Origin of the sequence: [Clostridium] ultunense DSM 10521 (assembly GCF_000511955.1) — a bacterium.
Taxonomy (GTDB): domain Bacteria; phylum Bacillota; class Clostridia; order Tissierellales; family Tepidimicrobiaceae; genus Schnuerera; species Schnuerera ultunensis.
Genome location: NZ_AZSU01000003.1, coordinates 206,483 through 247,311 on the forward strand (window position 1 = coordinate 206,483; position 40,829 = coordinate 247,311).

The following is a 40,829-nucleotide window of genomic DNA, read 5'->3' on the forward strand; positions in this document are numbered from 1 at the left end:
AAGAAAAAAATCTAAGGATATTCAGAATGGAATGGTTAATTTGGAAAACAAATTAGGCAGAACTCCATCCAATGAAGAGTTGTCCAAATACTTGTGCATTTCTTTAGAAGAATTAGATTCTGCCCTTGCCGATATTTCAAATTTCAATGTTACATCCTTGGAGGATTTACTTATAAATAAAGGAGAATATTATATAAAGAATGATAATAATTTAGATACACCTGAAAACATTTATGAGAAAAAAGAAATCATAGAAATATTAGGAAATATAATTGATGAATTGCAGGAAAATGAAAAAACAGTAATATCCCTATATTATTATGAAGAACTAACCTATAAAGAAATTGGACATATTATGGAATTATCGGAATCTAGAATTTCTCAAATACATAGTAAAGCAATTTTAAATATTAAAAACAAATTGATTAAACTAGGTATTTATGAGAATTGAATAGGAGGCATAAATATGTTTAAAATCTCTCCAAACGTGATAATCGAAATTTCTAAAGATGGGTTAAAAGGTTATATCACATTATTTGATGATAAGGACTCACAAGATTTTGGATTAAATGAAAAACCAATAGAGGAGATTATTGAAGAAGTAAAGGACATATTAAAAGTTGGTTTAAACGAAGAGGAGTTACGACTAATATTATCGAACAGGTATTATAATAGTAAAGTATGTATTGCTGAAGGAATTTTACCTGTTAGCGGGAAGGACGGATATATAAAATATTATTTTGATTTAAATAAGAAACTAGTGCCCAAAGTATTAGACGACGGAACTGTAAACTATCGAGAATTGAATATTGTTAATAATGTGAGAAAAGGTGATATTCTAGCAGAGTTAGTACCGCCTAAGGAGGGAAAACCTGGATTTAAGGTAACTGGACAAACTATACCTTATAAGAAAGGGAAAACCCCTGTACTAAGATATGGGAAAAATGTCAGATTATTAGATAACGGAGTTACATTAGTTGCTGATAAGGATGGCCTTGTTGAGCTAAAGGACAGAAAGGTTATAGTTTTGGATGTGTTCCAAGTAGACAATGTTGATAACAAGGTAGGCAATATTTACTTTAATGGAACAGTTGTCGTTAATGGAAACGCTCTTAATGGATTCCAAATCAAAGCCGATGGAGATGTGAGGATTAAAGGTGTGGTGGAAGGAGCTTATATTGAAAATCACGGAGATGTAATCGTTAGGCAAGGTATACAAGGTTATAATAGGCTAACTATTAAAACTAAAGGTCATATAACTACTAGATTTATAGAAAATGCAATAATTAATTCGGAAAGAACTGTTACAGCAGAGGCTATTATGCACAGTCATGTTTATAGTAAAGACAATATAACACTTATCGGTAGGAGAGGTTTGATCGTAGGTGGAGTTTGTAGGGCAGGAAAGGAAATTCATGCTAAGACTATTGGATCTTCCATGGCTACAAAAACTATTTTAGAAGTTGGGGTAGATCCAGCCATAAAGGAGAAGAATGAGGAGTTAAAGGAACGTATAGACGAATTTGAGGAGAATTTGGATAAAGTGATTAAATCCTTGAACCTCTTAGATAAAATTAAGAAGGTTAATAGATTAGATGAAAAGAAGGCTGAAATGTATATAAAGTTGTTAAGGACAAAAAATAGTTTACTTGGAGAATTGTTGGAATTAAAAAAGGAATATCAGATATCAAAAGACAAAATCGACAACCTTTCAAAAGGGCGTATTAAAGTTTCAGATACCATATATCCAGGGGTAAGGATTGTAATTGGGAATAGTACTATGACTATAAGGGATGAAATGAAGAGGTGTTCCTTTTATAAGGATGAGGGAGAGATAAGAGTAGGTCCATATTAGGGGTGATTTATATGTCGATTAGGCCTGTTGATTATACAAATACAATTACTAAATCTCAGGAAATTGCTAAGATTAGGCAAGTAGAAAACGATAGAGTTAAAGTCCAAATGGAACAAGGCTTTGTGCAGCAAGAGAAGCAGATAGAGAAGAATATGAAAAGGGTTAGAGATGCAAATAAGAGTGAAAATCTAATTATAGATGCAGATAAGAAGAGACAGTTTGCTAATAGCAAAGATGAAAAAGAAAGTAGGAAGAAAAGAAAGAAAAAGAATAATAAAAATAAAAACAGGACTGAATTGGGTAGAAATATAGATATAAAAATTTAAGTAGGGATGTATATGCTAACGATTATATTAAATGTTATAGGTCTATTATGTATTATAATTTCTTTAGTTTGTATTAATAGGACTTTAAAAAGGGAAAAGGAACTTTATGAAGACATCGTATTAATCCATAAGGATATAAAATATTATTCTCAAACCGTAGAATATATAGTAAATAGTTTTGACGAATTAATAGAAAATAGTTTAAATAAAATGGATAGCTTACAAAGGCAAGGAACAAATTCTATGGATAGTGATGAGTCAAAAGGGGGAATCTATAGCATAAATAAGACTGGGGAAAAAGACAAAACAAGCCTGTTAGATGAGTCAGGGGAAGAAAATAATGACAATGAAGATATAAATATAAAAGTCCTTGAACTTAAAGAATTAGGTTTATCTAATGAAGAAATTGCAAAAAAATTAAATAAAGGTATTAGGGAAGTGGATATAATAATAAAAATGTGGTCAAATTTTTATAAAAAATATTAACTATAAAATATTGATTAAAAGCCTTGTATATGTTATACTACTAGAGTGATTACACACATCTTCTGATGTTTAAGGGTGTGCCTTTAAAGGTTCCTTAAATATGTGAAGAAGGTGGAGGAATAAAACATGGAGGTGAAGTAGATATGTCAGTTATTACTATGAAAAGTTTGTTGGAAGCAGGAGTCCATTTTGGACATCAAACAAGAAGATGGAACCCCAAAATGGCAGAATACATTTTTACTGAGAGAAATGGAATTTACATTATAGATCTTCAAAAAACGGTAAAAATGGTAGAAGATGCTTATAATTTTGTGAAGGAAATTTCTGCTGAAGGTGGAGAAATTCTTTTCGTTGGAACTAAGAAGCAAGCTCAAGAAGCAATCGAAACAGAAGCTAAAAGGTGTGGTATGCATTATGTGAACCAAAGATGGTTAGGTGGAATGTTAACCAATTATAAGACTATCAGGAAAAGAATCGATAGGCTTCATGAGTTAGGAAAAATGGAAGAAGAGGGAATATTCGACGTTTTACCTAAAAAAGAGGTAATACAACTTAATCATGAAAGAGAGAGACTTGAAAAATTCTTAGGTGGAATAAAGAATATGGATAAAACCCCTGATGCTTTATTTGTGGTAGATCCGAGAAAGGAAAGAATAGCTGTAAATGAAGCCAGGATTTTAGGAATTCCAGTTGTAGCTATTGTTGATACAAACTGTGATCCAGACGAAATAGATTATGTGATACCTGGAAATGACGATGCAATTAGAGCAGTAAAACTGTTAACAGAAACTATGGCAAATGCTGTTCTAGAAGGAAGACAAGGAGAACAGATAGTAGATGTAGAAGAATAGTAAAAGGGTAAGGGTTTAAAGGGATCAATTCCTTTACGCTCTTACCATTTTTAACAATAGAGGAGGGTTAGAATGGGTATAAGCGCTGCACAAATTAAAGAGTTAAGGGAAAGAACTGGGGCTGGTATGCTTGATTGTAAAAATGCATTAGTTGAAACTAATGGAGATTTAGAAAAGGCTATTGTTTTATTAAGGGAAAAAGGTTTATCACAAGCTGCAAAAAAATCTGGTAGAATTGCTGCAGAAGGATTAGTTGATGCATATATTCATGGCGGGAGAATAGGAGTTTTAATTGAAGTCAATTCAGAAACAGATTTTGTTGCAAAAACTGACGAATTTAAGGAATTTGTTAGGGACATGGCTATGCAAGTAGCAGCTTCAAACCCTAAATATGTAAGTATAGAAGATGTACCCGAAGAAGAAGTTGAAAAAGAAAGGGAAATACTTATACATCAAGTGGTAAATGAAGGTAAACCAGAGCATGTGGCATCCAAGATTGTTGAAGGTAGATTAGGAAAGTTTTATGAACAAGTATGTTTATTAGAACAGCCTTTTATAAGAGAACCAAGTATCAAGGTTAAAGATTTATTAAATGAAAAAATTGCTAAAATTGGTGAGAATATTAAAATTAGAAGATTTGTTAGATATGAAGTAGGAGAAGGCTTAGAGAAAAGAGAAGAGAATTTTGCCGAAGAAGTAGCAAAGCAAATGAATGTATAATTAAATGGAGAACACTGGTTGTTCTCCATTTAAATAGAAAACCAGTTATTTGACTTATTGAATAATGGGAGGATTTTTATGACGGAACCAATTTTTAAAAGAATAGTTTTAAAACTAAGTGGTGAAGCATTAGCGGGAGATAAGGGACATGGAATAGATATTGATACAGTTAATAGAATATCAGAAGAAATAAAGAGCCTACGGGATCTTGGGGTAGAAGTAGCCATTGTAGTAGGTGGTGGCAATTTTTGGAGAGGCAGATTGGCTATAGATATGGATAGGACAACTTCAGATTATATGGGAATGCTTGGTACAGTAATAAATGCCCTTGCCCTTCAGGATGCATTGGAGAATATTGGAGTAATAACAAGGGTACAAACTGCCATTGAAATGAGACAGATTGCAGAACCATATATACGAAGAAGGGCAATAAGGCATCTTGAAAAAGGAAGAGTTGTTATTTTTGCTGCTGGTTCCGGAAACCCATATTTTTCGACTGACACAACTGCAGCATTAAGGGCTGCTGAGATAGAAGCAGAGGTTATATTATTGGCTAAAAAAGGAGTGGATGGAGTTTATGACTCTGACCCATATATTAACACATCTGCTAAAAAATTTGACAAATTAAGATACATAGACATATTAAATATGGGATTAGGAATTATGGACTCTACAGCAACTTCTTTATGCATGGATAATAGTATACCCTTAATAGTATTTGGTATAGATAAACCAAATAATATTGTTGATGTGGTCTTGGGTAAAAAAATAGGTACTCATGTAAAGGAGGAGTAATTATGTATTTAGATGTTCATAAGGAATCGGAAGAAAAAATGAAAAAAACAGTGGAGGTTTACAAAGAGGAACTAAAAAGCATTAGGGCTGGTAGAGCAAATCCTGCATTATTGGATCAAATATCAATCGATTATTACGGTACAGATACACCTTTAAAACAATTAGCTAGTATTTCTGCACCAGAACCTAGGTTGTTGGTAATTCAGCCTTGGGACATTAATTTAATTTCTGTTATTGAGAAAGAAATATTGAAGTCAGATCTAGGATTAAATCCATCTAATGATGGCAAATTAATTAGATTGCCAATTCCATTACTTACTGAAGAAAGAAGAAAGGAATTAGTAAAAGTTGTGAGAAAAAGCGCTGAAAGTGCAAAGATTTCTATAAGAAATATTAGAAGAGAAGCAAACGACATAATAAAAAAGATGGAGAAAGATAAAACCTTGAGTGAAGACGATAGAAAAGCTGCGGAAAATGAGACTCAAAAAATTACAGATGAGTATATAGATGAAATTGATGATCTAACTAATAAAAAAGAGGAAGAATTATTGGAAATATAGACATTCCCCTTCTTATACAGAAGGGGTTTTTACGATGGGAGGAAATCTTATGGGCAAGAACGGACTATTAGAACTTAAAGAAAAAATAGATTTGGATCGAATTCCTAAACACATAGCCATTATAATGGATGGTAATGGAAGATGGGCAAAAAAAAGGTTTTTACCTAGGACTGCAGGACATCAAGAAGGTATGAAGCGGGTTATTGAGATAGTAGAAGTTGCTGAGAAACTAGATATAAAGTATCTATCTCTTTATGCATTTTCAACGGAAAACTGGAAAAGACCGAAGGAAGAAATTGAAAGCCTGATGAAATTATTAGTCCAATATATTAGGAATGAATTAGATAGAATCCATAAAAATAATGTAAGAATTCAAACAATGGGGGACTTGTCTAAATTGCCTAGATTAGCTAGGGAAGAAGTTGAAAGAGCAGTTGAAAAAACCAAAAATAATTCAAAGATGATATTAAATATTGGATTAAATTATGGAGGTAGAGATGAAATAATTCGTGGGATAAAAAATATTTTAGAAGATGTGAAAATGGGTAAACTAAAAGAAGACCATATTGATGAAAAGGTATTAAATAACTATTTGTACACATATAATATGCCAGACCCAGATCTGTTGATAAGACCTAGTGGTGAGCTTAGATTGAGTAATTTTATGTTATATCAAATAGCCTATACTGAATTTTGGTTTTCAGATATTTATTGGCCAGATTTTAAAGAGGAACATCTATATAAAGCTATTATAGATTATCAAAGTAGAAACAGAAGGTTTGGGGGAATTTAGGTGAAGAATTTAATAGTAAGGACAATAAGTGGCATAGGGTTAGTATTAATGACCATTTTGATTATTTCAAAGGGTGGAACTTTGATGTCTTATTCTGTGTTTTTTTCATCCCTTATAGGAATAAGAGAGTTTTATATTGCTTTAGAAAATAAAGAATTAAAACCTATTAAAGTAATTGGCTATATTAGCTGTTTTTTATTTCTTTTTTATTCACTAGATTATAAATGGGTATCTTTAATATATATATTTATATTTTTAACATTAGCTTTAGTTATTAGTTTTATCCTTAAAAAGGATATAAGTTTTATTGATATTATAGCAACTTTATTTGGCATTCTTTACATACCTTTTTTGATGCAACATATTATATATTTAGATGGAACTATATATATATGGTTGATTTTTATAATTGCATGGGGTACCGATACATTTGCATATTTATCAGGTACTTTATTTGGTAAAACTAAGCTATGCCCTAAATTAAGTCCTAAAAAGACTGTAGAAGGATCTTTAGGGGGAATATTGGGTGCTATTTTGTCAACTTTAATCTTTGTAAGATATATCGGAGTTTTCCCTATATGGAAATTCCTCTTACTTTCCTTATTAGGATCTATTGTTGCTCAATTAGGGGATTTGACTGCTTCTAAAATTAAGAGACTTACCGGAATAAAGGATTATGGATTTATTTTACCCGGTCATGGTGGGATATTAGATAGATTTGATAGTATACTATTTGTTGCTCCTCTTGTCTACTATTTTGTTAACTTTTTTTTATAATATGAAACAGGTGGTGATACAGTTGCTAACAGCAATAGCGGCAGTTTTCGTTTTTTTAATGGTAATACTATTCCATGAGTTTGGACATTTTATTATCGCAAAGGCAGTTGGTATAAAAGTAAATGAATTTTCCATCGGTATGGGGCCTAAGATATTTCAAAGGGAAAAAGGTGAGACTAAATACAGTGTTAGGGCATTACCAATTGGAGGATATGTAAGTATGGAGGGAGAAGATGAGAACTCTAATGACCCAAGAAGCTTCAATAAGGTACCTGCCATTTCAAGAATTGCAGTAGTTGTAGCTGGGGCAACTATGAATTTTATTTTGGCTATATTAGTTCTTTCCATAGTTTCTTTCAATATAGGCATGCCAACGACTACCGTTTTAGAAACTTTAGAAGGTTCCCCTGCTGAAAATGTAGGGATAAAAAATGGGGATGTAATATTAAACATTAATGATAAACATATAAGGAACTGGGATTCCATAGTTAATGAAATTAATAATTCCAATCCTGATGAGGATATGAAAGTAACCGTTTTACGTAATGGGGATACTAAAGATTTTATTTTAAGACCAGAAATAAGTAAGGATAACAGGGTTATTATAGGTATAGTCCCTACCTCACAAAAATCCTTTATTTCTTCAATTAAGGGCGGATTCCAAAAGACTGGTTCAATGCTTATGTTAATGTTTGATTTTATTAAGATGGTTTTCAGGGGAAAAGTTAGCACTAAGGATTTGTCAGGACCTGTAGGTGTAATATATACTATTGGTGAGGCTGCAAAATATGGATTTACTAATATACTCTATTTAATGGGATTTATTAGTATAAATTTAGGCTTCTTCAATTTATTACCTTTACCTGCTTTAGATGGTAGTAGAATTGTATTTTTATTCCTAGAAATTGTGCGAGGAAAAGCTATAGACCCTGAAAAAGAAGGTTTCATACATTTTGTTGGTTTTATTTTATTGATATTACTCATGTTAACCGTTACCTACTCGGATATTATTAGATTTAATATACTTAGAAGGTGATTTTAGTGGTAAGAAAAAAGACTAGAAAAATAATGGTTGGGAATGTGCCAGTTGGCGGAGATAGCCCAATAACAGTCCAGTCAATGACCAATACTATAACTAAGGATATTGATGCAACAATCAATCAGATTAAGGAATTAGAAATGGCTGGTTGTCATATAATTAGATGTGCTATTACAGACATAGAAGATGCGAAGGCTGTTAGGGAGATAAAAAAGAATATAAATATTCCCTTTATTGCAGATATCCAATATGATTATAAATTAGCAATTGCAGCGGTAGAGAATGGTGCAGATTGTTTAAGAATAAATCCTGGGAATATTGGTTCAGTTAAAAAAGTTAAAAAAATAATAAATATTTGTAAGGAAAGACAAATCCCTATAAGGATAGGGGTTAATTCCGGGTCCATTAAGAAAGAATATTTAGAAAAGTATAATGGTGTAAATGCAGATTCTATGGTAGAAAGTGCTCTTGAACATATAAGGCTGATGGAGGATATGGGCTATGAGGAACTAAAAATTTCGTTAAAGGCTAGTAGTGTACCCCTTACTATAGAAACTTATAAAAAAATATCTCAAATAGTAGACTATCCTCTTCACCTAGGGGTAACAGAAGCGGGGCCAGTGTGGAGGGGAACTGTGAAATCTGCCGTTGGAATGGGGACTCTTCTTTCTATGGGGATTGGAGATACAATTAGGGTCTCTTTAACTGGAAATCCTATAGAGGAAGTGAAGGTAGGTCGGGAGATTTTAAGGTCTCTAGGTTTGTTAGAAGAAGGTATAGAAATAATTTCCTGTCCAACTTGTGGAAGAACAAAGATTCAGCTAATTAAACTAGTAGAGGAAGCTGAGAGAAGGTTGAAACATATAAAAAAGCCTTTAAAAGTTGCAATTATGGGTTGTCCTGTTAATGGGCCAGGAGAAGCTAAAGAAGCTGATATTGGTATTGCAGGAGGACAAGGTGAAGGGTTAATATTTAAAAAAGGAGAAGTATATAAAAAAGTAGCAGAAGAATCTCTGTTAGACGAATTGATAAAGGAAATAGAAAGCCTTTGATTATTTTTTAGAAGGTGTTATTATGTTGGACAATAAACAGATTATAATAAGACTCCTTTTGTCTATATTATTATCTAGTTTTATTGGTATAGATAGGGAGAGCACCAAAAAACCAGCAGGTTTAAGGACCCATATTTTGGTTTCACTGGGTTCTACTTTAATAATGTTATTATCTATATATATTAACGGCAATTTCCAACAGGATTCTTTTTATTACTCTGATAGAATTGCTGCCCAAGTAATTAGCGGAATAGGATTCTTAGGGGCAGGCACTATATTGAGAAGGGATACAGGGGTAATAACAGGATTGACTACTGCAGCTAGTTTGTGGGTTGTTGCTGCTATTGGACTAACAATTGGCGCTGGATTTTATCTAGCCGCAATAATAACCACTGTATTGGTAATTATTACTCTTATGTCATTTCACAGAATCGGACGAAGGTTTAAGACAAAAGGATACCATTATATATCTATAAGTTTAGTGTCGGTAGATAAGCCAGGTCAAATTGGTCAAATTTTAGGTGATTTTGGAGCTAATATACTTAGTATAGATATAGATCATAAAGATGAGGGATTGATTAGGGTAAATTTGGACATAGCGTTGAAAAAATTTAGTAATAAGTATGATATACTAAACTCTCTCGCAAGTATAGATAGCATAATAGAAGTATCCCAAAGTGGTTAAAGGAGGTAATAGCAAAAGATGAATGAAGCTAGAATACAATTAATCCAATTACTCAAAAAAAACAACATTTCAGTTGATGAAAGTCTGAGGACAGTATTTGTTGAAAAAGTGAAATTGAATATCAAGGAGAATATTATTGAAATAATACTGACTTCCAAGGAGATAGTTGCTGAGGAGATACTGTATAGAATTACCAATATTTTTGAAAATAAATTTGATGGATTAAGTGTATTGGTTAACATTAAATATGATATTTTAGAAGATTTGGATAAAACAATTAGTAAGTTATGGAATAATATATTATATTGTATCGAAAAGGAAATACCTTCTAGTAGATCTTGGGTTCAATTGTTGGAATACGAGATAGAAAAAAAATCTATTATGATTTTTCCAACAAATGAAGTAATTAATTATGCCTTAATAAACAATGGGATTGCCGATAAAATCAAAAATAAAATAAAAAACGAGTTGGATATGGATATTGATGTAAAAATAGATGATTCTAGAATAGAAGATAATGGCTATGAAATCATTGAAAAAACTATAGACGAAGAAAAAAAAATATCTACTGAGATTTTAAATAATAATGGAAAGATTAGTAAAAATAGACCAAAGAATAGGAAGGCATCTTCCAATGCTAATTATATCTTCGGTAAAAAAATTGATGAAGAGCCTATGAAAATTAGAGATATTACCCTGAATACAGGTTCCGCTATAATAGCAGGCGAAGTATTCCAAGTGGAAATTAGAGAGATAAGAGGTAATAGAAAATTAGCCATTTTTAATATAACAGATTTGACTGATTCTATAACAGTAAAGGTATTTTTAAACGAGAAACAGTTTGAAGAGTTTGAAGCCAATATAGATAATGGTCTATATGTAAAGGTAGAAGGAGATATTATATTTGATAATTATTCAAAATATCTAGTATTGATGCTTAAATCTTTAAATGTTTTACAAAAACAGGAAAGAATGGATTTATCAGAAGAAAAACGGGTAGAACTCCATTTACATACCCAGATGAGTTCTATGGATGGATTAAGTAGTTTTAAGAAATTAGCCCAGAGAGCAAAAAAATGGGGACATACTGCCATAGCCATAACGGACCATGGGGTTGTCCAGGGTTTTCCGGAAGCTATGGAAGCAGGTAAGGAACTAGGAATTAAAATATTATATGGTGTGGAAGGATATCTAGTTAATGATAAAAAACTAATTATATCTAACTATGATAATGAAAAAGAATACGATACATTTGTTGTCTTTGATATAGAGACCACAGGACTTTCTCCCAAAAATGATATGATTACAGAAATAGGCGCAGTTAAGATTGAAAAGGGCATGATAGTTGATGAATTTAGTCAACTGATTAATCCAGAAAGGCCAATTCCAAATAGGATAGTAAATATTACGGGAATTACTGATGAGATGGTAAGGGATAAGCCTACTATTAAAGAAGTTTTACCACAATTTGAAAGATTTATAGACGGAGCTGTGTTAGTTGCTCATAATGCTTCTTTTGATGTATCTTTTATTAGGGAACAACTAGCAAAAGCCCGCAAAACTGTCAACAATCCAATTTTTGATACATTGGAATTATCGCGAGCTTTATTTCCAGAATTGAAAAGTCATAAGCTTAATTTAGTAGCTAAACATTTAAATGTAAATTTATTAAATCACCATAGAGCTGTAGATGATGCAAAGGCAACTTCAGAAATCTTCCTAAAATCTATGGAGTTATTAAATAAAAATGGGATCAATGGATTTGATAAAATTAACAAGCTCATTGAGGAAAAAGATATTTCAAAGGATGAGTCTTTTCACATTGTAATCTTAGCAAAAAACCTAATTGGATTAAAGAATTTATATAAGTTAATATCCCAATCCCATTTAAACTACTTTTATAGGAGGCCAAGAATTCCCAAAACCTTACTCAATGCCAATAGAGAAGGATTGATTATAGGAAGCGCTTGTGAAGCCGGTGAACTATATAAAGCCATTCTTAAGAGTAAAGGTTATAACGATTTAAAGGATATAGTTAGTTTCTATGACTATTTAGAGATACAGCCAATAGCTAATAATATGCATTTAGTTAGGAATGGTTTAGTAAAAGGAAAGGAGGAACTAAGAGATATTAATAAACGCATTGTTGAATTAGGTGAGAGGTTTAGTAAACCTGTAGTTGCAACTGGAGATGTACATTTTTTAGACCCAGAAGATGAAATTTATAGAAGGATTTTGATGTTTGGTCAAGGCTATTCTGATGCTGACCTACAACCACCCTTATATCTTAGGACTACGGAAGAAATGTTAAATGAGTTTGAGTATTTAGGTGAAAAAAAGGCTGAAGAAGTGGTTATTAAAAACCCTAATTTAATCGCAAATATGGTAGATGAAATAGACCCTATTCCCCAAGGGACTTATCCTCCAGTAATAGAAGGGGCTGAGAAAGAATTAAAGAAGATAACATATAACCGAGCTATTGAAATCTATGGAGACCCTTTACCTAAAATAGTGAAAGAAAGGTTAGACAGGGAATTAAATTCAATTATTAAGAATGGGTATGCAGTAATGTATATAATAGCTCAAAAGTTAGTTTGGAAATCCTTAGAGGATGGATATTTAGTAGGTTCCAGAGGCTCTGTTGGTTCTTCTTTCGTCGCAACCATGAGTGGAATTACAGAGGTTAACCCTTTAGTGCCCCATTATGTATGTCCACATTGTAAATATAGTGAATTTATTGAAGATGGGTCCATAGGTTCTGGGATAGATTTACCAGATAAAGATTGTCCAAAATGTAAATCAAAACTGGCAAAAGATGGCCATGATATTCCTTTTGAAGTATTTTTAGGGTTTGAAGGGGATAAAGAACCAGATATAGATTTAAACTTTGCTGGAGAGTATCAAGCCTGTGCCCATAAATATACAGAAGAGCTATTTGGAGAAGGTTATGTTTTTAGAGCTGGAACTATTGGTACTATTGCTGATAAAACTGCTTATGGTTTTGTTAAAAAGTACCACGAAGAGAAGGGGTTAAATGTGCATCCAGCTGAAATCAATAGACTTGTACAAGGTTGCACTGGGGTTAAGAGGACATCTGGCCAACATCCAGGGGGAGTAATGATAGTACCAAAAAATAAGGAAATATATGATTTTACACCTATACAATACCCTGCCGATGATAAAAAGTCAGGAGTTATAACTACCCATTTTGATTATCATTCTATTAGTGGTAGAATTCTGAAATTGGACATTTTAGGGCATGATGTTCCTACTATCATAAGGATGTTAGAAGAAATCACAGGGGTAGATCCTAGTGAAATCCCTTTAGATGATAAAAAAACCATGGAGCTATTTACTAGCGCAAAACCTCTAAATATTAAAAATAAGGATATAAATATAGAAGTAGGTACTCTAGGGGTGCCGGAATTTGGTACAAAATTTGTTAGACAGATGCTAATGGATACAAATCCCACTACTTTTGCTGAATTAGTTAGGATTAGCGGTCTGTCCCATGGTACCGATGTATGGTTAAATAATGCACAGAATTTAGTAAGAAATGGCACTGCTTCTTTGAAGGAAGTTATTTCTACCAGGGATGATATTATGCTTTATTTAATATATTCTGGTCTAGATAAGAAAAGGGCTTTCAAAATAATGGAAAAGGTTAGAAAAGGGAAAGGTTTAACGGAAGAAGATGAAGAATATATGAGAAGTTTTAATATTCCAGAATGGTATATAGATTCTTGTAATAAAATTAAATACATGTTTCCAAAGGCTCATGCTGTGGCTTATGTAATGATGTCCTATAGAATAGCTTATTTTAAGGTCCATCATCCTGCGGCTTTTTATGCCACTTATTTTACAACTAAGGCCCAAGATTTTGATGCCCACTTAGTATTAAAAGGTCAGGAGGCTGTTGGAGAAAAAATTAAAGAATTAGAAAGCTTATCCAATCAGGCTACAGCAAAGGAAAAAAACCTGCTTATTGTATTAGAAGTTGTTCAAGAAATGTATGCAAGAGGTTTCAATTTTGAAAAAGTAGATCTTTACAAATCGGATAGTGAAAAATTTTTAATAGGAGAGAGGGGAATACTACCTCCTCTAAAAAGTTTAGATGGAGTTGGCGAGACTGCAGCAAAAAATATCGTTAAAGAAAGAAATATAGAAAAATTTTTATCCGTAGAAGATCTGATTGCAAGAACTAAAGTTAGCAAAACAGTGGTAGAAGCTCTAAGGGAACACGGTTGTTTTGATGGTTTACCTGAAAGTAATCAGATTAGCCTTTTTAATATTTGATTTTCTGTAAGAATATGATATAATTATTATGATTAAATTGTATGGACAATAAAAGGTTAATTTGCTTATAGAGTGGGCTGACCCACTCTTAATTTGTTTGATTTACTCATGAATGATAAAGGTATATTTCTTTTTGTATTACAAAAAATAGATATGATTTTACGGAGGTGATAAATTGAGTAGAAAAAATATTATTAGAACTGTTAGAGAACATTGTGAACCTGTTGTGGAGGAACTAGGATATGATTTAGTAGATCTAGAGTTTGTGAAGGAGAATGGCAGTTATTTCCTGCGATTTTATATAGGTAAAACGGAAGGTATTAGTATTGATGATTGCCAAAGGGTAAGTGAAGTAGTGGGAGATAAATTGGATGAATTAGACCCTATTGAGGAAAGTTATTATTTAGAGGTTTCATCCCCTGGTTTAGACAGACCATTGAAGACTGATAAGGATTTAAAAAGGAACATTGGTAAGGATATAGAGATTAACCTTTATAAGAGTATAGACGGTAAGAAGAAATATATTGGAGAATTATTGGATTTTGATAAGGATTATATTAAAATAAGAGAAGATAATCTGATGGATAAAAAATTGGATAGGGAAGTTATTTCGAAGATTAAATTGGCAGTAAAATTTTAAGGGAGGTTTAATTAATGAATGCAGAGTTTATTGATGCCCTTGAAGAAATAGAAAAGGAAAAAGGGATATCTAAAGAGATCATTTTTGATGCTTTAGAGTCTGCACTAATTTCGAGCTATAAGAAAAACTTTGGTTCATCTCAAAATGTGGAAGTAGAAATAGATAGAGCTACAGGTAGAGTAAGGGTAGTTGCAAAGAAAACAGTCGTTGAAGAAGTAAAGGATGATTTGCTGGAAATAAATGTAGAAGAAGCTAGAGAGATAGATGATAAATACCAGATAGGAGATATTGTCATTGTTGAAGTTACTCCCAAAAACTTTGGTAGGATTGCAGCTCAAACAGCTAAACAGGTGGTTATACAACGAATAAAGGATGCAGAAAGGGATGTAATATATGACGAATTTATAAATCGAGAGAACGAAATAATAACGGGGATGATTCAAAGGATTAGTAAAAACAATGTATATATTGATCTAGGGAAAACTGAAGGCATTTTACCTCCTACTGAACAAATAGAAGGGGAAGTTTATAATCAGGGAGATAGGATAAAGTTAATCATACTGGAAGTTAAGAAGACTACTAAAGGACCTCAAATTATCCTTTCCAGGTCTCACCCTGGTCTAGTTAAAAGGTTATTTGAATTGGAAGTTCCTGAAATTAATGAAGGGATTGTAGATATCTATGCCATATCTAGAGAAGCGGGTTCAAGGACTAAGATTGCTGTACACTCCAAGGACCCTAATGTAGATCCAGTAGGGGCTTGCGTAGGCTTTAAAGGTACTAGGGTAAAAGCTATAGTGGAAGAGTTAAATGGTGAAAAAATAGATATAATAATTTGGAGCAAAAATATAGATGAATTTATAGCTAATAGCTTAAGTCCATCAAAGGTGATTAAGGTAGAGATTAATGAGAAAGAAAAAGCGGCTTTAATTGTAGTTCCTGACTATCAATTGTCTTTGGCAATAGGTAAAGAAGGTCAAAATGCCCGATTAGCAGCGAAGCTGACTAATTGGAAAATAGATATAAAAAGCGAAAGTCAATATGATGGTGATTCGAATTCTTAAAGTCGGGAGGGATGATAAATTGAGTAGGAAAAAAATACCTCTAAGAAAATGTGTTGCATGTAATGAAAATAGACCTAAGAAAGAACTTATTAGGGTGGTAAAGAATAAAGATGGTATTATTCAAGTTGATTTAACTGGAAAGATAAATGGCAGAGGGGCATATATTTGCCAAAATAAGGAATGCTTTGATAAAGTTAAAAAGAATAAAAAACTTGATAGGGCATTGGAAATAGAAATACCAGATGAGATATATGATAAACTAAATGATGTAGTTGATTCTAAAGAAGAACTTTAATACTAATTATCACCTGTAAAAATATTGGGGGTGTATAGTTTGATAAAAATAAGAGTATATGAGCTTGCTAAAGAACTTGGAATGACGAGTAAAGATTTAATGGAAAAGATGGAAGAGTTAGATTTAAAGGTTAGCAGTCATATGAGTTCACTGGAAAGTGAAGATGCAGAAATGATAAAAGGACTTTTTGAAGAAGAAAAAGAAGGTAAAAAGGAAAAGAAAAATAGCAACAAAGGGAAGGCGATGAAAGTAAAAAATAATAGCGAAAATAACCGAAAAAAAGATAAAAAACAGGATAATGACAAGGCAGATAATATTATAGAAATGGGAGGCACTATAATAGTCAAAGATTTGGCTGATAAAATTGGAATAGGTGCAACTCAAGTTATAACTAAATTAATTGGATTAGGGGTTATGGCTAGTCAAAATCAATCTATTGATTTTGATACTGCGAGTATTGTTGCAGATGAATTTGGCTTTAAAGTTATTATGGATAAAGTTGAAGATGAGGAAGATATAGAGAGGGAATTTGACTTAGATTTTGAAGACGATCCTAAAGACCTTAGGCCAAGGCCACCTGTAGTCACTGTAATGGGACATGTGGATCATGGTAAAACTTCCCTATTAGATGCTATTAGAAAGACTTCAGTTACTACACAAGAAGCTGGCGGAATAACTCAACATATAGGAGCTTCTATAGTAAATGTAGAAGGCAAAAAAGTTGTTTTTCTAGATACGCCTGGTCATGAAGCTTTTACATCTATGAGAGCAAGGGGTACACAAGTTACTGATTTAGCAATATTAGTTGTGGCCGCAGATGATGGAGTAATGCCCCAAACAATTGAGGCTATTAATCATGCAAAAGCAGCAAATGTACCTATTATGGTTGCAATTAATAAGATTGATAAACCAGATGCAAATATAGATAGAATAAGACAGGATTTAGCCGAGCATGGGCTGGTTCCAGAAGAATGGGGTGGAGATACTATTAGTGTTCCCGTTTCAGCATTAAAGAAAGAGGGTATAGATGAATTACTGGAAATGATTCTTTTAGTAGCAGAAATGCAAGAGTTAAAAGCTAATCCAAATCGAAAAGCAGTTGGTACCGTTATTGAAGCCCAACTTGATAAAGGTAGAGGCCCTGTTGCTACTGTATTGGTTCAAAAAGGTACTTTAAGGGTGGGTGATATGGTGGTTTCTGGAAGTGCTAGTGGGAGAGTAAGGGCTATGTTTGATGATAAAGGGAAAAATGTTAAGAAAGCTGGTCCATCTATACCGGTGGCTATTCTAGGTTTATCAGAAGTACCCCTATCAGGGGACTTATTATATGCGGTTGAAGATGAGAAAACTGCAAGAGCCTATGCTAATAAAAATAAAGAAATAGTAAGAGAAGAGCAATTAAGAGCTTCACAAAAAGTATCTTTAGATGATTTGTTTGAAAAAATACAATTAGGTGAAATTAAAGACCTTAATATTATTATAAAAACCGATGTAAGAGGAACTATAGATGCAATTAGACAATCATTGGAAAAGTTAGAAAATGAAGAGGTTAAAATAAATATAATCCATGGTGGGGTTGGAGGAATTACTGAAAGTGATGTAATGTTAGCCTCAGCATCTAATGCAATAATTATTGGATTTAATGTAAGACCTACTTTAAATGCATTGGATATTGCTAAACATGAGAAGGTAGATGTGAGAACTTATAGAGTTATTTATGATGCAATTGAAGATATAAAATCTGCTATTAAAGGTATGCTAGAACCTGAATATGTAGAAGAAGTTATTGGCAGAGCTCAGGTTAGAGCCACTTTTAGAGTTCCAAATGTAGGTGTAGTTGCTGGAATTTATGTACAACAAGGAAAAATTACAAGGAATAGCATAATTAGATTGCTAAGAGACGATATAGTAATATTTGAAGGTAAAGTATCCTCCCTTAAAAGATTTAAAGATGATGTTAGAGAAATAGTTTCAGGCTATGAAGGTGGATTAGGTTTAGAAAATTATAATGATATAAAAGAGGGAGATATTTTAGAAGCATATATTATGAAAGAAGTTGAAAGATAAGGGGTGTAACCTTATGAAGAACAAGAGAATAAATAGAATATCTGAAGAAATTAGGAAGGTTGTTTCAGAATTAATAACTAGAGAAATTAAAGATCCAAGAGTAAGCCCAATGACTAGTATTACAAAGGTCCAGGTGACTAACGATTTGAGCTATGCAAATATATATGTTAGTGTATTAGGGGATAAGGAAGTGAAGGAAGAAACTTTGAATGGATTAACAAGTGCGAAAGGATTTGTTAGAAAGGAAATTAGTAATAGAATAGATTTAAGGCATGCACCAGAGCCTATTTTCCATCTAGATGAGTCTATAGAACATAGCCTTTATATTTCTAAGTTAATCGAGAAGGTTAATAGGGAAGATGAGGATAAAAGAGGAGATAGGGATGAATAACTCAACAGGAATTTTGATGGTAGAAGCAATTGAATTAATTAAGAGATATGATAATATATATTTAGTTTCCCATGTGCAGCCAGATGGAGACAATATTGGCTCTACATTGGCCTTGGCTAAGGCCATTGAAAAATTTAAGGGCGGTATAAAAGTAATAAAGGTAGACGATATACCTTCAGACTATCAATTTTTACCTGGTATTGATATGATCAAAAATTATGATATAAATGAACCTATTGACCTTTTAATATCTTTAGATAGTAGCGATTTAAATAGGTTAGGCTTAGGCAAAGAATTTGCTCGAAAAGCTAAAAGAGTTATAAATATTGACCACCATATCACAAATGATAATTTTGGGGATATAAATATAGTATCTCCTTCATCTGCTGCAACAGGAGAAATTGTATATGAATTTATAAAAAAAATGGCAGTAGATATTGACAAAGATATTGCTACCTGTCTATATACGGCTATTAGTACAGATACGGGAAGCTTTATCTATAGCAACACTACCTATAAAACCCATCTAATTGTAGCAGAATTGCTAAAAGTAGGGATTGATGTAGAAACTATAAATATTAACCTATATCAAAACAGGAGTATGGCTAGAACCAAATTATTTATAGATTCCATGAATAGTTTAGAAACATATTTAGAAGGGAAAGTTGGAGTTATAGCTGTCACTCAAGAGATGTTAAAAGCTTATGATGCTAAAATGGAGGATACAGAAGGATTAATATCCTTTGTAAGGGGTATTGATTCTATTGAAGTGGCATGCCTCTTAAAAGAGATAGACAAAAATGAAGTAAAAGTAAGTTTAAGGAGTAAAAAACGAATAGATGTGTCCAGGATTTGTAATAAATTCAATGGCGGTGGCCATATTAGAGCAGCTGGATGTACTATTAATGAAAGACTTCCTGTAACAAAGGACATTATATTAGAAGAGATTTTAATGAACTTTAGGTGATTATATGAATGGGACAATAAATTTGTTTAAACCTAGGGGAATTACTTCCCACGATGCAGTATATAATATGAGGAAAATTCTAGGAATAAAAAAGATTGGGCATACAGGAACTTTAGATCCAAATGCCACCGGAGTTTTACCTTTATGTATAGGTAAGGGAACCCGAATTAGCGAATATCTATTGGATGTGGATAAAGAGTACATAGGGGAATTGATCTTAGGTATGGCTACTGATACCCAGGATATAGATGGTGAAATTATTGACTATTCCACAAAAAAGGTTAGTGAAGCCGATATCCACATTGCTTTTGATAGATTTATAGGGGAAATTGAACAAGTTCCACCTATGTATTCTGCATTAAAAAAAGATGGTAAGAAATTATATGAATTAGCGAGGAAAGGGGTAATTGTAGAACGTCCCCCAAGGAAAGTAAAGGTATACGATTTAAAAATATATAATATAATTGATAATAAAAAAATTATCTTCTATGTCAAATGTTCAAGGGGCACATATATTAGGACTTTATGTCATGATATAGGCGAATTATTAGGTACTTATGGTTATATGTCCTATTTGATTAGGACTGGCGTAGGTGCTTTCAATATAAAAGATAGCTATAGTTTTGATTATATAAAAAGTTTAAATAGATCTGAGTTGAAATCAATAATTTGTCCAATAGATCAAAGCATAAGCCATATGGACGCTTTATTTGTTGAAAATAGGTTTTACAATGGTTTAATTAATGGTAACATTCTACCTATAGGAAATAATATCATTGAATCTTACCCAATAAACTCACCTACTAGAATTTATTGTAATAATACTTTTGTTGGAATAGGAAGAATTATAATCAAAAATCATATACCCAATATTAAAATAGATAAAGTTCTTATATAAGGTGGTAAATATGGAAATTATAGATTTGAATAATTATGAAGAAAGTAGATACGAAACTGGTGTTGCTTTAGGAAATTTTGACGGAATCCATATTGGTCATCAACACTTAATAAAGGATAATATCGATAAGGCGAAGGAAAGAAATTTAAAATCTTCAGTTCTATTATTTAAGAATCACACTAAAACCATATTAGACAAGGAAGGCAAATCAAAGCTAGAAATCATTACCCCATATAATCAAAAATTAGAGATATTAGATAGATTAGGTGTTGATTTAATATATACTATTAATTTTGATAAAAATTTAATGAAATTATCTCCAGAAGAGTTTGTTAGAAGCATATTAATTGATAGACTCAATGCAAAATTAGTTACAGTTGGGTTTGATTATAGATTTGGACACAAGGCTGCTGGAGATAGTGAATATTTGATACACTTAGGTAAAGAGGAAGGTTTTCAAGTTAATATCATTGAACCCATCTATGTTAATGAGGAAGTTGTAAGTAGTACTTTGATCCGAAATTTAATTAAGTCTGGCTCTATTGAGAAGGCAAATAACCTTATAGGACGATATTATTCAATTGTTGGGCAGGTTGTTAAAGGTAGAAGTAGGGGGAGTAAAATAGGTTACCCTACTGCCAACCTTAGATTAGAACATGAATATGTTATACCTAAGACTGGAGTGTATAAGACTATTACTATTTTAGGTGATAAAGAGTATATAAGCTTAACAAATATAGGTTATAATCCAACTTTTAATGAAGATGAATTAAAGATCGAAAACTATATTTTAAACTTTAACAACAATATATATGGCAAGCATATGGAAGTAAAGTTTATAGAATTTATAAGGGATGATATTAAGTTCAACACAACCCAAGAATTAATTGAACAGATAAAGAGAGATGTGGAATATGTAAAAAAACATCAATAATATTTACAATTAGATAGATATATGATAATATTAATTTGATAAAGAAGTACCTTTAGCTAAGTTTATCGTACCTCGGCGATTTACTTAGCTATTGGTGAAACTCAAATAAGAGGAGGTATAATAAATGACTATGACAAAGGAACAAAAAGCTCAAATTATTGAAGAATTTAGATTGCATGAAGGGGATACGGGCTCGCCAGAAGTTCAAATTGCAATCTTAACTCACAGAATTAATTCCTTAACAGAACATCTTAAAACCCATAAAAAAGACCACCATTCAAGAAGAGGTTTATTCAAGATGATAGGTCAAAGAAGAGGTTTATTAAGGTATCTAGAGAAAAAGGATATTGAAAGATATCGTGCATTAATTGAAAAATTAGGAATTAGAAGGTAATAAGAGCGGGGTTCTATCCCGCTCTATTGATTTACCTTTAGTATCTAGTGTTTTTAATCAATAAAAGGTTATAATAATAATATGTTAAATCATCAAAAGGAGGTAGAACATGGAAAGGCAGTTTCAGTATAATTTAGCTGGAAGAAATCTTTCTATTACAATTGGAAAAGTAGCTGAACAAGCCAATGGTGCATGTTTACTCCAATATGGAGATACGGTAGTATTAGTTACAGCTACAGCTTCTAAAGAGCCAAGAGAAGGAATAGATTTTTTTCCATTAAGTGTTGATTTTGAGGAAAGGTTGTATTCGGTAGGTAAAATACCAGGAGGCTTTATTAAAAGGGAGGGTAAGCCTAGTGATAAGGCCATACTAACATCAAGGTTAATTGATAGACCAATAAGGCCCCTATTTCCAAATGGATATAGGAATGATGTTCAAGTTATTGCAACTGTATTATCTGTTGATCAAGATTGTACACCAGATATAGTTGGAATGATCGGGTCTTCTGTAGCCCTTTCAATATCTGATATACCATTTAATGGACCAACAGCTTCTGTATTAGTTGGATTAGTAGATGGAGGGTTTAAAATCAATCCAACGGCTGAAGAAAGGGATAAATCAGATATCCATTTAGTTGTTTCAGGGACTAAAGATGCAATTATGATGGTAGAAGCAGGAGCCAATGAGGTACCTGAAAAGACTATATTGGAAGCTATATTATTTGCTCATGAAGAAATAAAAAAGTTATGCAATTTTATTGAAGACATTCAAGAAGAAGTAGGAAAGGAAAAACAAGACTTTATAGTCTTTAAACCAGATGACCATATTGGGGAAGAAGTTAGAGCGTTTGCTACGGATAAGCTTATTAACGCTATCCAAACTTATGAAAAGCAGAACAGAGAAGAAGCAATTGATAAGGTAATAGAAGAGACAATAGATAATTTTATTGAAAAGTATCCTGAGAATGAAAAAGATATTGTTGAAGTAATGGAAGAAATATTAAAAGAAGAAGTTAGAAGGCTTATTTTAGAAGAAGGAATTAGACCAGACAATAGAAAAGCAGATGAAATCCGTCCTATAACTAGTGAAGTAGGCTTATTACCTAGAGCTCATGGTTCAGGGTTGTTTAAAAGAGGCCAAACTCAGGTATTGACAGTAGCAACTCTGGGGGCATCTAGCGATGTTCAGATTATAGACGGAATTAGTGAAGAAGAATCCAAAAGATATATGCATCATTATAATTTTCCACCTTATTCTGTTGGTGATACTAGAGTGTTAAGAGGGCCAGGAAGACGTGAAGTAGGACATGGTGCCTTAGCTGAAAGAGCACTAGAACCAGTTATCCCACCAGTGGAAGAATTTCCATATACAATAAGATTAGTATCTGAAGTACTGAGTTCAAATGGTTCCAGTTCTCAGGCTAGTGTATGTGGAAGTACTTTGGCCTTATTAGATGCAGGGGTGCCAATTAAGGCTCCAGTAGCAGGAATTGCTATGGGATTGATCAAATCAGAAGATAAGGTAGCTATTTTATCTGACATTCAAGGTTTAGAAGACCATTTAGGTGATATGGATTTCAAGGTAGCAGGAACCGAAAAGGGAATAACTGCTATTCAGATGGATATAAAAATATCTGGCATTGATAGAAATATATTGAATGAAGCTTTAACAAAGGCTAGAGATGGCAGATTATATATATTAGAAAAGATGAAAGTGGCTATCTCGACTCCACGAGAAGAATTGTCACCTTACGCACCAAGAATAATAACGATGCAAGTCCATCCAGATAAAATAAGGGATATTATAGGACCAGGTGGCAAGATAATCAATAAAATAATAGATGAAACAGGCGTTAAAATCGATATAGATGATGACGGTAAGGTATCTATTGCCTCAGACAATATGGAAAATGGAGAAAAAGCCAAGGAATTGATTAACGAAGTAGTGAAAGATGTAGAAATTGGAGAAATTTATATGGGTAAAGTTGTAAAAATAGTACCCTTTGGCGCTTTTGTTGAGATAATCAATGGTAAAGAAGGATTACTTCATATTTCTAATATTGCTAACGAAAGGGTTAATAAGGTTGAAGATGTACTATCAAATGGAGACCAGGTATTAGTTAAGGTAATTGATATAGATAATCAAGGTAGGATTAATCTATCGAGGAAAGCAGCTTTACCAAAAGTGGAAAAAGAATAAAGAGCGAATATAGAACTAAATGCATGAACCCAACTAAGGTTCATGTTTTTAATTTATGAGAAAAGTCTATAAGTATGAAAAAATAAATATAATTTACTATCCCTTTGAATATAAATAATCATAGAAAGATTATTGGAGGGATAGGTGTGAGAATTTTGATTGTCAATAGAAAGATTATCTATACGTTATTGATTATAATAATAATAATAATGACCGTAGCAATATATTTTTCTTTTTATAATAGAGTAGATGAAACCTTTAAAATGGATATATATTATAAAGGGAATGTAGACGGTAAAGTCGTATCTTTTGCTTGTAATATAGATTGGGGAAATGAATATATCCAACCAATGTTGGAAACTTTTTCTGAGCATAATATAAAAATAACTTTTTTTGTTACCGGTACTTGGGCAAAAAACAACCCAGATTTGTTAAAAGCAATATATAAGTCAGGCCATCAGATAGGTAATCATGGATATAGGCATATAGATTATGATAAGTTAAGTTATGAAGGGAATAGGGAAGAAATTTTAAAAGCCCATAATATTGTATACGATATCTTAGGAGTGGAGCCAATATATTTTGCGCCTCCATCGGGAGCATATAATGATAATACGGTTAAAGCTGCAAAAGATTTAAATTATGATATAATTATGTGGAGTGTTGATACAATTGATTGGAGAGAAGATAGTACAAAGGAAAAAATAATAAACAGGGTAGTCAGTAAAATTCATGATTCAGCTATTGTATTGATGCATCCAACTAAAGAAACGGTTAAATCTTTGCCCGAAATCATATCTTATTTATTTGAAAAAGGATATAAAATTGGTACAATAAGTGATGTAATCAAATAAACCATATAGAAATTTAGGAGGACAAGAATGTATTTAAAAGATAAGCTGGATAATGGAGTTACTGTTGTTATGGAGAATATTCCTTATGTTAATTCCGTTTCCATAGGAATATTGGTGAGTAATGGTGTTATCAAGGAAGAAAAATATGTAAACGGAATTTCTCACTTTATTGAACATATGCTATTTAAAGGCACAACAAATAGAACTGCTAAAGAGATCGCTCAATCAATAGATAATATTGGCGGCCAATTAAATGCTTTTACAAGTACGGAGTATACTTGCTTTTATGTTAAAGTGTTGGACAACCATTTACCTATTGCTATAGACCTTCTATCTGATATGTTTAATAATTCCATATTTAATGAAAAGGATATTGAAAAGGAAAAAGGAGTAATATTGGAAGAAATAAAAATGTATTTAGATTCACCTGAGGATATAGTTTATGATCTATTAAGCGAACTTATGTTTGAGGATACTCCCTTAGCCTTACCTATACTAGGATCTATCGAAACTATAAATAATTTAAATAGGGAAACTATACTAAAATATTTCAAAGAGAATTATACTCCAGAAAACATGGTCATATCAATCGTGGGAAATTTTGATTCTAAAGATACTATAAAGTTATTAAATGAATGCTTTAACAACAACACAAAGGGTCATTCTAACAATTACAAAAAAAATAATATGCCGAAATTCAAACAAAAATTAAGATATCAGCAAAAAGATATAGAACAATTAAATTTATGTATAGGCATGGAAGGAGTTAAGAGGGGTTCGGATGATCTATATCCTCTAATGGTTATGAATAATATTTTTGGCGGTAGCATGAGCTCTAGATTATTTCAAAAAATAAGGGAAGAAAAAGGATTAGTATATTCTGTGTATTCCCATGCTACATCTTTCCAAGACGTAGGAGCATTTACCATATACGCTGGTTTGGGTATTGATCAGATTATTAATGTGGCCAAGCTTATAGAAAGGGATATTCAAGACTTAAAAGCCAATTTAATTACTAAAGATGAATTAACCAAATCAAAAGAACAATTAAAAGGGAATTTTATTTTGGGAATGGAAAGTACTTTTTCTAGAATGTTAGACATAGGAAGATCTGAACTACTACTAGGAAGAATATTAACTCCAGAGGAAGTTTTGAAAAAAATTGATAGGGTTGCAATGGAAGATATTAAGAGGATAATATCAAGAATTTTCGACAAGAGCAAATACAATATAGCTTATGTTGGAAATATTTCTGGTCATGAAATGATAGATAAAGAATTGAAAGAAATATTTTTTATTTGAGGTGATAATATGGAAATAAAAGTAGTAAACAAAAGCCCTTTTCCTCTTCCTAATTATAAAACCAAAGGTTCTGCAGGAATGGATTTATATGCAAATATAGATGAACCAATAGTAATCAAACCATTAGAAAGGGTATTAATGCCAACAGGATTATATATATCCATACCTAATGGATATGAAGCTCAGATAAGAGCTAGAAGTGGATTAGCATTAAAACATGGAATTTCATTAGCCAACGGAATTGGCACTATAGATAGTGACTATAGGGGAGAAATAGGAGTAATTTTAGTCAATTTAAGTAAAGAAGAATATACAATAAATAGAGGAGATAGAATTGCCCAACTGGTAGTTATTAAGTACGAAAGGGCCAAGTTTATTGAGGTTAACGCTTTAGATTCCACAGATAGGGGAAAAGGAGGTTTTGGACATACAGGGTATTAAAATACCCTGTAATATTTTTAAAATATCATCATATTTAACCTTATCAAAAATGATACAACATATTATTTTCAATAGAGCATAATATATAATAACATATATAAGGAGATGATAATATGACTATAATGCTTAGTCAATTAGGAGGGAAGGAGATCATTAATTTAAATAATGGTGAAAGGCTAGGAATAATAGCTGATACAGATATAGTTGTAGACAAAAAAACTGGGAAGATACTAAAATTATTAGTTCCAGAAAGAAAACTTCAGTTTAAGTTATTTGGAGAAAATATAGATATTGAAATTCCTTGGGATGCTGTTAGAAAGATTGGGAATGATATGATTATAGTTGAACTGTAAATTGGCTGTCATAATAATAAACGTATTTAGACATATAGCCTGATTCTAGTAATCAGATTTAATGTTTTTCTTTTTTTATATTTTAGCATATTATAATGAGAAAAGTAAAAACTATAATCTAGATATGATTAATAAAATGGAGGTTATATGGTGAGTAAAGAGACGGTATCAGACAACAGTAATGAAGTACTCGATAATGTAAAGGAGCTAGGTACACCTAAAGCACCAAGCTTTGAAAATGATATACAATTTATATCAATAATAGGGGAAATAGAAGGGCATAATATTTCAGCTTCTGATAAGAAAACAACCAAATATGAACATATAATACCAATGTTAATAGCAGCTATGCAAGATCCTAAAATAGAGGGAATTTTTATCATATTAAATACTGTAGGCGGAGATGTGGAGGCAGGATTAGCTTTAGCGGAGATGATAAATAGTATAGATAAACCTAAAGTCTCTTTGGTTTTAGGTGGAGGGCATAGTATTGGAGTTCCTTTAGCTACTGCTTCTGATTATTCGTTTATTGTACCTTCAGCTGCTATGACCATCCATCCCATTAGGACAACTGGATTGGTAATTGGTGTTCCTCAAACTTTTAGATATTTTGAAAAGATGCAAAAAAGAATAATTAACTTTATACTAAGAACATCGAAAATAAACAAGCATACCTTAAGGGAATTGATGTATTCTACAGATGAATTAGCAAATGATGTAGGTACCATACTTATAGGAAAAGAAGCCGTTGATAGCGGCTTAATTGATGAGGTTGGCGGATTTAGTCAAGCATTGAATAAACTCAATACTCTCATCCATATGAAAAATTCATAGTATAACAATTTAAATTATGCTATAATAACATGAGAATAGGAAATAAAGGGGGAATCGATTTGACATTAGTTCAAGCTATCATTCTAGGAGTTTTTCAAGGGATTGCTGAATTCTTACCTATTAGTAGTTCTGGACATTTAGTAATACTACAACATTTTTTTGGTATAACTGAAGGAAATCTTTTTTTTGCTGAGATGCTTCATTTTGGTACCTTGGTATCCATAGTAATTGTTTATTTTAATGATATAATAAAGATAGTTGTTGAATTTATAAAGATGATTAAAAATTGGATAATAGAAAAAAAGCTTAAAATAAAAAATGATTATCAAAAACTGGGACTGCTAATTATAATTGGCAGTATACCTACTGCTATAATTGGACTAGCTTTTGAAGATTTTTTCGAGAAACTTTATTCATCCTCTATTCTTCCTATAGGAATAGCTTTTATAATAACTGGGGCCTTATTATGGGTTGCAAATAATCAAAGTTACGAAAATAAAAAAGTTAAGAATATGAGCTTTCTCGATGGATTAATTATAGGCACTTTCCAAGGAATTGCTATTGTACCAGGCATATCTAGATCTGGTTCTACTATTGTAGCTGGATTGTTTAGAGGGTTGAATAGATCCTTAGCCACGGAATTTTCATTTTTATTAGCTTTACCTGCAACTTTTGGGGCAGGAATATTAGGAATAAGGGAAGTCATAAAGACTGATAGCCAAGTTGCTTTTACAATGCCTTTAGTTGTAGGAGTATTATTATCAACTATAGTTGGAGTTTTTGCAATAAAAATACTGATTAAAATGCTTAAAAAAGATAAACTTCATTATTTTTCTTACTATTTATGGTTAGTGGGATTAATAACTATAGTATTCTCGTTTATTAAATAAATTGATTAAAAATTTTTCATAGAATTTGTTCAAGAGGTGGTGATCTTCTTGAGTAAAAAGAAGAAAGTTAAAAATATGGAAATTACAAGGGAAATTATAGGCATAATAATTGTTTCCCTTGGAATTCTCTCTTCCATTAGTTTAATTAGCAATAAAACAGGTATTATTGGAGTATTCTTGCGTAGTATATTTTTTACCCTTATGGGCTTTGGAGGATACATATTTCCTCTAATAATTATAGCTATAGGACTGTTGTTTATAATAAATAAGATTGATATAGATAAAGATAGAAAACCTATGCATCTACTGATATTATTTTTTTGTTTTTTGACTTTAATAGATATAAAGGCCCAAACTGGTACTAGCCTTTCAACTAAAATCACAAATTCAGTAGAATTAAGTAAAGAAGGTTTAGGTGGGGGATTTATAGGAACAGTTTTTGGATTTGTTTTTTTGAAATTATTCGGTTCCGTAGGTTCTTATATTATTATAGCCTTCATTATTTTAATAACTGTTTTGCTTTTTACTGAAATAAGGATAAAGGATTTTATTAAAAAATTAAAGTTTAAAAAAAATAATATTACCAATTTAAATAGGGGTCTAGATGGTAAACAAAAGATCTCTAATACCACAAAGACAGATAGGATAGATAAGCAAATTATAATTCATGATCATACAAATAATGGGCAAAAGGGTAGGGAATTAGATACTACAATCGAAGTAAATACTACAATCCAAGATGAGATGTTAGTTAGTAGAAGCAGTAATGTAATAGCAAATTATACCCTACCTTCTCTAGAATTATTGAAGGATTTTGAAAAAAAGCAAGATCCTTATAGTAAAAAGGAAATACTGAATAATGCAAAGAAGATTGAAGAGACTATGAAGAACTTTGGAATTGATGCGAATATAATGCAAATAAACAAAGGACCAGCCATTACATGTTATGAATTACAACTTGCTCCAGGTATTAAAGTGAGTAGGGTGGTTAATTTGTCAGATGATTTAGCTCTAAATTTAGCAACATCAGATATTAGAGTTGAAGCACCAATCCCTGGTAAAGCGGCTGTAGGTATCGAAGTACCCAATAGAATAAAGGATAATGTAGGGTTAAAAGAGATATTACAATCCGATGAATATATTTCTTTAGATAGTAATATACCTTTATTATTAGGTAAGAATATATCAGGTAAGCCAATAGTTTCAAGTATAGATAAAATGCCCCATCTTTTAATTGCTGGCGCAACAGGCTCAGGAAAGAGCGTCTGTATAAATACTATTATTATGAGTATATTATTTAAAGCTCATCCAGACGAAGTGAAGCTGTTACTTATTGATCCTAAGGTAGTGGAATTAAGTATTTATAACGGTATACCCCATCTTTTAATACCAGTAGTTACTGAACCTAGAAAAGCTGCTTCTGCCCTTAACTGGGCTGTTGAGGAGATGGAAAGAAGATATAAACTATTTGCTAAAAATAGTGTGAGGGATATTAAAGCCTTTAATGAGAAATTTGAAAATAAAAAGGAGGAGAGATTGTCCAATATTGTGATCATTATCGATGAGCTAGCCGATTTAATGATGGTAGCTGCTCAAGAAATAGAGGATTTAATATGTAGACTAGCTCAAATGGCAAGAGCAGCAGGAATATATTTAATTGTAGCAACCCAAAGGCCCTCTGTAGATGTTATAACTGGTACTATTAAGGCTAACATACCTTCAAGAATATCTTTCGCTGTATCGTCTCAAGTAGACTCTAGAACCATATTAGATATGTCTGGAGCCGAAAAGCTTTTGGGAAAAGGGGATATGCTTTTTTACCCTTCAAACCTATCCAAACCAATTCGTATACAAGGAGCTTTTATTAGCGATGGAGAGGTAGAAAAGGTTGTGGAATTTTTAAAAGCTCAAAACTTAGCAGATTATGATGATGAAATAATAGAAACTATACATAGTGAAATTGAATTAGACAATTTTTTAGGAGATAGGGATGAATTATTACCAGATGCAGCTTATTTAGTAACTGGTGAAGGACAAGCTTCCATATCTTTACTTCAAAGAAAATTGAAGATTGGGTATGCAAGGGCTGCTAGAATAGTAGATGAAATGGAAGAATTAGGCATAGTCGGTGGTCATGAGGGAAGTAAACCAAGAAAAGTCCTTATAACAAGAGATGAAGTAGATTCTTTATTTGGGGAGAGATGATTCATGGATAAAAAGAGGGTTTCAATTGTAACATTGGGATGTTCGAAAAACGAAATAGACTCAGAGTTAATGATGGGAGTATTAAAAGAAACCAATTATTGTATATCAAATTCATTAGAAGATTCAGAAGTTATAATAATAAACACCTGTGGCTTCATAAAAGATGCAAAAGAGGAATCAATAGATACTATATGGGAAATAACTAGGTATAAAAGAGAAGGATTGTGTAAGTATATAATACTGGCTGGATGTTTAGCTGAAAGGTATTCCAGAGAGCTTTTGGAAGAAATAGAAGAAATAGATGGAATAATTGGTACGGGTAATATAAAATATATTGCTGAAATAATTAATCGTTTAGAAAAAGGAGAAAATAAAATCACATTATCAGGGAATATAGACGAAGAATATTTAGAGGGAATTAATAGACAGAGTTTTAGACCTACTGAATACGTTAAAATTTCCGAAGGTTGTAATAATTATTGCACCTATTGTATTATACCTAGATTAAGAGGTAAACATAGAAGTAGAAGAATGGAAGATATTATTGGGGAAGTAGAATATTTAGTTGATAATGGTGTAAAAGAAATTATTCTAATTGGTCAAAATACTACTGATTATGGTATAGATTTATATGGAGAATATAAGTTGCATGAATTATTAGATAATTTAAATAGGATCGAAAGATTAAAGTGGATAAGATTACTCTATCTATATCCAGACAATATTACTTCTAAATTAATCTATTCAATTAAAAATAATGATAAGGTAGTAAAATATTTGGATATGCCTCTGCAGCATGTAAATAATCAAATTTTAGAAAAGATGAATAGAAGAACTTCAAAAGAAGATATCAAGAGTTTGATATTGGTGTTGAGAAAAGAAATACCAAATATCATATTGAGAACCACCTTTATTGTAGGATTTCCTGGAGAAAGTAATTATAATTTCAACGAGTTATATAATTTCATCGAGAATACTAATTTTGATAAATTAGGTGTTTTTACCTATTCTAGGGAAGAAGGGACACCTGCCAATGATTTTAATAATCAAATAGATGAAAGAACTAAGAAATATAGAAGAAATAGGATTATGGAATTACAACAAACTATATCTTATACCTTAAATAAGAAAAAAATTGGTAATGTCTATGAAGCTATAGTCGAAGGTATGTATAAAGATGGAATGTATATAGGTAGAACCTATATGGATAGCCCTGAGATAGACGGTATTTTATACATTAATTCTAATAATCCCCTTGAAATGGGTCAATTTGTTAATGTATTAATTACCGATTGTTTAGAATATGATTTGATTGGGGAGATTGTAGAATGAATTTAGCAAACAAAATTACCTTATTACGGGTACTTATGATTCCTGTATTCATGATTGTATTGTTTTCTGATTTTAACAACAGTACATATGTTGCTGCTCTCATATTTGCTATAGCTTCTGCAACAGACGGATTAGATGGATATATTGCTAGAAGTAGAGGGCAAGTAACTACCTTTGGCAAGTTTATTGATCCATTAGCAGATAAACTATTGGTTTCTACAGCCTTAATCTCTATGGTTCAACTTGGTAAAGTACCAGCTTGGATTGTTGTAATAATTATAGCTAGAGAATTTACCATTACTGGCTTTAGAATCATTGCTGCTTCGGAGGGAATAACTATAGCTGCTAGTTCCTTAGGTAAAATCAAGACTATTACTCAATTGATTGCAATAATCAGCCTGTTGATAGATAATTTTCCCTTTAGATTGATAAATTTTCCATTTGATATAATTATGTTATATTCTTCTTTATTTTTTACCGTGCTGTCTGGAGTTGATTATTTATATAAAAACAGACATGTTTTAACGACTAGTAAAAAGTAGTTGAGGTGAATAGAATGAATGCTGAAATAATTTCAGTAGGAACAGAGATAGTATTAGGTAGTACATTGAATACTAATACCTACTATCTATCTAAAAGGTTATGGGAAATCGGCATTAATGTGTTATATCATACTTCTGTAGGAGACAATCCAAAGTTATTAGAAGATGTGGTAAATATAGGATTAGAAAGATCAGATTTGCTAATATTTACTGGCGGCTTAGGTCCTACGGCTGATGATATGACGAAAGAGGTAATTAGTAAGGCTTTAGGTCTTAAATTAGAGTTAAATAAAAATATGGAAGATAGCTTAAAAGATTATTTTAACCAAACTAATAGACTTATGTCATCTAACAATATTAAGCAAGCTTACTTACCTGAAGGAGCTAAGATTTTGACCAATGAAATTGGTACTGCCCCTGGAATATACATTGAATGGAAGGAAAAAAAGTTAATATTGCTGCCAGGGCCACCCAAAGAAATGGAATTGATGTTTAATAAATATGTAATACCTATGATTCAACAAGATTATACTATTAAAATAAAGACCATCAATACCATTGGTATAGGAGAATCTACATTAGAAACTTTATTGATGGATATAATAAAAGACCAGGATAATCCATCATTAGCAACCTACGCTAAAGAAGGGCAGGTGGATATTAAGATTATAGCAAAAGGTTATGAAGAAGAAAAAGTTAATATCTTATTAGAAGATATCGTAAAAAAGGTTGAGAATAGGATATCAAAATATATATATAGTTGCGATGATGAGACCATAGAAGAGATAGTATTTAATAAGCTAAAGAACAAGAATATGAAAATAGCCTTTTGCGAATCCTGTACAGGTGGTTTAGTGTCTTCTAAATTTACCCAAATTCCAGGCGCTTCAGAAGTGTTTGAGAGGGGAATTATTACCTATTCTAATAAAGCAAAAATAGAGGAAGTAGGAGTTAGTAAAAAAACATTGGAGAGATATGGAGCTGTCAGTGAACAAGTAGCCATAGAAATGGCTAGGGGACTTCTTAATAAAACTGGTGTAGATATAACCTTGTCTACAACTGGGATAGCTGGACCTTCTGGTGGGTCTAGTTCTAAACCTGTAGGGTTGGTTTTTATAGGAATTGCCACTAAAGAAGATTCTTATGCTATCAAATCCATTTTTGCTGGAGATAGGAAATCTATTCAGAATAGAGCAGCCTTAAAAGCCTTTGATGAGTTAAGAAAAATCCTATAGGGTTAATAAATTTATTGTTTGACTAAATGAGAAAATTATTATACAATTATTATAGAACTCATGTTCCAAAATGTGAAGGGTGGTGAGTCCAGTTTAACTGGAGAAATATGACTAATAAAGATGAGAAAAATAAAGCTTTAGATATGGCTATTAGCCAAATTGAAAAACAATTTGGCAAAGGGTCGATAATGAGATTAGGTGATACTAAAACTGTTAAGATGGAAGTTATACCTACTGGTTCTTTAGAATTAGATATTGCATTGGGTATTGGTGGCGTTCCTAGAGGTAGAATTATTGAAATATATGGACCAGAATCATCTGGGAAAACCACTGTTGCTCTACATGTGATAGCAGAAGCACAAAAAAGAGATGGTATAGCAGCTTTTATTGACGCAGAGCATGCCTTAGATCCAAACTATGCAAAAAAATTAGGTGTAGATGTTGAAAACCTAATAGTATCACAACCTGACACTGGAGAGCAAGGACTGGAAATAACTGAAGCGTTGGTAAGAAGTGGTGCAGTTGATATTGTGGTTGTAGATTCAGTTGCTGCATTAGTACCCAAGGCTGAAATAGAAGGAGAGATGGGTGACAGCCATGTGGGGTTGCAAGCAAGGCTAATGTCCCAAGCCCTTAGAAAGTTAGCAGGGGCAATAAATAAATCTAATACTACTGTAATCTTTATTAATCAGCTAAGAGAAAAAGTAGGGGTTATGTTTGGCAATCCTGAAACTACTACAGGAGGTAGGGCTTTAAAATTTTATTCTAGCATACGATTAGATGTGAGAAGGGTAGATTCTATAAAACAAGGTGATAATGTAATTGGTAATAGAACAAGGGTTAGGGTTGTTAAAAATAAGGTAGCTCCTCCTTTTAAACAAGCAGAATTCGATATCATGTATGGCCTAGGTATTTCTAAAGAAGGAAACATATTAGACACTGGGGTAGAGGCAGATATTATAAATAAATCTGGCTCCTGGTATAGTTATGGAGAACATAGGCTAGGGCAAGGTAGAGAAAATGCAAAAGATTTTTTAAGAGAAAACCCTAATATTACACGTGAAATTGAAAAAAAAATAAGAGAAAAATTCGATTTGGACTCAGATGATGAAGATAATAATGAAGACAAAGAGAATAAAAAAAATAATAAGAAAAATTAAATAAACCTCCTATATAGGAGGTTTATTTATAAGGAGTGTTATTTTTTGAAACTACTATTTTTAACAGATACTCATATAAGAGGCACAACACCTAAGAATAGAAAGGATAATCTTCCTGAAACATTAGAAAGAAAGTTAAAAGAAATCATTCAAATAGTAGTAGAATATGATATTGATTATGTACTACATGGTGGAGATTTATTCGACAGGCCAGATATATCCGTTTCTATAGTAGGAAATTTTGCTTCAATACTAAAGGATTTTAAAGTTCCTATATATATAGTTTGTGGTAATCACGATATTTATGGTCATAACCCTAATACAATTAATAGGACTATGCTTGGGCTTTTAGATACTTTAAAAGTAGTTCGAATTATTAATGAAAATGAAATCATATACTTAAATAAAAATGGCATTAAGGTACAGTTAACGGGTCAACCTTATACTTATAATATTGATAATGAATCAAACAGGTCTAGTTATATAGTAGAAGATATTCCAGGGGATGTAGATTATGGCATACACATAGTTCATGGTATGCTGTTAAACAAACCTTTTATCAAGGGCATACCCTATACATTAATCGACCATATCAAAGATACAAAAGCACATATTACCTTGTCTGGCCATTATCATTCTGGATTTGGAATAGTAAAAGTCAATAATAAATATTTCATAAATCCGGGAAGCTTAATAAGAGTCACTAATAGTTTAGCTGAAATAGAACGAATACCTCAAATAGCTCTTATTGATTTAAAAGACTCTATCGATGTAGAGCTAATACAGCTTAAAACTGCCTCTAAAGGGGGAGAAGTATTAGATAGACAGGAGATTGAAAATTATATTTTCAAAAGTGAAAGATTGTTTGAATTCAAGCAGTCAATAGATACAGCTATCAATTTCGAAAAATTAGATATAAATGAAATATTGATGGAGGTTTCTAACACTGAAGGAGTATCTGAGAAAGTAAAGATAGAAGCACTTAAACGGATATCTGATTCCCAAATGAAAAATTCAGGAGATGGATATTAATATGAAATATATAAAAAAAATCGTTCTAGAAAACTTTCAATCCCATAAATATACAGAGATAGAACTGGATCAACACTTAAATGTTATAGTTGGCCCATCAGACCATGGTAAAACGGCCATAATTAGAGGATTAAAATGGGCTTTGTTTAATGAACCTTCTGGAGATTTTTTTATTAGAGAAGGAGAAAATGAATGTAGTGTTACGGTAATTTTTAACGATGGTTCTAAAATAAAAAGGTATAGAAGTAAAAGTAAAAATGCTTATTATCTATATAATAATAAGGGAGAAGAAACGGTATTCGAGGGTTTCGGCACTAAGGTTCCTGAAGAGATTATTGATGTATCATCTATGAGAAAAATAGTATTAGATAGTAATCAGTCTAGTTCAATAAATATTGGAGAACAATTAGAAGGGCCCTTTTTGCTTTCTGAAAAAAATGCTACTAGAGCTAATGCCATAGGCAGATTAGTTGGCGTTCACATAATAGATGATGCTCTTAAGGATACATTAAGGGATATCAGGAATTTAAATATTAAAAGAAAAAACCATGAAGAAATGCTAGAAAGTTTACAAAATAGCTTAGCCGAATATGATTACCTAGATGAATTAATAGTAAAGACTAAAAAGCTAAAAAGGATAAAAGGCCACATTCATAATAGTCAAATGAAATTAAATAGACTGGTTGAAATTTCTGAGTATTTAAGTAGGATAAATGAAGATATTATACTGATTGATGAGTATTTAAATAAACTTGAAAATCTTAATAGGATTATGGATATTGAAAAAGATTTAACCAATAATTTTAATAATTATAATTATATTTTTGGCAGATATATTCGATTGGATAGAATAAAAAAGGATATTGAATATAATAATAATTTGCTTGCATCTTTAATAAATATTGAAAAAATTTCAGAAATCGCTAATACAGCAAACGTCTTTCTAGATAGGGTAACTAAGCTCAGTAAAGCTAACTCAAATTTGAAAGGGGTTAATCTTTCAATATTAAAAAACCAAAGGCTTTTGAATGAGTTGAAGGAAATTGATAAAGTTAAAAAAAGTATGGTTATAATCGAAGAAGATTTTTTGAAGATAACAAAATTATTAAATTTAAACAGTAGATTAGATAATATTAATAAAAGCTTATCCATTGGCAAAGTTTATATAGAAAAATTATCAAATATAGAGAATATATCCGATATAAAGGATTTATTAGAGTTGAAAAACAAACAATTAGGAAAATTAGTAGACTATAAGAATAAGTATGATACAATCATAAATAGAAAGGTTGAAGTTGAAAAAGGATTATCTCAATTAATAAAAGAAATTGAAAGCCAATTAGACCAGTATAAAAACATATTAATTAAATTAGAAGTATGTCCTCTATGCTTTAGCAATATAGATAAATTTAGAGTCGAAGAGATTATTAATAATTATAGATAGGAGGAGAACTAATGGATTACGAAAAGGAACTTAATGATTTGCGAGATAACCTTGAAAAAGCTAAAAATCTAAAATATAGAGCTGAAGCTAGATTAGAGCAACTTAATAATCAACAGCAAGAAATAATTGAAGAATTGAAAGAATTAGGAGTAAATCCTGAGGACTTAGAAGAAGAGATTAAAAGATTAAGATCGGAAATAGATAGGTTGTTTAAGGAGGCAAATACATTGTTACCAAAAGATATTTTAGAAAAGAAGTGATATAATGATAAATAGTTATGAAACTTTAGATAGCTATATATCTAAAATTGATTCATATATTTCTAAAGAATTAGGGAAAAAAGAAAAAATATTAGAACAGATGAAGGAATATAATGATTTAATAAAAAGTATACAATTAGAGATTGATTTAAACGAGAAAGTAAGTCTCCTTTTACAAAGAACTTCTGAATTTGCTAGAAATCAAGCTAAGATCCAAATTGAAACTTTGGTAACCAATTGTTTGCAATATATTTTTGAGAGCAATATAGAGTTTAAAATCGAAATTGAAGAATTATATGGAAAACCTAATGCAGAATTCTTTGTTATTACCAAGGGAGATAATACTATAATTAAAACAAAGCCAGAACAATCTAGGGGTGGAGGGGTTGTAGACATTATATCGTTAGCTCTACGTATAGCATTCCTTCAGGTTCACAAGCCTAAAATAGAAGGACCACTTATTTTGGATGAACCTGCTAAACATGTTAGTGAAGAGTATATTTTTAATGTAGCAGATTTTCTAAGAAAAACATCGGAAATGTTTGATAGACAAATTATTATGGTAACTCATAATAATCATCTTTCTTCTATTGGTACAAATGCTTATAGGGTAAGCATGAAAGGAACAGAGAGTAGGGCAGAGAAGATAACACCTAATTAATACTCTTGACATATTTATTTAAAAGTAATAAAATGTAATCGTACCTAAATATACAAAATTGTATGTGTATGCTATATAAGCCGAAGGCCTAAGCTACTCGGTTTATATTTTTACCTAATGATCTAATTTAAAAGAATATGTGGTATGAAACTTGAAAATTAAATAGAATAGGAGGTGCATCGTTATTGATCTTATAATCAATATCCTAATAGCTATCATAGGGATCATTATTGGTTTTTATATAAGGAAAACCATCGGTGAAAGAAAAATAGGCAATGCTGAAGAATTAGCTAAAAGAATTATTGAAGATGCAAATAGGGATGCTGAAACGAGTAAAAAAGAGCTTCTACTAGAAGCAAAGGAAGAAATTCATAAAATAAGAATCGAAAATGAAAGGGAAAACAGAGAGAGAAGGACTGAAATTCAAAAACAAGAAAGGCGTTTATTACAAAAAGAGGAATCTATAGATAGAAAGATTGAATCCATAGAGAAAAAGGAAGATAATCTTAATAGAAAATCTAAGGAGTTGGAAGAAAGAGAGATTCTAATTGAAGAATTGTATAATAAACAACTAGGGGAGTTGGAAAGACTTTCAGGCCTTACTTCTGATGAGGCAAAAGAGTTATTATTAAACGATATTAAAAAGGAAATAGCTCATGAATCAGCCCTTCTTATTAAGGAGATGGAAAATAAAACTAAGGAAGAATCAGAAAAAAAAGCAAGAGAAATAATCTCCTGTGCTATCCAAAAATGTGCTGCTGACCATGTAGCTGAGTCGACCGTAACCGTTGTTGCTTTACCAAATGATGAAATGAAGGGTAGAATTATTGGTAGAGAAGGCAGGAATATTAGAACCTTAGAAACTTTGACTGGTATCGATTTAATAATAGATGATACACCAGAAGCAGTAGTGTTGTCGGGTTTCGACCCTATAAGGAGGGAGGTTGCACGAATTGCTCTTGAAAAATTAATTGTTGATGGTAGAATCCATCCTGCTAGAATAGAAGAAATGGTCGAAAAGGCTAAGAAGGAAGTAGATAATGTCATAAGGGAAGAAGGAGAGCAAGCTGCATTTGACACTGGAATTCATGGCCTCCATCCTGAGTCGATAAAGCTTTTGGGAAGGTTAAAATACAGAACTAGTTATGGACAAAATGTCCTAAGACATTCTATTGAGGTAGCTCACCTTGCTGGAGTTATGGCTGCTGAGTTAGGAGCTGATATAAGGGTAGCTAAAAGAGCAGGACTTCTGCATGATATAGGTAAAGCTGTAGATCATGAGGTAGAAGGACCTCATGTTGATATAGGTGTAGACTTAGCTAGAAGATATAAAGAATCTAGGGAAGTTCTCCATTGTATTGCTGCACACCATGGAGATGTAGAGCCTAATACGGTAGAAGCTGTATTAGTACAAGCTGCAGATGCAATATCTGCTGCAAGGCCAGGTGCTCGAAGAGAAACTTTAGAAGCTTATATAAAACGATTAGAAAAGCTAGAGGAAATCGCTAACTCCTTCGATGGTATAGAAAAATCTTATGCTATACAGGCAGGTCGTGAGTTGCGAATAATGGTCAAGCCTGAAGATGTAGGAGATGATGAAATTATTCTTACGGCTAGGGAAATAGTCAAGAGAATAGAAGCAGAACTTGATTATCCTGGTCAAATTAAGGTAAATGTTATCAGGGAAACTAGAGCTATTGAATATGCTAAATAAAAGCTTTTATATTATAAACACTAAATTATAACGAAAATTTGATTTTTTCATTATTTTTTCAAAATAAAAGAGGATTTTAACATTATCTGTAGAATAAATAATATAAACATAAAATATATTATTAATATAGTGTAGAGGGGGATATTTTAATGGATGTATTAAAAGTATCAGCAAAATCAAGTCCAAATTCTGTAGCAGGAGCACTGGCTGGAGTATTAAGGGAAAAAGGCAATGCGGAAATCCAAGCTATTGGGGCAGGTGCTTTGAATCAAGCAGTTAAAGCAGTAGCCATAGCACGAGGATTTGTAGCACCCAGTGGAATCGATCTAATCTGCATACCCGCATTTACCGACATCGAAATTGATGGTGAGGAAAGGACAGCTATTAAGTTAATTGTTGAACCAAGATAGTCAAATCTTAAGGGGGATGTTTTAATGGATGTATTAAAAGTATCAGCAAAATCAAGTCCAAATTCTGTAGCAGGA

Annotated in this window: 41 protein-coding genes (1 of these 41 cut by a window edge); all 41 read left to right on the forward strand. The window is 31.9% G+C overall.

What is annotated here, in order from left to right; translation table 11 throughout:
* Positions 1-451: the 3' portion of a FliA/WhiG family RNA polymerase sigma factor gene (locus CUL_RS0108140; protein WP_005582684.1), read on the forward strand. It extends 296 nt beyond the left edge of the window; the window shows 451 of its 747 coding nt (coding positions 297-747); its start codon lies beyond the left edge, outside the window; the stop codon is at positions 449-451.
* Between the two features lie 15 nt (positions 452-466).
* The gene (locus CUL_RS0108145) at positions 467-1,855 is read left to right on the forward strand and encodes a flagellar assembly protein A (RefSeq protein WP_005582685.1); all 1,389 of its coding nucleotides are present in this window, start codon (positions 467-469) and stop codon (positions 1,853-1,855) included.
* A gap of 11 nt (positions 1,856-1,866) precedes the next feature.
* A complete protein-coding gene (locus CUL_RS0108150) occupies positions 1,867-2,181 on the forward strand; it encodes a hypothetical protein (RefSeq protein WP_005582686.1) in 315 nt (104 codons plus the stop codon).
* 12 nt (positions 2,182-2,193) lie between these two features.
* Entirely contained in the window at positions 2,194-2,667 is a 474-nt protein-coding gene (locus CUL_RS0108155; protein WP_025641103.1) for a DUF6115 domain-containing protein, read from the forward strand.
* Between the two features lie 143 nt (positions 2,668-2,810).
* Positions 2,811-3,518, forward strand: a complete 708-nt coding sequence (gene rpsB, locus CUL_RS0108160; protein WP_005582688.1) for a 30S ribosomal protein S2 — start codon at positions 2,811-2,813, stop codon at positions 3,516-3,518.
* A gap of 72 nt (positions 3,519-3,590) precedes the next feature.
* Entirely contained in the window at positions 3,591-4,238 is a 648-nt protein-coding gene (gene tsf, locus CUL_RS0108165) for a translation elongation factor Ts (RefSeq protein WP_005582690.1), read from the forward strand.
* A 78-nt stretch (positions 4,239-4,316) separates the two neighbouring features.
* Positions 4,317-5,033, forward strand: coding sequence for a UMP kinase (pyrH, locus tag CUL_RS0108170; protein ID WP_005582691.1), 717 nt, complete (start codon positions 4,317-4,319; stop codon positions 5,031-5,033).
* Between the two features lie 2 nt (positions 5,034-5,035).
* Positions 5,036-5,593 carry a ribosome recycling factor gene (gene frr, locus CUL_RS0108175; protein ID WP_025641108.1) on the forward strand — a complete coding sequence of 186 codons (558 nt, stop codon included), beginning with the start codon at positions 5,036-5,038 and terminating at the stop codon, positions 5,591-5,593.
* Positions 5,594-5,642: 49 nt separating this feature from the next.
* Positions 5,643-6,386 (forward strand): undecaprenyl pyrophosphate synthase, encoded by a 744-nt coding sequence (locus CUL_RS0108180; protein ID WP_005582694.1) that lies wholly within the window; start codon positions 5,643-5,645, stop codon positions 6,384-6,386.
* Positions 6,387-7,163, forward strand: a complete 777-nt coding sequence (locus CUL_RS0108185; protein ID WP_005582695.1) for a phosphatidate cytidylyltransferase — start codon at positions 6,387-6,389, stop codon at positions 7,161-7,163. It abuts the gene before it with no gap.
* Between the two features lie 13 nt (positions 7,164-7,176).
* Positions 7,177-8,199, forward strand: a complete 1,023-nt coding sequence (gene rseP / locus CUL_RS0108190; RefSeq protein ID WP_408065623.1) for an RIP metalloprotease RseP — start codon at positions 7,177-7,179, stop codon at positions 8,197-8,199.
* Between the two features lie 5 nt (positions 8,200-8,204).
* Entirely contained in the window at positions 8,205-9,254 is a 1,050-nt protein-coding gene (gene ispG, locus CUL_RS0108195; protein WP_025641112.1) for a flavodoxin-dependent (E)-4-hydroxy-3-methylbut-2-enyl-diphosphate synthase, read from the forward strand.
* Between the two features lie 22 nt (positions 9,255-9,276).
* A complete protein-coding gene (locus CUL_RS0108200; RefSeq protein ID WP_025641114.1) occupies positions 9,277-9,939 on the forward strand; it encodes an MgtC/SapB family protein in 663 nt (220 codons plus the stop codon).
* An 18-nt stretch (positions 9,940-9,957) separates the two neighbouring features.
* On the forward strand, positions 9,958-14,235 hold the full coding sequence (locus CUL_RS0108205) for a PolC-type DNA polymerase III (protein ID WP_005582699.1): 4,278 nt from the start codon (positions 9,958-9,960) through the stop codon (positions 14,233-14,235).
* Positions 14,236-14,410: 175 nt separating this feature from the next.
* Positions 14,411-14,875, forward strand: coding sequence for a ribosome maturation factor RimP (locus tag CUL_RS0108210; RefSeq protein ID WP_005582700.1), 465 nt, complete (start codon positions 14,411-14,413; stop codon positions 14,873-14,875).
* 14 nt (positions 14,876-14,889) lie between these two features.
* Positions 14,890-15,939 (forward strand): transcription termination factor NusA, encoded by a 1,050-nt coding sequence (gene nusA, locus CUL_RS0108215; protein ID WP_005582701.1) that lies wholly within the window; start codon positions 14,890-14,892, stop codon positions 15,937-15,939.
* 19 nt (positions 15,940-15,958) lie between these two features.
* Complete coding sequence (gene rnpM, locus CUL_RS0108220) at positions 15,959-16,234, forward strand: RNase P modulator RnpM (RefSeq protein WP_025641116.1); 276 nt, start codon at positions 15,959-15,961, stop codon at positions 16,232-16,234.
* Positions 16,235-16,273: 39 nt separating this feature from the next.
* Entirely contained in the window at positions 16,274-18,301 is a 2,028-nt protein-coding gene (gene infB / locus CUL_RS0108225) for a translation initiation factor IF-2 (RefSeq protein WP_025641118.1), read from the forward strand.
* 13 nt (positions 18,302-18,314) lie between these two features.
* Positions 18,315-18,692 carry a 30S ribosome-binding factor RbfA gene (gene rbfA / locus CUL_RS0108230; protein ID WP_005582704.1) on the forward strand — a complete coding sequence of 126 codons (378 nt, stop codon included), beginning with the start codon at positions 18,315-18,317 and terminating at the stop codon, positions 18,690-18,692.
* The gene (locus CUL_RS0108235) at positions 18,685-19,659 is read left to right on the forward strand and encodes a DHH family phosphoesterase (RefSeq protein WP_005582706.1); all 975 of its coding nucleotides are present in this window, start codon (positions 18,685-18,687) and stop codon (positions 19,657-19,659) included. The genes rbfA and CUL_RS0108235 overlap by 8 nt, the downstream gene beginning before the upstream one ends.
* A 4-nt stretch (positions 19,660-19,663) precedes the next feature.
* Positions 19,664-20,557, forward strand: a complete 894-nt coding sequence (gene truB, locus CUL_RS0108240; protein ID WP_005582707.1) for a tRNA pseudouridine(55) synthase TruB — start codon at positions 19,664-19,666, stop codon at positions 20,555-20,557.
* A gap of 10 nt (positions 20,558-20,567) precedes the next feature.
* Entirely contained in the window at positions 20,568-21,491 is a 924-nt protein-coding gene (locus CUL_RS0108245; protein WP_025641123.1) for a bifunctional riboflavin kinase/FAD synthetase, read from the forward strand.
* Positions 21,492-21,615: 124 nt separating this feature from the next.
* Positions 21,616-21,885 carry a 30S ribosomal protein S15 gene (rpsO, locus tag CUL_RS0108250; RefSeq protein ID WP_005582710.1) on the forward strand — a complete coding sequence of 90 codons (270 nt, stop codon included), beginning with the start codon at positions 21,616-21,618 and terminating at the stop codon, positions 21,883-21,885.
* 109 nt (positions 21,886-21,994) lie between these two features.
* Entirely contained in the window at positions 21,995-24,085 is a 2,091-nt protein-coding gene (locus CUL_RS17020) for a polyribonucleotide nucleotidyltransferase (protein WP_005582712.1), read from the forward strand.
* Positions 24,086-24,231: 146 nt separating this feature from the next.
* Positions 24,232-24,939: a polysaccharide deacetylase family protein gene (locus CUL_RS0108260; protein ID WP_025641127.1), complete on the forward strand. Its 708-nt coding sequence runs from the start codon at positions 24,232-24,234 to the stop codon at positions 24,937-24,939.
* Between the two features lie 27 nt (positions 24,940-24,966).
* Positions 24,967-26,241, forward strand: a complete 1,275-nt coding sequence (locus CUL_RS0108265) for a M16 family metallopeptidase (RefSeq protein WP_005582714.1) — start codon at positions 24,967-24,969, stop codon at positions 26,239-26,241.
* Between the two features lie 9 nt (positions 26,242-26,250).
* Complete coding sequence (gene dut / locus CUL_RS0108270) at positions 26,251-26,682, forward strand: dUTP diphosphatase (RefSeq protein WP_005582715.1); 432 nt, start codon at positions 26,251-26,253, stop codon at positions 26,680-26,682.
* Between the two features lie 113 nt (positions 26,683-26,795).
* Positions 26,796-27,035 (forward strand): YlmC/YmxH family sporulation protein, encoded by a 240-nt coding sequence (locus CUL_RS17025; RefSeq protein WP_005582716.1) that lies wholly within the window; start codon positions 26,796-26,798, stop codon positions 27,033-27,035.
* Between the two features lie 147 nt (positions 27,036-27,182).
* On the forward strand, positions 27,183-27,869 hold the full coding sequence (locus CUL_RS0108280; protein WP_005582717.1) for a ClpP family protease: 687 nt from the start codon (positions 27,183-27,185) through the stop codon (positions 27,867-27,869).
* Positions 27,870-27,928: 59 nt separating this feature from the next.
* The gene (gene uppP, locus CUL_RS0108285; RefSeq protein ID WP_005582718.1) at positions 27,929-28,759 is read left to right on the forward strand and encodes an undecaprenyl-diphosphatase UppP; all 831 of its coding nucleotides are present in this window, start codon (positions 27,929-27,931) and stop codon (positions 28,757-28,759) included.
* A 48-nt stretch (positions 28,760-28,807) separates the two neighbouring features.
* Positions 28,808-30,964, forward strand: a complete 2,157-nt coding sequence (locus tag CUL_RS0108290; protein WP_005582719.1) for an FtsK/SpoIIIE family DNA translocase — start codon at positions 28,808-28,810, stop codon at positions 30,962-30,964.
* A 3-nt stretch (positions 30,965-30,967) separates the two neighbouring features.
* Positions 30,968-32,296 (forward strand): 30S ribosomal protein S12 methylthiotransferase RimO, encoded by a 1,329-nt coding sequence (gene rimO / locus CUL_RS0108295; RefSeq protein WP_025641130.1) that lies wholly within the window; start codon positions 30,968-30,970, stop codon positions 32,294-32,296.
* Positions 32,293-32,838 (forward strand): CDP-diacylglycerol--glycerol-3-phosphate 3-phosphatidyltransferase, encoded by a 546-nt coding sequence (pgsA, locus tag CUL_RS0108300; protein ID WP_005582721.1) that lies wholly within the window; start codon positions 32,293-32,295, stop codon positions 32,836-32,838. Before rimO ends, pgsA begins: the two co-directional genes overlap by 4 nt.
* Before the next feature lie 14 nt (positions 32,839-32,852).
* Positions 32,853-34,073 carry a competence/damage-inducible protein A gene (locus CUL_RS0108305; RefSeq protein ID WP_025641132.1) on the forward strand — a complete coding sequence of 407 codons (1,221 nt, stop codon included), beginning with the start codon at positions 32,853-32,855 and terminating at the stop codon, positions 34,071-34,073.
* Between the two features lie 107 nt (positions 34,074-34,180).
* The gene (recA, locus tag CUL_RS0108310) at positions 34,181-35,233 is read left to right on the forward strand and encodes a recombinase RecA (RefSeq protein WP_005582724.1); all 1,053 of its coding nucleotides are present in this window, start codon (positions 34,181-34,183) and stop codon (positions 35,231-35,233) included.
* Between the two features lie 45 nt (positions 35,234-35,278).
* Positions 35,279-36,265 carry a metallophosphoesterase family protein gene (locus tag CUL_RS0108315; protein WP_005582726.1) on the forward strand — a complete coding sequence of 329 codons (987 nt, stop codon included), beginning with the start codon at positions 35,279-35,281 and terminating at the stop codon, positions 36,263-36,265.
* Position 36,266: 1 nt separating this feature from the next.
* Positions 36,267-37,709, forward strand: a complete 1,443-nt coding sequence (locus tag CUL_RS18000) for an AAA family ATPase (protein WP_005582727.1) — start codon at positions 36,267-36,269, stop codon at positions 37,707-37,709.
* Positions 37,710-37,720: 11 nt separating this feature from the next.
* Positions 37,721-37,969: a hypothetical protein gene (locus CUL_RS0108325; protein WP_005582728.1), complete on the forward strand. Its 249-nt coding sequence runs from the start codon at positions 37,721-37,723 to the stop codon at positions 37,967-37,969.
* A 4-nt stretch (positions 37,970-37,973) separates the two neighbouring features.
* The gene (locus tag CUL_RS0108330) at positions 37,974-38,630 is read left to right on the forward strand and encodes a hypothetical protein (protein ID WP_005582729.1); all 657 of its coding nucleotides are present in this window, start codon (positions 37,974-37,976) and stop codon (positions 38,628-38,630) included.
* A 178-nt stretch (positions 38,631-38,808) separates the two neighbouring features.
* A complete protein-coding gene (gene rny / locus CUL_RS0108335; RefSeq protein ID WP_035143026.1) occupies positions 38,809-40,344 on the forward strand; it encodes a ribonuclease Y in 1,536 nt (511 codons plus the stop codon).
* 149 nt (positions 40,345-40,493) lie between these two features.
* Complete coding sequence (locus CUL_RS0108340) at positions 40,494-40,754, forward strand: stage V sporulation protein S (protein ID WP_005582731.1); 261 nt, start codon at positions 40,494-40,496, stop codon at positions 40,752-40,754.
* The last annotated feature ends 75 nt before the right edge of the window (positions 40,755-40,829 follow it).

Excerpts from the sequence above, each read along its gene's own strand:
- CUL_RS0108330 (WP_005582729.1), top strand. The coding sequence starts at position 37,974 with ATGATAAATAGTTATGAAACTTTAGATAGCTATATATCTAAAATTGAT.
- CUL_RS0108155 (WP_025641103.1), top strand. The coding sequence starts at position 2,194 with ATGCTAACGATTATATTAAATGTTATAGGTCTATTATGTATTATAATT.
- CUL_RS0108340 (WP_005582731.1), top strand. The coding sequence starts at position 40,494 with ATGGATGTATTAAAAGTATCAGCAAAATCAAGTCCAAATTCTGTAGCA.
- rimO (WP_025641130.1), top strand. The coding sequence starts at position 30,968 with ATGGATAAAAAGAGGGTTTCAATTGTAACATTGGGATGTTCGAAAAAC.
- pgsA (WP_005582721.1), top strand. The coding sequence starts at position 32,293 with ATGAATTTAGCAAACAAAATTACCTTATTACGGGTACTTATGATTCCT.
- CUL_RS0108235 (WP_005582706.1), top strand. The coding sequence starts at position 18,685 with ATGAATAACTCAACAGGAATTTTGATGGTAGAAGCAATTGAATTAATT.
- CUL_RS0108200 (WP_025641114.1), top strand. The coding sequence starts at position 9,277 with ATGTTGGACAATAAACAGATTATAATAAGACTCCTTTTGTCTATATTA.
- CUL_RS0108280 (WP_005582717.1), top strand. The coding sequence starts at position 27,183 with ATGGTGAGTAAAGAGACGGTATCAGACAACAGTAATGAAGTACTCGAT.
- rpsO (WP_005582710.1), top strand. The coding sequence starts at position 21,616 with ATGACTATGACAAAGGAACAAAAAGCTCAAATTATTGAAGAATTTAGA.
- frr (WP_025641108.1), top strand. The coding sequence starts at position 5,036 with ATGTATTTAGATGTTCATAAGGAATCGGAAGAAAAAATGAAAAAAACA.
- recA (WP_005582724.1), top strand. The coding sequence starts at position 34,181 with ATGACTAATAAAGATGAGAAAAATAAAGCTTTAGATATGGCTATTAGC.
- CUL_RS0108145 (WP_005582685.1), top strand. The coding sequence starts at position 467 with ATGTTTAAAATCTCTCCAAACGTGATAATCGAAATTTCTAAAGATGGG.
- CUL_RS0108205 (WP_005582699.1), top strand. The coding sequence starts at position 9,958 with ATGAATGAAGCTAGAATACAATTAATCCAATTACTCAAAAAAAACAAC.
- CUL_RS0108150 (WP_005582686.1), top strand. The coding sequence starts at position 1,867 with ATGTCGATTAGGCCTGTTGATTATACAAATACAATTACTAAATCTCAG.
- CUL_RS17020 (WP_005582712.1), top strand. The coding sequence starts at position 21,995 with ATGGAAAGGCAGTTTCAGTATAATTTAGCTGGAAGAAATCTTTCTATT.
- CUL_RS0108305 (WP_025641132.1), top strand. The coding sequence starts at position 32,853 with ATGAATGCTGAAATAATTTCAGTAGGAACAGAGATAGTATTAGGTAGT.
- CUL_RS18000 (WP_005582727.1), top strand. The coding sequence starts at position 36,267 with ATGAAATATATAAAAAAAATCGTTCTAGAAAACTTTCAATCCCATAAA.
- rpsB (WP_005582688.1), top strand. The coding sequence starts at position 2,811 with ATGTCAGTTATTACTATGAAAAGTTTGTTGGAAGCAGGAGTCCATTTT.
- CUL_RS0108325 (WP_005582728.1), top strand. The coding sequence starts at position 37,721 with ATGGATTACGAAAAGGAACTTAATGATTTGCGAGATAACCTTGAAAAA.
- CUL_RS0108265 (WP_005582714.1), top strand. The coding sequence starts at position 24,967 with ATGTATTTAAAAGATAAGCTGGATAATGGAGTTACTGTTGTTATGGAG.
- tsf (WP_005582690.1), top strand. The coding sequence starts at position 3,591 with ATGGGTATAAGCGCTGCACAAATTAAAGAGTTAAGGGAAAGAACTGGG.
- CUL_RS0108180 (WP_005582694.1), top strand. The coding sequence starts at position 5,643 with ATGGGCAAGAACGGACTATTAGAACTTAAAGAAAAAATAGATTTGGAT.
- dut (WP_005582715.1), top strand. The coding sequence starts at position 26,251 with ATGGAAATAAAAGTAGTAAACAAAAGCCCTTTTCCTCTTCCTAATTAT.
- CUL_RS0108245 (WP_025641123.1), top strand. The coding sequence starts at position 20,568 with ATGGAAATTATAGATTTGAATAATTATGAAGAAAGTAGATACGAAACT.
- rbfA (WP_005582704.1), top strand. The coding sequence starts at position 18,315 with ATGAAGAACAAGAGAATAAATAGAATATCTGAAGAAATTAGGAAGGTT.
- CUL_RS17025 (WP_005582716.1), top strand. The coding sequence starts at position 26,796 with ATGACTATAATGCTTAGTCAATTAGGAGGGAAGGAGATCATTAATTTA.
- nusA (WP_005582701.1), top strand. The coding sequence starts at position 14,890 with ATGAATGCAGAGTTTATTGATGCCCTTGAAGAAATAGAAAAGGAAAAA.
- truB (WP_005582707.1), top strand. The coding sequence starts at position 19,664 with ATGAATGGGACAATAAATTTGTTTAAACCTAGGGGAATTACTTCCCAC.
- pyrH (WP_005582691.1), top strand. The coding sequence starts at position 4,317 with ATGACGGAACCAATTTTTAAAAGAATAGTTTTAAAACTAAGTGGTGAA.